The 56,658-nt window shown below is 61.6% G+C and carries 55 protein-coding genes (2 of these 55 running past the window's edge); 27 read left to right on the top strand and 28 right to left on the bottom strand.

All coding sequences use genetic code 11. From position 1 onward, the window contains the following. The 6 genes from DIC66_RS16740 to DIC66_RS16715 form a co-directional block, all read left to right on the top strand. Positions 1 to 120: the 3' portion of a type II toxin-antitoxin system RelE/ParE family toxin gene (locus DIC66_RS16740; protein WP_420820500.1), read on the top strand. 75 nt of this gene lie to the left of the window's left edge; only the last 120 of its 195 coding nucleotides appear in the window; its start codon lies off the left edge, out of view; the stop codon is at positions 118 to 120. 16 nt (positions 121 to 136) lie between these two features. Continuing rightward, a complete protein-coding gene (locus tag DIC66_RS16735) occupies positions 137 to 451 on the top strand; it encodes a HigA family addiction module antitoxin (protein WP_117179233.1) in 315 nt (104 codons plus the stop codon). A gap of 503 nt (positions 452 to 954) precedes the next feature. Beyond that, a complete protein-coding gene (locus DIC66_RS16730; RefSeq protein WP_117179232.1) occupies positions 955 to 1,575 on the top strand; it encodes a PEP-CTERM sorting domain-containing protein in 621 nt (206 codons plus the stop codon). Positions 1,576 to 1,605: 30 nt separating this feature from the next. Next, positions 1,606 to 3,849 (top strand): CehA/McbA family metallohydrolase domain-containing protein, encoded by a 2,244-nt coding sequence (locus DIC66_RS16725; RefSeq protein ID WP_117179231.1) that lies wholly within the window; start codon positions 1,606 to 1,608, stop codon positions 3,847 to 3,849. 83 nt (positions 3,850 to 3,932) lie between these two features. Then, positions 3,933 to 4,799 (top strand): peptidyl-prolyl cis-trans isomerase, encoded by an 867-nt coding sequence (locus DIC66_RS16720; protein ID WP_117179230.1) that lies wholly within the window; start codon positions 3,933 to 3,935, stop codon positions 4,797 to 4,799. After that, complete coding sequence (locus DIC66_RS16715) at positions 4,796 to 5,752, top strand: HupE/UreJ family protein (protein WP_117179229.1); 957 nt, start codon at positions 4,796 to 4,798, stop codon at positions 5,750 to 5,752. The genes DIC66_RS16720 and DIC66_RS16715 overlap by 4 nt, the downstream gene beginning before the upstream one ends. A gap of 61 nt (positions 5,753 to 5,813) precedes the next feature. On the opposite strand, the gene DIC66_RS16710 is transcribed toward DIC66_RS16715, so the two are convergent. From DIC66_RS16710 to DIC66_RS16700, 3 genes are all read right to left on the bottom strand, one after another. Continuing rightward, positions 5,814 to 8,399: a fused MFS/spermidine synthase gene (locus DIC66_RS16710; RefSeq protein WP_233505969.1), complete on the bottom strand. Its 2,586-nt coding sequence runs from the start codon at positions 8,397 to 8,399 to the stop codon at positions 5,814 to 5,816. Positions 8,400 to 8,427: 28 nt separating this feature from the next. Continuing rightward, on the bottom strand, positions 8,428 to 8,844 hold the full coding sequence (locus DIC66_RS16705; RefSeq protein ID WP_117179227.1) for a hypothetical protein: 417 nt from the start codon (positions 8,842 to 8,844) through the stop codon (positions 8,428 to 8,430). 200 nt (positions 8,845 to 9,044) lie between these two features. After that, entirely contained in the window at positions 9,045 to 9,704 is a 660-nt protein-coding gene (locus DIC66_RS16700) for a putative 2OG-Fe(II) oxygenase (RefSeq protein WP_199534777.1), read from the bottom strand. A 200-nt stretch (positions 9,705 to 9,904) separates the two neighbouring features. Between DIC66_RS16700 and DIC66_RS16695 the strand changes: the two genes are divergently transcribed. Continuing rightward, complete coding sequence (locus DIC66_RS16695; RefSeq protein WP_117179226.1) at positions 9,905 to 11,860, top strand: methyl-accepting chemotaxis protein; 1,956 nt, start codon at positions 9,905 to 9,907, stop codon at positions 11,858 to 11,860. A gap of 47 nt (positions 11,861 to 11,907) precedes the next feature. Here DIC66_RS16695 and DIC66_RS16690 read toward each other — a convergent pair whose 3' ends face one another. Next, complete coding sequence (locus DIC66_RS16690; protein WP_117179225.1) at positions 11,908 to 12,816, bottom strand: LysR family transcriptional regulator; 909 nt, start codon at positions 12,814 to 12,816, stop codon at positions 11,908 to 11,910. A gap of 140 nt (positions 12,817 to 12,956) precedes the next feature. Here DIC66_RS16690 and gcl point away from each other — a divergent pair, with 140 nt between their 5' ends. The 4 genes from gcl to DIC66_RS16670 all read left to right on the top strand — a co-directional run bounded on the left by gcl (position 12,957) and on the right by DIC66_RS16670 (position 17,363). Then, the gene (gcl, locus tag DIC66_RS16685) at positions 12,957 to 14,747 is read left to right on the top strand and encodes a glyoxylate carboligase (RefSeq protein ID WP_117179224.1); all 1,791 of its coding nucleotides are present in this window, start codon (positions 12,957 to 12,959) and stop codon (positions 14,745 to 14,747) included. A 24-nt stretch (positions 14,748 to 14,771) separates the two neighbouring features. After that, positions 14,772 to 15,554, top strand: coding sequence for a hydroxypyruvate isomerase (gene hyi / locus DIC66_RS16680; protein WP_117179223.1), 783 nt, complete (start codon positions 14,772 to 14,774; stop codon positions 15,552 to 15,554). A gap of 27 nt (positions 15,555 to 15,581) precedes the next feature. Next, complete coding sequence (gene glxR / locus DIC66_RS16675) at positions 15,582 to 16,487, top strand: 2-hydroxy-3-oxopropionate reductase (RefSeq protein ID WP_117179222.1); 906 nt, start codon at positions 15,582 to 15,584, stop codon at positions 16,485 to 16,487. A gap of 66 nt (positions 16,488 to 16,553) precedes the next feature. Further along, positions 16,554 to 17,363 (top strand): ParB N-terminal domain-containing protein, encoded by an 810-nt coding sequence (locus tag DIC66_RS16670; protein WP_117179221.1) that lies wholly within the window; start codon positions 16,554 to 16,556, stop codon positions 17,361 to 17,363. Here DIC66_RS16670 and fcl read toward each other — a convergent pair. The 4 genes from fcl to DIC66_RS16650 all read right to left on the bottom strand — a co-directional run bounded on the left by fcl (position 17,360) and on the right by DIC66_RS16650 (position 21,276). Continuing rightward, positions 17,360 to 18,292, bottom strand: coding sequence for a GDP-L-fucose synthase (gene fcl / locus DIC66_RS16665; RefSeq protein ID WP_117179220.1), 933 nt, complete (start codon positions 18,290 to 18,292; stop codon positions 17,360 to 17,362). The genes DIC66_RS16670 and fcl overlap by 4 nt on opposite strands. A 4-nt stretch (positions 18,293 to 18,296) precedes the next feature. Beyond that, a complete protein-coding gene (gene gmd, locus DIC66_RS16660) occupies positions 18,297 to 19,382 on the bottom strand; it encodes a GDP-mannose 4,6-dehydratase (RefSeq protein WP_117179219.1) in 1,086 nt (361 codons plus the stop codon). 80 nt (positions 19,383 to 19,462) lie between these two features. Then, positions 19,463 to 20,359: a trypsin-like serine protease gene (locus tag DIC66_RS16655; protein ID WP_147321342.1), complete on the bottom strand. Its 897-nt coding sequence runs from the start codon at positions 20,357 to 20,359 to the stop codon at positions 19,463 to 19,465. An 8-nt stretch (positions 20,360 to 20,367) separates the two neighbouring features. Further along, the gene (locus DIC66_RS16650; RefSeq protein WP_147321341.1) at positions 20,368 to 21,276 is read right to left on the bottom strand and encodes a PEP-CTERM sorting domain-containing protein; all 909 of its coding nucleotides are present in this window, start codon (positions 21,274 to 21,276) and stop codon (positions 20,368 to 20,370) included. 302 nt (positions 21,277 to 21,578) lie between these two features. On the opposite strand from DIC66_RS16650, the gene DIC66_RS16645 reads away from it, so the two are divergent. Further along, complete coding sequence (locus DIC66_RS16645) at positions 21,579 to 22,712, top strand: acyltransferase family protein (RefSeq protein WP_117179216.1); 1,134 nt, start codon at positions 21,579 to 21,581, stop codon at positions 22,710 to 22,712. 9 nt (positions 22,713 to 22,721) lie between these two features. Here the strand turns inward: DIC66_RS16645 and DIC66_RS16640 are convergent, their stop codons facing one another. The 18 genes from DIC66_RS16640 to epsE form a co-directional block, all read right to left on the bottom strand. Next, complete coding sequence (locus DIC66_RS16640; RefSeq protein ID WP_117179215.1) at positions 22,722 to 23,285, bottom strand: LbetaH domain-containing protein; 564 nt, start codon at positions 23,283 to 23,285, stop codon at positions 22,722 to 22,724. Beyond that, positions 23,286 to 24,245, bottom strand: coding sequence for a glycosyltransferase (locus DIC66_RS16635; RefSeq protein ID WP_158558931.1), 960 nt, complete (start codon positions 24,243 to 24,245; stop codon positions 23,286 to 23,288). Positions 24,246 to 24,287: 42 nt separating this feature from the next. Next, the gene (locus DIC66_RS16630; RefSeq protein ID WP_147321340.1) at positions 24,288 to 25,205 is read right to left on the bottom strand and encodes a hypothetical protein; all 918 of its coding nucleotides are present in this window, start codon (positions 25,203 to 25,205) and stop codon (positions 24,288 to 24,290) included. Between the two features lie 60 nt (positions 25,206 to 25,265). Next, positions 25,266 to 27,239, bottom strand: a complete 1,974-nt coding sequence (locus DIC66_RS16625; RefSeq protein ID WP_158558930.1) for a glycosyl hydrolase family 28-related protein — start codon at positions 27,237 to 27,239, stop codon at positions 25,266 to 25,268. Positions 27,240 to 27,499: 260 nt separating this feature from the next. Next, positions 27,500 to 28,645, bottom strand: a complete 1,146-nt coding sequence (locus DIC66_RS16620) for a glycosyltransferase family 4 protein (protein ID WP_158558929.1) — start codon at positions 28,643 to 28,645, stop codon at positions 27,500 to 27,502. Further along, a complete protein-coding gene (locus DIC66_RS16615; protein ID WP_117179254.1) occupies positions 28,629 to 29,876 on the bottom strand; it encodes a glycosyltransferase WbuB in 1,248 nt (415 codons plus the stop codon). Before DIC66_RS16615 ends, DIC66_RS16620 begins: the two co-directional genes overlap by 17 nt. Then, positions 29,873 to 30,724, bottom strand: coding sequence for a glycosyltransferase family 2 protein (locus DIC66_RS16610; RefSeq protein ID WP_117179211.1), 852 nt, complete (start codon positions 30,722 to 30,724; stop codon positions 29,873 to 29,875). The genes DIC66_RS16615 and DIC66_RS16610 overlap by 4 nt, the downstream gene beginning before the upstream one ends. Beyond that, positions 30,721 to 31,875, bottom strand: a complete 1,155-nt coding sequence (locus DIC66_RS16605) for a glycosyltransferase (RefSeq protein ID WP_117179210.1) — start codon at positions 31,873 to 31,875, stop codon at positions 30,721 to 30,723. Before DIC66_RS16605 ends, DIC66_RS16610 begins: the two co-directional genes overlap by 4 nt. A 9-nt stretch (positions 31,876 to 31,884) precedes the next feature. After that, positions 31,885 to 33,075, bottom strand: coding sequence for a glycosyltransferase family 4 protein (locus DIC66_RS16600; protein ID WP_117179209.1), 1,191 nt, complete (start codon positions 33,073 to 33,075; stop codon positions 31,885 to 31,887). 2 nt (positions 33,076 to 33,077) lie between these two features. Beyond that, positions 33,078 to 34,661: a hypothetical protein gene (locus DIC66_RS16595; protein ID WP_147321339.1), complete on the bottom strand. Its 1,584-nt coding sequence runs from the start codon at positions 34,659 to 34,661 to the stop codon at positions 33,078 to 33,080. Further along, entirely contained in the window at positions 34,654 to 35,817 is a 1,164-nt protein-coding gene (locus DIC66_RS16590; RefSeq protein WP_158558928.1) for a glycosyltransferase family 4 protein, read from the bottom strand. The genes DIC66_RS16595 and DIC66_RS16590 overlap by 8 nt, the downstream gene beginning before the upstream one ends. Beyond that, the gene (locus DIC66_RS23140; protein ID WP_158558927.1) at positions 35,814 to 37,100 is read right to left on the bottom strand and encodes a lipopolysaccharide biosynthesis protein; all 1,287 of its coding nucleotides are present in this window, start codon (positions 37,098 to 37,100) and stop codon (positions 35,814 to 35,816) included. The genes DIC66_RS16590 and DIC66_RS23140 overlap by 4 nt, the downstream gene beginning before the upstream one ends. After that, positions 37,101 to 38,129 carry a CgeB family protein gene (locus tag DIC66_RS16585; RefSeq protein WP_117179207.1) on the bottom strand — a complete coding sequence of 343 codons (1,029 nt, stop codon included), beginning with the start codon at positions 38,127 to 38,129 and terminating at the stop codon, positions 37,101 to 37,103. Continuing rightward, positions 38,126 to 38,812: an exosortase-associated protein EpsI, B-type gene (gene epsI, locus DIC66_RS16580; RefSeq protein WP_117179206.1), complete on the bottom strand. Its 687-nt coding sequence runs from the start codon at positions 38,810 to 38,812 to the stop codon at positions 38,126 to 38,128. Before epsI ends, DIC66_RS16585 begins: the two co-directional genes overlap by 4 nt. Continuing rightward, entirely contained in the window at positions 38,809 to 39,699 is an 891-nt protein-coding gene (xrtB, locus tag DIC66_RS16575; RefSeq protein WP_117179205.1) for an exosortase B, read from the bottom strand. The genes epsI and xrtB overlap by 4 nt, the downstream gene beginning before the upstream one ends. Then, positions 39,689 to 40,570 (bottom strand): chain length determinant protein tyrosine kinase EpsG, encoded by an 882-nt coding sequence (gene epsG / locus DIC66_RS16570; RefSeq protein ID WP_117179204.1) that lies wholly within the window; start codon positions 40,568 to 40,570, stop codon positions 39,689 to 39,691. Before epsG ends, xrtB begins: the two co-directional genes overlap by 11 nt. Then, a complete protein-coding gene (gene epsF, locus DIC66_RS16565) occupies positions 40,567 to 41,943 on the bottom strand; it encodes a chain length determinant protein EpsF (protein WP_117179203.1) in 1,377 nt (458 codons plus the stop codon). Before epsF ends, epsG begins: the two co-directional genes overlap by 4 nt. Before the next feature lie 2 nt (positions 41,944 to 41,945). Continuing rightward, positions 41,946 to 42,770, bottom strand: a complete 825-nt coding sequence (gene epsE / locus DIC66_RS16560; protein ID WP_117179202.1) for a polysaccharide export protein EpsE — start codon at positions 42,768 to 42,770, stop codon at positions 41,946 to 41,948. 244 nt (positions 42,771 to 43,014) lie between these two features. Between epsE and DIC66_RS16555 the strand changes: the two genes are divergently transcribed. After that, positions 43,015 to 43,395: a PEP-CTERM sorting domain-containing protein gene (locus tag DIC66_RS16555; protein ID WP_117179201.1), complete on the top strand. Its 381-nt coding sequence runs from the start codon at positions 43,015 to 43,017 to the stop codon at positions 43,393 to 43,395. 12 nt (positions 43,396 to 43,407) lie between these two features. Here the strand turns inward: DIC66_RS16555 and DIC66_RS16550 are convergent, their stop codons facing one another. Beyond that, the gene (locus tag DIC66_RS16550; protein WP_158558926.1) at positions 43,408 to 44,364 is read right to left on the bottom strand and encodes an EpsD family peptidyl-prolyl cis-trans isomerase; all 957 of its coding nucleotides are present in this window, start codon (positions 44,362 to 44,364) and stop codon (positions 43,408 to 43,410) included. A 172-nt stretch (positions 44,365 to 44,536) separates the two neighbouring features. Between DIC66_RS16550 and phoB the strand changes: the two genes are divergently transcribed. Beyond that, complete coding sequence (gene phoB, locus DIC66_RS16545) at positions 44,537 to 45,229, top strand: phosphate regulon transcriptional regulator PhoB (RefSeq protein ID WP_117179199.1); 693 nt, start codon at positions 44,537 to 44,539, stop codon at positions 45,227 to 45,229. On the opposite strand, the gene DIC66_RS16540 is transcribed toward phoB, so the two are convergent. Then, on the bottom strand, positions 45,212 to 45,871 hold the full coding sequence (locus DIC66_RS16540; protein ID WP_117179198.1) for a lytic transglycosylase domain-containing protein: 660 nt from the start codon (positions 45,869 to 45,871) through the stop codon (positions 45,212 to 45,214). The genes phoB and DIC66_RS16540 overlap by 18 nt on opposite strands. Positions 45,872 to 46,054: 183 nt before the next feature. Here DIC66_RS16540 and gspG point away from each other — a divergent pair, with 183 nt between their 5' ends. The 13 genes from gspG to DIC66_RS16475 all read left to right on the top strand — a co-directional run. Further along, positions 46,055 to 46,468, top strand: a complete 414-nt coding sequence (gene gspG / locus DIC66_RS16535; RefSeq protein WP_233505968.1) for a type II secretion system major pseudopilin GspG — start codon at positions 46,055 to 46,057, stop codon at positions 46,466 to 46,468. Positions 46,469 to 46,470: 2 nt separating this feature from the next. Next, positions 46,471 to 47,661 (top strand): type II secretion system F family protein, encoded by a 1,191-nt coding sequence (locus tag DIC66_RS16530; RefSeq protein ID WP_117179196.1) that lies wholly within the window; start codon positions 46,471 to 46,473, stop codon positions 47,659 to 47,661. Beyond that, positions 47,658 to 49,367 carry a GspE/PulE family protein gene (locus DIC66_RS16525; RefSeq protein ID WP_117179195.1) on the top strand — a complete coding sequence of 570 codons (1,710 nt, stop codon included), beginning with the start codon at positions 47,658 to 47,660 and terminating at the stop codon, positions 49,365 to 49,367. The genes DIC66_RS16530 and DIC66_RS16525 overlap by 4 nt, the downstream gene beginning before the upstream one ends. Continuing rightward, the gene (locus tag DIC66_RS16520) at positions 49,354 to 50,178 is read left to right on the top strand and encodes a hypothetical protein (RefSeq protein ID WP_147321338.1); all 825 of its coding nucleotides are present in this window, start codon (positions 49,354 to 49,356) and stop codon (positions 50,176 to 50,178) included. Before DIC66_RS16525 ends, DIC66_RS16520 begins: the two co-directional genes overlap by 14 nt. A gap of 4 nt (positions 50,179 to 50,182) precedes the next feature. Continuing rightward, positions 50,183 to 50,719 (top strand): hypothetical protein, encoded by a 537-nt coding sequence (locus DIC66_RS16515; protein ID WP_117179193.1) that lies wholly within the window; start codon positions 50,183 to 50,185, stop codon positions 50,717 to 50,719. Beyond that, the gene (locus tag DIC66_RS16510; RefSeq protein ID WP_117179192.1) at positions 50,716 to 51,258 is read left to right on the top strand and encodes a hypothetical protein; all 543 of its coding nucleotides are present in this window, start codon (positions 50,716 to 50,718) and stop codon (positions 51,256 to 51,258) included. Before DIC66_RS16515 ends, DIC66_RS16510 begins: the two co-directional genes overlap by 4 nt. Before the next feature lie 2 nt (positions 51,259 to 51,260). After that, positions 51,261 to 51,794, top strand: a complete 534-nt coding sequence (locus DIC66_RS16505) for a hypothetical protein (RefSeq protein ID WP_117179191.1) — start codon at positions 51,261 to 51,263, stop codon at positions 51,792 to 51,794. Next, complete coding sequence (locus DIC66_RS16500; RefSeq protein WP_233505967.1) at positions 51,791 to 53,860, top strand: secretin N-terminal domain-containing protein; 2,070 nt, start codon at positions 51,791 to 51,793, stop codon at positions 53,858 to 53,860. The genes DIC66_RS16505 and DIC66_RS16500 overlap by 4 nt, the downstream gene beginning before the upstream one ends. Further along, on the top strand, positions 53,857 to 54,348 hold the full coding sequence (locus tag DIC66_RS16495) for a type II secretion system protein (protein ID WP_117179189.1): 492 nt from the start codon (positions 53,857 to 53,859) through the stop codon (positions 54,346 to 54,348). Before DIC66_RS16500 ends, DIC66_RS16495 begins: the two co-directional genes overlap by 4 nt. Before the next feature lies 1 nt (position 54,349). Further along, positions 54,350 to 54,727 carry a type II secretion system protein gene (locus tag DIC66_RS16490; protein WP_117179188.1) on the top strand — a complete coding sequence of 126 codons (378 nt, stop codon included), beginning with the start codon at positions 54,350 to 54,352 and terminating at the stop codon, positions 54,725 to 54,727. Continuing rightward, complete coding sequence (locus DIC66_RS16485; protein ID WP_147321337.1) at positions 54,714 to 55,223, top strand: type II secretion system protein; 510 nt, start codon at positions 54,714 to 54,716, stop codon at positions 55,221 to 55,223. The genes DIC66_RS16490 and DIC66_RS16485 overlap by 14 nt, the downstream gene beginning before the upstream one ends. Next, positions 55,220 to 56,002: an XrtB/PEP-CTERM-associated transcriptional regulator EpsA gene (gene epsA, locus DIC66_RS16480; protein WP_117179186.1), complete on the top strand. Its 783-nt coding sequence runs from the start codon at positions 55,220 to 55,222 to the stop codon at positions 56,000 to 56,002. Before DIC66_RS16485 ends, epsA begins: the two co-directional genes overlap by 4 nt. A gap of 222 nt (positions 56,003 to 56,224) precedes the next feature. Further along, a protein-coding gene (locus DIC66_RS16475) for a PEP-CTERM sorting domain-containing protein (protein WP_199534776.1) crosses the window boundary here: on the top strand, positions 56,225 to 56,658 show its 5' portion. The gene runs 346 nt beyond the window's last position; the window shows 434 of its 780 coding nt (coding positions 1-434); its start codon is at positions 56,225 to 56,227; the stop codon falls past the right edge of the window.

The raw sequence follows: 56,658 nt of genomic DNA, 5'->3' as shown, positions 1-56,658 counted from the left end.
CATCCACTGCAGGGTGATCAAAAAGGACATTGGTCGGTGTCGGTGAATGGCAATTGGCGCATGACCTTCACCTTTGAAGGCCAGGATGCCATCTTGGTGAACTATCAGGACTACCACTGACAAAGCAGAAATGACAATGGTGCGAATGTTCAATCCCCCTCATCCTGGCTTGACGCTGCGGGAGGATGTATTGCCTGCGCTGGGTCTCAATGTCACCCAGGCTGCCGCTCAGTTGGGCGTGTCCCGTGTGGCGCTCTCCCGCATGCTCAATGGCCGGGCTGCTATTTCGCCGGAAATGGCGCTGCGCATCGAGGCCTGGCTGGGCGTTGAGCGCGGCGGTGAGGCCCGCGTGTGGTTGGCAGAGCAAAGCGCCTATGACGTGTGGCAGGCCCAATTGAAATTCAAGGCGCATCCCATGCAGGTGCAACCTGCACCGGCAATAGCAGCGTAGCTAGCGCCACAGGCCCGGCGCGATTCCATCTACTGACCCCGCCGCCCAACTGAACGCATACGGCCTTGTCAACGCAAGAGAGGCACCGTGCCAGTGCTGCACTGCTCCCTCCTGAGGGTGCAACAACATCTGCCAAGCCCTGCAATCCCACGCAGGAGAACTTAGCCTTATGAAGTCCCGTTCGGTCTCAGTTGACTAGTTGCCAGTCGATCGCTACCGGCGCGCGTCACTTCGCCCAAAGCGTGCTCCAACTTGCGGCATGAGGGCCTGCACATGGCCCAACTCTTTCTCAGCAGCGCCACGGCCGCTGGAGATAAAGGCGCAGTCAACCGATGAAATAGACAGCCGAAAGAACGATGCGCAGCCCGGCAGGCGCGTAGCAAGTTGTAACAGTAGCCGCCTAAATTAGCAGATGTGGGAAAGAGATCCCGTCTCAGCGATTCCCAAATGACTACCACCGTAGCCGTGTGTGATGCGCAATTTATAAACATCTGGAGTTACTCATGAAGTTAAAACTGATTTCCATGGCTGCTGCTGCGCTGTTCGCTGCTGCACCCGCGTTTGCATCCACACCGTTCTCGGTCGACTTCGAGAAGACTTGGGCCTACGGCGAGGCCGTGGACAACACCTACGCGGCGGCTGGCGTGTCCTTCACCAACGTTCTGGGCCTCTCCAACGGCGATGGCCTGGGTGGTCTCTTGAACGGCGACTACTATGCCAACGCCCCAAGCCCCTTGGGAACCGCTTCCGTACAGCTCGACGGCGTATTCAACACGACCTCCTTCATGAACGTGGCGGGCGGAGTCGACAACAGCCTGTCATTCTTCTACAGCAGCCCGGAAGCCATCACTGGCGCCATCAAGGCCTACTCCGGTCTCAATGGCACGGGCACGCTGCTGGGTTCGTTTGATATGGCGGCTACCGATGGCGCCTACAGCGTGTGGAACAACGCCACCTTCTCGTTCAGCGGAACGGCCCTGTCGTTTGACCTGACCCAGACTGCCAATGTGGCCGCGCTGGACAACGTCGCCGCGGTTCCAGAACCCGAAATGCTGTCCCTGATGTTCGTCGGCCTGGGCCTGATTGGTGCCGTGGTTCGTCGCAAGCAAAAAGCAACCGCCTGATCCCCCCAACACCGACAAGGAACAATTCAAATGGCTATCCAATTCAACAAACGACAGGTTTCCCTGGCTGTTGCCGCCTTCATCGGAAGCGCCACGCTGCTCGCAGCGCCCCAGGTGCTGGCCGGTACCAAGGTCCCGGGCAAATACGTCGCAGGCGATTTCCACAACCACACGACCTGCTCGGACGGCTCGATCTCGATGCAGAAGCTGGTCAAGAAAGTCACCGACAAGACCGAGACACCCTGGGGTCTCGACTGGTTTGTGCAGGCCGGGCACGGTGGCAACGGCAGCCGCAATTGTTCGCTGGTAGAAGACGCGACGCTCGAAACACCCGCCTATCCGTTTGTGGCAGGCAAAGGCCCGACTACGACCTGGGAAAACAGCATCGGCGCTGCCGCGATCAAGGGCAATGCCAACGGCACCACACCCAACCGCAACATGTGGCGCTGGCAATCCATGCAGGAAGTGCAGTACCAGGTGCTGGAGCACCTGTCTGAACAGAAAAACCTGCCCGTGTTCCTGGGCATGGAGTCCGTGGTCGCCGGTCACGAGCACTCTTCGATGTCCGTCATCACGGGCCAGATGCCTGCTCCCACCGAGACTCCGTCCCCCCTGAATGTCCCTGGATACACCCCGTTGGGCGGCTACGTTGCCGCTGGCAACGCCACAGCGCTGGCCCAATGGTCCTACTGCTTCGACCGCGGCGATACCGATACCAGCCGCGGCAACATCACCGGCTCCACCGTTGGAAACAACTGGAATTGCTCGGTCACCGGTAGCGCGAACGCGGCTGACGCCAGCTGGAACGCCACCGCTCAAAAACTGATGCCTGCCAGTGGTGCCGGAGTGGGTACGCTCGGTCATTTGAAGACCGTTGAAGCCATGAAATGGATGAAGGAAAACCATCCGAACGGCAGCTACTACGTTCCTGCCCACCTGGAGCGTGCCGGCCCGTTCAATCCGGATGGCAACAACGGCTTCAACATTGAACACCTGCGCAACTTCAACAATGCAGCTCCGACGGTCGCGTTCGGCTTTGAGACCCAGCCCGGCCATGGCGCTTCCGCCAACCGCGGGGAGTACCAGGTGAAGCGCAATACCATCGCTGGTGTGGCAACCGATTCGGTCGGCGGCACAACCTATGGCGGCACCGGCATCTATGGCGCGCAGCTTGGCGGCGTGTGGGATGCCTTGCTCGGTGAAGGCCGCAATTTCTGGTTCTTCGCCAGTTCCGACTGGCACAACCGTGGCTCGTTCGGCCCGGATGACCGCCGCTCGACCCAGGACTTCTATCCGGGTGAATACCAGCGCAACTACACCATGGTGCGCAACAACGGTGACAAGCTGCGTCCGCAGAAGATCGTAGATGGCCTGCGCACGGGCAACAACTTCGCTACCAGTGGCCAGCTGATCGATCGCCTGGCGTTCGTGGCCTGCGCATCCTACGCCGGTCTTGGCAAACGCACCGACGCCTCGGTGGAAGCACTGGCAGTGGCTGCGGCCTCCAACAACACCGACATTGACACCAGCGGTTGCGCCACCATGGGCGAGAAGCTGGTTGTGCGTCCCGGTGCAGAAATCGTGGTCTCGGTTGTGGTGCACGATCCCGATGGCGCCAACTACTCGCCCTATACGTTCTCCAACCCGTCGCTCATGCAAGTTGGTATCAATCAGCCTTTGAACATGCCGGTACTCGACCACATTGATCTGATCCGCGGCATGGTTACCGGCTACAAGACGCCCGGAGCGGCCGACTATGCAGGCGAATGGCCACGCAACACCGCCTGGCTTGCTGCCAACGGTACGACTGCCGGTCTGGCTGTCGTTCCTGCCGCGGCAAAGAACATGTCGAGCAGCGTGATCAAGACCTTCAACGGTCAAGGCACCGTGCCGTCATGGACCTCCGTGCAAGCCAACAACCTGTCGCTGCTGAAGATGACTTTCCGGATCCCTGCGGTATCGGCTTCCCAGTATGTGCGTCTGCGTGGCTCCAACCTGCCCGCTTCCGTACCGTTTGAGACCGACGCCAGCGGCAATCCCCTGTCCGATCTGTACACCAATGCCGGCGACCTCACCAAGCTGGCTATTGCGTGCACAACCACAGGCAGCAACCTGACCGGCAACGCGATCGATGGCTGCCCAGCGCACCTGCCAGTGGTCGCTGGCCAGAAGATGGTTGCCTATGACGTGGCTGCCTGGTCCGATCTGTGGTTCTACAGCAACCCGATCTACATCCAGGTGAACGGTTCGACCACGGTCGCAGGCGTTCAGTAACTCCAGCGGGTTTAGGCACCCTGAGCGCCGCGCGATATCGCGCGGCGCTTTTTTCGTTTCTTTTCGCTATCCACCGATATCCCATGTCCACATCGCCACCGATTGCCCCCTCAGCCGCCAGCAGCGCAGCATCCAACACCACAGGCCGACTGAGCGCCTGGTTGCGCGAGCCCCTCCTGCATTTCATTGTGCTGGGCCTTGTGTTGTTCACGGTGGACCATTTCCTGTTCACCCGCGCTGACGATCCCCACACCATCGTCGTGGGGGCAGAGGTTGACCGTGAAGCCCAGCAGGTATTCAAGGCCTCGCGTGGACGTGAAGCCAATGCCGAAGAACTGGCCGCCCTGCGCAAGATCTGGCTGGACAACGAGGTGCTGTACCGCGAAGGCATTGCACTGCAGGTCGACAAGGGTGACACCGGCATCCGCGAGCGCGTGATATTCAAGGCCCTGAGCATTGTTGACGCCAACCTGAAGCGCCCGCCCCTGGACGACAAGGTGTTGCGTGACTGGTTCGAGGGCCACCGCAGCAAATACGACGAACCGGCGCGCTTCGACTTCAAGGAGGCCGTGCTCTCGGAAGACAACTCGGAAGCCGCGGCCCGCGCATTCGCGTTGGCGTTGAATGCGGGTACGCCCGGCGACGCCAAAGCCGGCTTGCGTGTATTCAAGGGCCGTCCAAAGGCCAATCTGCTGCAGAGCTACGGGGAGGAATTTGCCAAAGCGCTGGAACAGGCGCCACCCGGCGAGTGGCGGGCCCAGTCGACCAAGGACGGCTGGCGCGTGATCCAGCTCGATGCACTGTCCCCCGGAAAGCCGGCTGAGTTCGAAGCGCTGCATGGCGTCGTATTGCAGGACTGGACCGACGCGGTCATGGCCGAGCAGCGCAGTGCGGCCGTCAATGCGCTGGCCAAGAAATACACGGTTCAGACAGAGGGTGCGGCGAAATGACACGGCTGCTTCGCACCGTGCTGGCCTTCGTCATCGCAACGCTGGCCCTCGCGGCCGGGGCGCACGAGATGAGCATGGCCGAGATGCAGTTGCATGAAATGGCACCCGGTCAATTCCTGCTGCAATGGGCTGCTGGCGAAAAAGGCGATCCACGGGACTCTTTGAAGCCCGTCTGGCCTGCCGGTTGCGTTGCCACCGACAACGTACTGCGCTGCGGGCCCGATGGCTTGTCTGGAGCCGTCTCGATGGAGGGCGTGGGCAGCAAGTTTTCTGCTGCGCTGCTGAAGGTGTACTGGCAGGATGGCCAGTCGCACGTCTACACCCTCACAGCCGGCCAGCCGACGGTGCATTTGTTTGGCGCAGCAGACGACAAACGCGCCATGGGCGAGATTGCGTTGGCCTACACCGTGCTGGGGTTCGAGCACATCATGAGTGGCATCGATCACCTGCTGTTTGTGGCCAGTCTGTTGTTCCTGGTTGGTTTTCGGCGCCAGTTGGTCTGGACCATCACCGCGTTCACCGTTGCCCACAGCCTGACGCTGGCCAGTGCGGCCCTTGGGTGGCTGACGCTGCGTCCCACACCCGTGGAGGCCTGCATCGCCCTGTCCATCGTTCTGGTGGCGTCGGAGGCGCTGGGGCACCGCAAGACGCTGGCCCGCAAATGGCCGGCCCTGGTCGCCTTTCTGTTCGGCCTGGTGCATGGCATGGGTTTTGCCGGTGCACTCAAGGAAATTGGCCTGCCGGAGAACCATATGCTCGTCGCGCTGCTGACCTTCAATCTGGGCGTGGAAGTGGGCCAGCTGGCGGCCGTTGCCTCGGCATGGTTGTCGCTGCGTCTCCTCAGCAGGGTCTGGCCGGGGCTTGCCCGCTTGCGGTCCGTCGCGCTCTACGGCATCGGTTCACTGGCGGCTTATTGGTCCTTCTTGCGCATGTTTGCACTCTTAGCCAATTGACACCCTGGAAGAGCCGGTCATGGGTGGGCCGCATTGGGCCACCCGCCTGCCCGTAGCGGACTCAGTTCAGTTCGCTCAGCGCCTGTGCCGCTTCTGGCCGCGACGGCTGCAAGCGTTGCAGCTCCTTGAGCAGCACGCTTGCCGCGGGTGCATCGGACTGACCGAGCGCCGTGGCCATCTGCAGCAGCGGGTCATAGGCAGGCCGAAAGTCCGGGCTGATGCGCAATACGGACAACAAGGGATCCTGCACCTGCATCAGCATGCGACGCACATCGCCGGAGGGGCGAATACCGCGGCCGATGTCGATGTAGCGCGTTCGCGCCGCCCAATAGGCGGCCATGCGCTTTTGCATTACGGCGTCCGCATCAGTACCCAGCAGACCGGCCGGCGTAATCACCAGTTCCTGCAGCAGTTCAACCAGCCGGTCGCGCGGCAGGGAGTCGGGTGCGTAGGTGATGCGGGGCGCGCCGTAGGCCACCACCGGACGGTCATCGGTATTGGCACGTGACCCATCGGCAAAGCGCGCAAGGGACTCAGGCCCCGCAATGAAACTGCCGAGCACGGCAAACTCATCGGACAAACCAAACGCGGCCGGCGGCTGCGGCCACCGGGCACTCGCGACGCGCGCATGCACCTGGCTGGCATCGAAACGCCGTGCGTCGGCACGCCCGACCAGGCCTATCGTTGGGGTATCCAGGCTGTTGGTCGCCAGCATGGCCCAGCCACCCGGATACACCGTGACAAAGGATTGCACGATGGCCCGAAGCGTTTGCAGGTCCAGCTGGTGCAAGGGCAACCACTGGCAGAACAGCCCACCCTCGGCCAGACGCTCACGCACGGCCTGGAAATGCTCCACCGTGTACAGCGCGCCCGACCCACTGCGCGCGGGATGGAAATTGTCGGAAACCACCACGTCGTAGTGCGCTTGCGAAGCACGGACAAAGCGTCGCGCATCGGCCACCATTACGTGCAGGCGCGGATGCGGCACGCCGCCGGTCAGCGCACGTGTGAAGGAATCGGACGCGGCAATGACCTCGGGAAGCAACTCCACAACGTCCACCTCCAGCCCGGGCTCCGCGGTGGCAGACGCCGAGGTAACGCCGGTTCCCAAGCCCAGAAACAAAGCGCGTCGGGGGGCAGGGTGCAGCAGCAGCGGCAACAGGGCCTGGCGCGCGTCCGCCAGCAGGCTGTTGCTGCTGCCCTCCTGCTGGCGGTTGTCGATACGCAGCCGCATGGCGCCCTGGGCGTCTTCCACCACGCTGACCGCAGCCATCGCGCCATCCCGGTAACTGACCACATGGCCACCCTCGGGCACATCGACAAAGGCCAGTGATGGTGCCCACACCATGAGCGCCATGGTTGCGACAGCGGGGCCCCACACCAGGGGTGACTTCCAGAAGTCCGGCAGTGCCAAGACCAGGTAGCCAGCGGCCACCATCAACAAGGCGAACTTGGGTCCGATGGCTGGAGCGAGCAACACACCAAACAGCAAGGGGGCGGCCGCGGCACCCAGCGTATTGAACGCCAGCGCACGCCCAAACGGCACACCCGCAGAGCGCGCCTGTGTGGTCAAGTGGCTGAACAGCGCCCCCATCACCAGCGTCGGCAATGCAAATGCGGCCAGCGCCATGGCCGCTTCGGCCGCAATCGCTGCCGCCATGCCGCCCTGCAAGGCCTCGCGCACCCGGGCCTGCAGCTCCTGCACGCCCCACAAGGCGCAGGTCGCCAGCAGACTGCTCGCAGCCAGGGCGCACAGCAGCTGGTTGCGCAGGCGGTCGGGCGCCTGTGTGCCGGCCAGCCAGCGCTGGTACACCGCAGCGCCAATGGCGGTGCCTGCCAGATACACGGCCAACAGCATCGCAAAGGTATAGACCGTGTTTTCTGCCACCTGGCTGAGCACCCGCACCACCAGCACCTCATAACCGATGCCCAGCAGACCGGTCAGGGCCAGCAGCATGACCAGTCGGCCACCATGTCCTGTCGGCACCAACGGTTCGCCACGGTTGCTTCCGTCGAAACGCAAGCCCCAAGCCCCTGCCGCGCAAACCGCGTTGAGTGCTGCGCACAACAGCGTGGTGCGTACCAAGCCCAGCTCCGGCACCAGCCAGAACGCGGCCGCCAGCACGCCCAGCACCGCGCCCACGGTATTGCTCGCATACAGCATCGCAATAGAGTGGCCGTCCGCCCGCAGGTAGCCCACCACGCGCTCCATGGCGGGCAGCGTCGCGCCCATGGCCACGGTGGCCGGCAGCAGCAGCACGAAGGTGCCCATGAACGCCGTGGCCCATTGCCAGGCGGGGTCGGGTTGGGTGCCGGCAAGGGTGACCAGCCAGCCGCCCAAAGGCGCCATCAGCAGCGCCAGGGCGACGCTCCACGCCGCGATGGTCAGCTCGCAGGCCACGTACCAACGCGCCGGCTGCGCACTGCGGGCCACCCGTGGCCCGAGCGCCCACGCACCCAGTGCCAGGCCACCGAAGAAGGCTGCCACCACAGCCAGAACAGCGGCCGTTTCATGGCCGAGCCAGACCGCACATTGCTGCGTCCAGACAATCTGGTAAGCCAGTGATGCGAAGCCCGATGCGCCCATCAAGAGCATGGCCAGGCGCTGTGCGGCGTGCGCCGATCGCCCCGGGGGGAGAAGTTCCAAAGAAGGCTTGAGGGGCATGCTTTTAGCGCTACTCCGAGCGGAAATCTGCGTCGTTGTACCGCGCATGAAACCACTTCAAGGTAACACCCAGCAGCAGCTTGGCCCCCGCTTTCTCCTCGGCTTGGAGTCTGCAATCGAGACTGACCTCTCCGGATTCACCGGTCAACTGCGTTGCGCTGCCCTTGGCGCAGACCAGAGGCGCGCCGTTCAGTTGGGCCGCCAAGGAGCCAGACGTATCGTCATGGCTACCAAGGAAGTCAGCCTTGAAACGCAAGCGCTGCAACGCTCCCGTGGCCACAAACGGGCACTGGAAGTCCATCTGGTCCATACCCACCGGCGTCATTTCACACGCCAGGCTTTGTCCGCCTTCCGGCGTGGCCGTTTCGGCCGCAGCTGCAAGCGTCGCTGAACATAGAACCATCACAGCAACGACCAGTCTGATCACGGGATTCCTCGTATTCGCTCACGCGCGACTATGCGCAATAAGGCAATAGCAAGAGGCCGGGCACGATTGCTGCGCCCCGCTCACCTGCCGGGTTGGCTTGGTCCAGCGCCATCTTTCAAATGGTCGCCATGACGGCCGAGATTAGAAGCTTCGACTAAGTCAGGGTCATTACATGTTTCGCAACGCAACCTGAGCAGAGATCAGCCGCTGAACTGGATGCCGTAACCCCAGGACTCCAGGCGTGTGGGAATGGCGTTGAAGGCCATCGTGATGCGGCGCTTACCCTGGTTGGGCGGGACCGCGTGCATCAGGTAACTGGGAAACAGCACCATGTCGCCGGGCGTCGGTGCCGGGCTGATCCATTTGTCGGAGCTGTAGGGCCCGGGCTGGGTTCCCGCGTGCTCGTTCTTGAACGCGAAGTCGGTGCCACCGGGTGACTTCATAAAGACCGTCTGCGATTGCGGGTGTGTAGGTGTCAGGTAGACCACGCCAGAAATAAAGCTGTTTGCGTGGTTGTGCATGGCCTGACGGCCGCCCTGGTCCAGCAAATTGACCCACATCTCTTTGATGGCCCAGGGCATCTGCTCGCCAAACAGCAAGGCACCGAACTCCGTGAGCTTAGGCGCGATGCGCGCGGCCGCTTCGGTAAACAGGGGGCTGTCGCCAGGGCGCAGCATCTCGGTATGCGAGAGGTTGGGCGAAGAGTTGTTGTCGCGCACGGCCAGCGCGCTGAAATGCGTCGCCAGATCCTGGACGAGGGCCTGTTCCAGCGTCGCAGGTGCGCGCATGAACGGGACGGGGAAGAGACCGATGATTTCATCCATGGCGCGGGTGTAGGTGTAGTGGCTATGGCCGCGCATGCTAGCAGCGCCTGTCGACGCCCTGATGACAATGGATTCCGGCCTCCACACACCAAGCCATCGTGCCCCCGCGCCCGCCTCAAAGCACACGGACTTGTGCCAAGTCAAATTTCCTGCAAGTCCGTGCCCTGTTTTGGCCGCAGCGCCTCATAAAGGGGACTACATTCTCCAAATTCCAATACAGCGCAAGAGAAGACACCATGCCACTGCTGCACCGCCTCAACCTGATGCAAAAATTTCTGATCCTGGGGCTGATCAGCGTCCTGATGGCGTTGTTGCCCACTGCGCTGTACTTCTCACGCAGCCTCTCGGAGGTGCAAGGGGCGCAGAAGGAAGCCAGCGTGGCCACGGCGGTGGTGCTGCTCAACAAGGTGGTGCAGCTCACGCAAACCCACCGGGGCCTGTCGGCCGGTGCGCTCAATGGCAACGAAGCCCTGGCCGCACGCCGCCCCGGCATGCGCGACAAGGTGGTGCAGGCAGCGGCTGCCTTTGACGCCGAAATCAAGACCGCCCATGCGTCACCCAAAGTGCTTCAAGACTGGTCCGATCTGCAGCAGCGCTGGACGGCGCTGGAGAAGGATGTCACGGCCGCGCAAATCAAAAGCGCCGACAGCACCAAGCAGCACACCCAGCTGATCACGGGCCTGCTCACGCTTAACGAAGAAATACTGGCCGAGTTCGGCCTGTCGCTGGACCCGGACCCGGACACCTACTTCCTGATCCAGGCCACCTTGGTCAACCTGCCCTGGCTGACTGAGAACCTGGGCATCATGCGCGCGCAGGGCGCCGGTTTCCTGACCCTGGGTAACCTGCCACCCGAAGGCCGCGCCAGTCTGCAGGGCTTGAACAAGCGCGCGCTGGAACTCAAAAGCGAAATGGCCCGCAACCTGGGGCGCGCCGCTTCGACCAACGCCGACATCCAGTCGCAGCTGACAGGCACGGCCAAGGACAAGGAAGCCCTGGTGGTGCAGGCCCTGGCCCTGGCCGATGCGCAGCTCATCAGCGCTCAGGAAATCACCTACGCGGCGCCCGCCTACTTTGATGCCTTTACCCGCACCATTGACGGCCTGTACGAATTCAACGCCCTGGCCATGCAGAACCTGACGCAATCGCTGCAAGGCCGTGTCACGCACCTGCGCACCAACCAGTTGCTGGTGGCACTTGCCCTGCTGGGCGGCCTGGCCGCGGCGCTGGCGCTCACCATCGCCTTTGCGCGCAGCATCACCGGCCCGGTGCACGAGGCAGTGGCTGTGGCCCAAGCCGTCGCCCAGGGCGACCTGACGGTGGAGGTGCCCGTGCGCGGCAACAACGAACTGGGCCAGCTCATGCAGGCGCTGCTGGCCATGCGTGACCACCTGTCGCAGGTGGTGCAGCAGGTGCGTGGCGGCTCTGAAGGCGTGGCCACGGCCAGCGCCGAGATTGCCTCTGGCAACCACGACCTGTCGGCCCGCACCGAAAGCCAGGCCAGTGCGCTGGAACAAACCGCCGCCTCCATGGAAGAGCTCAGCGCCACCGTCAACCAGAACGCCGACAACGCGCGTCAGGCCAACCAGCTGGCCCTGAATGCCTCCACCGTGGCAGTCAAGGGTGGCGCGGTGGTGGCGCAGGTGGTGAGCACCATGCACGGCATCAACGAAGCCTCCAACAAGATCTCCGACATCATCAGCGTGATTGACGGCATTGCCTTCCAGACCAACATCCTGGCACTCAACGCCGCAGTGGAAGCAGCCCGCGCCGGTGACCAGGGCCGCGGCTTTGCGGTGGTGGCCTCCGAGGTGCGTTCGCTGGCCGGGCGCTCGGCCGAGGCGGCCAAGGAAATCAAGGCGCTCATCAACACCAGCGTGGAGCGCGTGAACCACGGCACCAGCCTGGTGGACCAGGCCGGCAGCACCATGGCCGATGTGGTGGCCAGCATCAAGCGGGTAACCGACATCATGGCCGAGATCAGCGCGGCCAGCACCGAGCAAAGCCTGGGTGTGAGCCAGGTGGGTGAAGCGGTGACGCAGATGGACCAGGCCACCCAGCAGAACGCCGCGCTGGTGGAGCAGATGGCCGCCGCGGCCAGTAGTCTGAAATCACAGGCACAGGAACTGGTGCAAACCGTGGCCGTGTTCCAGCTCGGCAGTGCGGGCGGCAGGAAACTGGCGCTGCGCTAGGCACAGGCCAGCGCGGCACGCAGGTCTTCAGAAGACCACGGAATGCCTTAAAGGGCCTCAGCCCACCAGGTCTCACCCAGCTGGCTTTGCAGCCACTCGATGAAGTGGTTCACCTTGGCCGGCACCAGGCGCGGCGAGGGGTAGACGGCGTGGATTTCCTGCGAGGGCAGCGCCCACTCCGTCAGCACCGGCTGCACCACGCCCGACTGCACCGACTCATGCGCCACATACCAGGGCAGGGCGGCCAGCCCCATGTCGCTGCGCGCGGCCGACAGCAGCGCCGAGAGGTTGTTGGAGCGCAGCGAGCCGCGCACGCTGGTGGGGTGCAGGCGCCCATCCGCGCCGGTGAAGAGCCAGCGTGCATCACCCTGCACCGTGCTGTAGACCAGCGCGTCGTGTTGCGCCAGATCTTCCGGGCTGTTGGGCACACCGCGCTCGGCCAGGTAGTTGGCTGAGCCCACCACCACCCAGGGGTTGATGCCCAGAAAACGCGCACCCAGGGTGGAGTCGGCCAGGCGGCCCATGCGGATGGCCACGTCAATGCCCTGCTCCACCAGGTCTACATAGCGGTCCTCGAAGGTCAGCTCGATCTGCAGCTTGGGGTTTTGCTTCATGAAGCGCATCACCAGCGGAACCAGCACGCGCCGCCCGAAGGCCACCGAGGTGCTGATACGCAAGCCCCCCTGCACCTGCGACTGCAGCAGTGCCGCCACCGACTGCGCCTCCTCGAAGTGGTGGTCGATCAGCTTGCACTTCTCGTAGTACAGCAGGCCGATCTCGGTGGGTGTGACGCCATGGGTGGAGCGATGCAGCAGGCGCGAGCCCAGCTGTGCTTCGAGCTGCGCCACCACCTTGGTGGCAGAGGGCTGGCCTATGCCCAGCTCGGCGGCCGCCTTGCTGAAGGAGCCCAGGTCCACCACACGAATGAAGAGCCTCACGGCATACAGGTTGTCCATGCGGTCAGTAGACCATGCACCCTGTGCGCTCCCCATTCCAATCCGGAATAACCGTAATGCTGCCGCAGGCACTTCCACCCCGGACGCCCCGCACCGACACTGGCCACACCTCAGCAAGCAAACACAACAGGAGACACACAATGGCAAAAATGAAGGCCGCCATGGCCGCCGTGCTGGTCATGGAAAAAGAAGGTATCACCCAAGCCTTTGGCGTGCCCGGTGCCGCCATCAACCCGCTCTACGCCGCCCTGCGCGAGCGCGCCTCCATTGGCCATATCCTGGCCCGCCACGTGGAAGGTGCCTCCCACATGGCCGAGGGTTACACCCGCGCCAAGGCCGGCAACATCGGCGTGTGCATAGGCACCAGCGGGCCCGCGGGCACCGACATGATCACCGGCCTGTACTCGGCCATTGCCGACAGCATCCCGATTCTGTGCATCACCGGCCAGGCACCCCGGGCGCGCCTCTACAAGGAAGACTTCCAAGCCGTGGACATCGAGTCCATCAGCAAGCCGGTGACCAAGTGGAGCGTCACCGTGCGCGAACCTGCCCTGGTGCCACGCAGCTTCCAGCAGGCCTTTCATCTGATGCGCAGCGGCCGCCCCGGCCCGGTGCTGATCGACCTGCCCTTTGATGTGCAGATGGCCGAGATCGAGTTTGATATTGACACCTACGAGCCGCTGCCCGTGTACAAACCCGCCGCCAGCCGCAAGCAGGTGGAAAAGGCGCTGGACATGCTGATGGCGGCCGAGAAGCCTTTGATAGTTGCCGGTGGCGGCATCATCAACGCCGATGCGTCCGATTTGCTGGTGGAGTTTGCCGAGCTCACCGGCGTGCCGGTGATTCCCACCCTGATGGGCTGGGGCAGCATCCCCGACGACCACCCGCTGATGGCCGGTATGGTGGGCCTGCAGACCAGCCACCGCTATGGCAACGCCACCATGCTGGCCAGTGACTTTGTGCTGGGTATTGGCAACCGCTGGGCCAACCGCCACACGGGTTCCACCGAGGTGTACTGCAAGGGCCGCACCTTTGTGCACGTGGACATTGAGCCCACACAGATTGGCCGCGTCTTCAACCCGGACCTGGGTATCGTGAGCGACGCCCGTGCCGCGCTGGAACTCTTCGTGCAGGTGGCGCGCGAACGCATGCATGCCAAGACGCTTAAGAACTTCAGCGAGTGGAGCAAACGCTGCGCCGAGCGCAAGCAACTCATGCACCGCAAGACGCATTACACCGAAACGCCCATCAAGCCCATGCGCGTGTACGAAGAGATGAACAAGGTGATGGCGCGCGACACGATTTATGTGACCACCATTGGCCTCTCGCAGATTGCCGGTGCGCAGTTCCTGAACGTGTTTGGCCCACGCCAGTGGATCAACTGCGGCCAGGCCGGGCCGCTCGGCTGGACCATGCCCGCAGCCCTGGGCGTGGTGGCCGCAGACCCGACACGCAACGTGGTGGCCCTGTCGGGCGACTACGACTTCCAGTTCATGGTGGAAGAGCTGGCGGTGGGCGCGCAGTTCCGCCTGCCCTATGTGCATGTGCTGGTGAACAACAGCTACCTGGGCCTGATACGCCAGAGCCAGCGCGGCTTCGAGATGGACTTTTGCGTGCAACTGGCCTTTGACAACCAGAACGTGGAAGACAGCACCCTGCAGAGCTACGGCGTGGACCACCAAGCGGTGGTGCAGGGCCTGGGCTGCAAGAGCCTGCGCGTGACCGACCCCGAGAAGATCCAGGACGCCCTGGTGCAGGCCCGCGCCATGGCCAACTTGTACCGCGTGCCGGTGGTGGTGGAGGTGATTCTGGAGAAGGTGACCAACATCGCCATGGGCACCGAGATCGACAAGGTCAATGAATTTGAAGACATCGACTGCCGCCACCCCGAGGGCCGCCAAGGCCTGGAGATGGCGGGATTGCTGGAATAAGACACACGCCAACCCAAAGCACCCATGCCCAAATTTTCTGCCAACCTCAGCATGCTCTTTACCGAGCTGCCCTTTCTCGACCGCTTTGCCGCGGCCGCCCGCAACGGCTTTACCGCCGTGGAGTTTTTGTTCCCCTATGCGTTTGAAGCCAAGGACATCCGCCAGCGCCTGGACGACAACGGCCTGCAGCTGGTGCTGCACAACTTGCCTGCCGGCAACTGGGAGGCCGGGGAGCGCGGCATCGCCTGCGACCCGGCACGCACCGGTGAATTCCGCAGCGGCATTGCACAAGCCATTGAATACGCGCAGGCCCTGGGCGTGGGCCAGCTCAATTGCCTGGCGGGCAAGGCGCCGGCCGGGGTGTCCGCAGAGGCGCTGCAGGGCACTTTGGTAGACAACCTGTCCCGCGCGGCCACGGCCTTCAAGGCAGCCGGGCTGCGCCTGCTGATAGAGCCCATCAACACCTTTGACATCCCCGGTTTTTTTCTGAGCCGCACGCAACAGGCGCTGGACATTCTGGACGCAGTGGGTGCCGACAACGCCTATGTGCAATACGACATCTACCACGCCCAGCGCATGGAGGGCGAGCTGGCCGCCACCCTGCAAAAGCACCTGGCGCGCATAGGCCACATCCAGCTGGCCGACAACCCCGGGCGCAATGAGCCGGGCACGGGTGAGATCAACTACGCCTTCCTGTTCGCGCACCTGGACCGCATTGGCTACACCGGCTGGGTGGGCTGCGAATACAAGCCCGCCACCACCACCGAAGCGGGCCTGGGCTGGCGCAACACGCTGCTGGCCGCCTGAGCACTGACCCCACACCAAAGATTCGCCATGACTTCATCTCCCCTCAAAATCGGTTTCATCGGTCTGGGCATCATGGGCGCGCCCATGGCCGGCCATCTCGTGAAGGCCGGCCACGATGTGTTTGTCCACACCCGCGGCAAAGTGCCCGAGGCCATTGCCGAGAGCCGCGCCACCAAGTGCGTGAGCGCGCGCGGCGTGGCCGAGCGCGCCGACATCATCATCCTGATGGTGCCCGACACGCCCAATGTGGAGCAGGCCCTGTTCGCCGCAGACGGTGTTGCCGCAGGCCTGAGCAAAGGCAAGGTGGTGGTGGACATGAGCTCCATCTCGCCGATCGAGACCAAGGTGTTCGCCAAGAAGATCAACGCCCTGGGGTGCGACTACCTGGATGCCCCCGTATCGGGCGGTGAAGTGGGTGCCAAAAATGCCACGCTGTCCATCATGGTGGGCGGCCCGGAGGCCACGTTTGAGCGTGTGAAGCCGGTGTTCGAACTGATGGGCAAGAACATCACGCTGGTGGGTGGCAACGGTGACGGCCAGACTGCCAAGGTGGCCAACCAGATCATCGTGGCCCTCAACATCGAAGCCGTGGCCGAGGCCCTGCTGTTTGCCGCCAAGGCCGGTGCCGACCCGGCCCGCGTGCGCCAGGCCCTGATGGGCGGCTTTGCGTCTTCCAAAATTTTGGAGGTGCATGGCGAGCGCATGGTCAAGCGCACGTTCGATCCCGGCTTTCGCATCGCCCTGCACCAGAAGGACCTCCATTTGGCCCTCAGCAGCGCCCGCGCACTGGGCGTGTCCCTGCCCAACACGGCCACCGCGCAGGAGCTCTTCAACTCTTGTGTGGCCCATGGCGGCGCGGCCTGGGACCACTCGGCCATGGTGCGTGCGCTGGAGCAGCTGGCCAACTTTCAGATCGGGCAGCAGGCGGCGTGAGGCAGTGACGCGCGGCAGTGCGCGGTGGCGCCTACAATCACGCCCTTTGCCTGCACGCTGCCCCTCATGAATATCGTCGTCGACCCAGAACTTAAAGCCTATATCGATCCCCTGACACCTGACGAGCACGAGGCGCTGGAGCGCAGCCTGCTGAGCGAAGGCTGCCGCGACGCCCTGGTGCTGTGGGGTGATGTGCTGGTGGACGGCCACAACCGCTATGGCATCTGCCAGCAGCACGGCATCCCCTTCCAGACCCTGCAAAGCACGCTGTTCAAGAGCATGGACGATGTGCACCTGTGGATGATTGAACAGCACCTGGGACGGCGCAGCGTGTCCGACTTCCAGCGCGGCGTGCTGGCCCTGCGCAGACGCGAGATCCTGGCCGCCCGCAAGCAGCATGCTGCCGCCTTGAAGGACGCAGGCCCTGCATCAACAGCCACCGAAGCGGGTGCGCCGGATGCCACAAGCGCAGCACCCGCCCAGCCCCTGCCAAGCCGCGAAGACCTGGCCCGCTCCGCGCGTCTGAGCAGCAGCCAGGTGGGCATGATCGAGCGCATTCAAAAGCAGGCCGCGCCCGAAGTGGTGGCGGCAGTCAAGTCCGGCACCATCTCCATCAACGCGGCCGCGGCCGTGGCCACCCTGCCCGCGCAGGAGCAGGTGGCTGCAGCCCAGGGCGGACGCGAAGAACTGCAGCAGGCGGCCAAGCGCGTGCGCGAATCCAAGAAGCGTGACAAGGCCGCCAAGGCCGATAGCGAAGAAGTGTCCGAGGACCAGGCCCCCGACAGCGTGCCCGCCCTCAAGGCCCGCATCCAGGTGCTGGAGGCCGAGAACGCGCAGCTGCGTGAGCAGCTCGGCGCCCTGCGCGCCGCAGCCTAGCCCGCCGTCATCAGGTAGTTGGCATAGGTCCGGTCAATGCCCTCACGCAGGGGCACACGGGCCTGCCAGCCCAGCGCACGCAGGCGCTCTACATTGAGCAGCTTGCGGGGCGTGCCATCGGGCTTGCTGGCATCGAACACTATCTCGCCCGCAAAGCCCACCACGTCCATCACGGTCTGGGCCAGCGCGCGGATGGTGACGTCCTGCCCGGTACCCACGTTGAACAGGCCATCGCGTATGTCGGCATGCTCCATCAGGAACACGCAGGCATCGGCCATGTCGTCCACATACAAAAATTCGCGCATGGGCTTGCCAGAGCCCCACACCGGCAGAACGGCGTCGCCACGCAGCTTGGCCTCGTGCGCCTTGCGCAGCAGGGCGGGCAGCACGTGGCTGCTGCCCAGGTCGTAGTTGTCGTTGGGGCCGTACAGGTTGGTGGGCATCACCGACACGTATTGCGTGCCGTACTGCCGGTTGTAGCTCTCGCACAGCTTGATGCCCGCGATCTTGGCTATCGCATAGGGCTCGTTGGTGGGCTCCAGCAGGCCGGTCAGCAGGTAGTCTTCCTGGATGGGCTGCGGGCAGTCGCGCGGGTAGATGCAACTCGACCCCAGAAACAGCAGCCGCTGCACACCGGCCTGCCAGGCCGCGTGAATCAGGTTGGCCTCCATCATCAGGTTCTGGTACAAAAACTCGGCACGCAGCGTGTTGTTGGCCTGTATGCCACCCACCTTGGCCGCGGCCAGAAATAGATAGTCGGGCCGCTCGCGCTCCATATATTCCAGCACCGCAGGCTGGTCCGTCAGGTCCAGCTCGGCGCGCGTGGCGGTCAGCACATTGGTGTAGCCGGCTGTCTGCAGGCGCCGCACAATGGCAGAGCCCACCATGCCCCGGTGTCCGGCCACATATATTTTGGCTTGCCTGTTCATGCTGCTACTCGTGGTGGTTGAAGGTCTTGAAGCCGTGGCGCTTGATCAGCTCATCACGCTCTGCCGACTTCAGGTCCTCGCGCATCATCTCGCTCACCATCTCCTGCACGGTAATCTTGGGCGTCCAGCCCAGCTTGTCACGCGCCTTGCTGGCGTCGCCCAGCAGGGTCTCCACCTCGGTGGGGCGGAAGTAGCGCGGGTCCACCGACACAATGCAGCGGCCGCGGGCATCAAAGCCTTTTTCATCTACGCCCGTGCCTTCCCAGCGGATGGCCATGCCAATTTCCTGCGCAGCCGTGTTCACAAAATCGCGCACGGTAAATTGCACGCCGGTGGCAATCACGAAGTCATCGGGGGTGTCCTGCTGCAGCATCAGCCACTGCATTTCCACATAGTCCTTGGCGTGGCCCCAGTCGCGCTTGGCATCCAGGTTGCCCAGGTACAGACAGTCTTGCAGCTCCAGCTTGATGCGTGCCAGCGCACGGGTGATCTTGCGCGTGACAAAGGTCTCGCCGCGCACCGGGCTCTCGTGGTTGAACAGAATGCCGTTGCAGGCATACATGCCATAGGCCTCGCGGTAGTTCACCGTGATCCAGTAGGCATACAGCTTGGCCACCGCGTAGGGCGAACGGGGGTAGAACGGTGTGGTCTCGCGCTGCGGCACTTCCTGCACCAGGCCATACAGCTCGGAGGTGGAGGCCTGGTAAAAGCGCGTCTTCTTTTCCAGCTTCAGGATGCGGATGGCCTCCAGAATACGCAGGGCACCCAGCGCATCGCAGTTGGCCGTGTACTCGGGTTCTTCAAACGACACAGCCACATGCGACTGTGCCGCCAGGTTGTATATCTCATCGGGTTGTACCTGCTGGATGATGCGTGTCAGGCTGCTCGAATCCGTCATGTCCCCGTAGTGCAGCACCAGGCGGCGCCCGTTTTCGTGCGGGTCCTGGTAGAGGTGGTCAATGCGGTCGGTGTTGAACGACGACGAGCGCCGTTTGATGCCATGCACCTCGTAGCCCTTGCTGATTAAAAGTTCGGCCAGGTAAGAGCCATCCTGGCCCGTGACGCCAGTAATGAGAGCAATCTTCTTCATGTAATTCTTTAAGTAACAGGGTGCCGTAACCAACGCGCACGGCACCAAGGCTTGCACTCTAGTGGCCGACTGTGTCGTTGCTATGAAACCCGGGCGGATTTCCTGCGGTGTACCGCGCCACCCAGAACGGCCAGGCCCAGCAGCAGCAGGTTGGCGCTCTCGGGTTCCGGCACGGGCGCGGTGATCACGCTGTTGATCCACGGCGAATAGCCCGCCAACACCACACCGCCACCGCCCGTGCCATAGGTGCCCGGGGTGGTGGAGCGTCCGGCAAAGGTGGCCTCAAAGGTATTGATGCCGGCCAACTGCCACTGACCGTTCACGCTGACAAAGGCAGCACTGCCCGAATCGCCATTGACCAAAGAGGCTTCGCGGTTCGCGCCAAGCGTGCCGCCACCCATGACATTGGTGGATTGGTTGGGGCCGTCAAAGTCAAAGATATACGTCTTGTTGGTGCCCGCTGCATTGGTGTAGAGCACATCGGCAATGTTCTCGCCCGTGGTCTTGGCCGTGGTGCTGCCCGCGTAGCTCACGAAGTTCAGGTCTGCGCCCTGCAGGTTGCCGCTGTACAGGTTGTAGAAAGGAATGTTGCTGCCCACCGCGCCACTCAGCCGGATGATGGCCAGGTCATTGTGGTTGGTGGGGTCACCCGCCACATTGCCTGCCGTGTTGCCGGTATAGCTGGGGTTGATATAGATGTCGCTGGCGGCCACCGTGTAGCTGCTGCCCGCATTGAGCTGAAAGCTCACACTGCCAGCCGCCGCACCGGCCACAACGTGGGCCGCTGTGAGCACATAGCCGGGTGCGATCAGCGTGCCAGTAAACAGGCCACCGCCCACGCTCAGGCTGCCCACACCCGCCCAGGGGGAGGTGACGCTGTTGTCTGCAACGCCCGCACCGCCCACCAGGGCCGATGCAGACAGGGGTGCCAGGCAGAGCACTGCCAGCACGACAGGAATCAGTCTCTTGTTCAGCATGGCCTGGCTTATTGCCACAGGTTTCTACGGCTACGGCGGCGCACGATGGTGCCAATCAGGCCCAGGCCCAGCAGCATCATGCTGCCCAGCTGGGGTTCGGGCACCGGGGTGATGGAGGCGAAGCCCGCCAGGCTGGCCGCACTCTTGCCGCTCAGGGTAAAGGTGCTCACCATGCGCATGTAGTTCCAGGTCAGGCCTGTGGGGCCCGTGGGGTTGGTGGCCGATGCCATGGCAAAAGAGTTGGTGCCGCTGGCTACGTTCACAGATCCGCCCACGTCCACACCCGCATTTACAAAGGTGCTGCCATTGTCTGCAGACAGCTGGAAGCTCTGGATGCCGCCGGCATTCACCGGCGCAATGGTGGCGCCACCCACATTGCCCGTGCGGCTGGTCAGCACGCCCGAGATGTCCGCATAGGTTGTGTTGGCACCGCTGACTGTGGGCGCAATGGCCTCGGCAAAGGTAAAGGTATAGGTCTGCGTCAGCGCGTTGTTGTTGATGGCAGACACGGCATAGATCATGTCCGGGTCACCATGGCCCGAGAAGTTTTGCAGGTTGACCACCGACTGCCAGGGGTTGGCCGAGCTGGCGGCTGCAGGCGAAGTGCCATTCAGCGTCTGCGCGGTGTGCCAGTTCCAGGAGCTGCTGGTGGCGTTCCATTGCCAGTAGTCCGGGTGGCTGCCGGTTTGGGCGGCGGACACAAAGCCACCGTTTTGGTAGAAGCCGCTGGTACCAGCACCTTGCACCATGGCAAAGTTGTTTTGCGCATCGGTCACCACCAGGCCCGACAGGTCTTCCACCCAGGTGGAACCATCCGACTGGGCCACCGTCATGGACGCGGACACATTGGCGGCAGAGGCACTGGCGGCCAGCAGCGTCAAAGCTACGGCTGCGGCACAGGCTTTTTTGTTCAACATGGTGAGAACTCCCTTGGATGATTCTTTGGTGTTGCAGCGGCCGGTTGGGATGAACCGGATGCGCGCAATCAACAAGGGCAACGATACGGGTTGAAGTTGAAATCCTTCTCACCGAAATGGTGCGGATGGGTCATCCGAACGGACGGGAATAAGTGAATCCTGTAATGAGAGGGGCTGTGCGGTGGGGTGGGGTGGGGTGGCATCAGGCCGTAACAATTGGTTTGTATGCTGGCACGCAAATCAGGCCAGCATTTTTTCCAATTGAAAATTTACATCCTGTTCATTTCTAGTGGGAGTTGAAAATGGCCGGCAGTGGTGCGAGTTTGAATTTATTGGCTAACGGGCGGGACAACAACCTGAATCTGTTGCGCATCGTTGCTGCTACTGCAGTATTGATATCCCATAGTTTTGTATTGGCAACAGGCGACTCTGATACAGAGCCGCTTGTGAGGTGGATTGGCATGTCACTGGGTGAGCTTGCAGTGTGTGCCTTTTTCGTGGCAAGCGGCTTTCTGGTTACAGCCAGCATCTGTAAAAGCCGGGACCCCCTCGACTTCATCGTGGCGCGGTGCTTGCGCATTTTTCCTGCCCTCTTGGTATTGATCTTGATAACGGTCTTTGTTGTGGGGCCTATCGTTACAACAACTTCAATCGGAGACTACTTTGGATTTCAGGCAGGGGTATACCTTGTGAAATGTGTAACCCTGCTTGGTGGTGTATCGACCAAGCTGACGGGAGTATTTGAAGCCAACCCGTACAAGGCAGCCGTGAATGGTTCTTTGTGGACTCTGCCTTGGGAGCTGCGGTGCTATGTCGTTTTGCTAATGCTGTGGGGGGTGGCAAAGGGCTTGAGGAAGTTTCGCCTGAGATTGCGGTGGGGGGGTAGTGGGGAAGCGTTCTTGGCCCTCACGGCCGGCTCTGGGTTCGTCCTGTATTGTGTCTGGCTTGACCTTAGCAGGACTAACGCACACGCGGCACACAGCGTCTTGGCCGTTACGATGTTCGCAATGGGTTCGATGATGTGGCAGCTTCGAAGCCGAATTTTTCTGAGCTGGTATGGCGCAATTCTCGCGCTCACTTCGCTGTGTGTCGCACAGCTGTTGTCGCTGAGTGTATTCAGAGTCTTGCTGCCCTTTGCGCTTGCCTATGTCGTAATGTACTTCGCCTTCGTACCCCGTGGGGTCTTTCGAAAATACAACCTTGTGGGTGACTACTCGTACGGAATGTATCTCTACGCATTTCCCATCCAGCAAATGCTGGCAATGGCATGGCAGGGCATTAAACCAATAGAGATGGTTGCAGTTTCGTTTCTCTGCACGCTTCTTTGTGCGATTCCGTCGTGGAGATGGATCGAGAAAAATGCCGTACGCACAAAGGTGCAGATCATGGGGCGTATCAGACCACTTCCGCATCAGTCTGCGGTCGGAAACGTATAGACGCTAACTTTAAAGCTCAACCAATGTCCTCGGCTTGATCGGCACACACGGATTCCCTGCACACACCATCCACTCGGGCAAGTTTTTGGTCACCACGGACCGGGCTCCAATGACCGAGCCATTGCCAATCTCCACACCCGGGGCCACAAAAACCTCGGCTGCAACCCAGCACTCCGTGCCTATAGTGATGGGCTTCCAGGTGAGCGGCATGTATGGATGGGTGTAGTCATGGGTGCCGGTGCACAAATAGCTGCGCTGCGATATCACGGTCATGTCGTGGATGGTGACCATCGCAAAGTTGTATATCTCCACATGGTGATCAATGGCCACGCAGTTGCCTATGCGCAGATTCCAGGGCATCAGAACATTCACCTTGGGCTGAATTAGGCAGGTGTGGCCTATCGTTGCGCCCATGGCCCGCAATATAAAAATGCGCAGTGCATTGGCTGAACCTGGCGTGGCATAAAAAAGCGGGCGCACCACGTACTGCCACACCGCCCGTTTGATCTTGAGGGGCAGGGGCCAATGCGTTGCGCTCTTGGTCAGGTCAACCTGGTATTTGGTGTGGTTCATTTAGGCTTGCTGCACGTCATGATAGAGCGCACGGCCTGCCAGCAGCTTGAGCATCCAGTACCAGGACGCCGGGTTTTTGGCAAACAAGCCCAGGTTGGACGACAGCAGCTTGGCAATGTCCAGGGGCCTGCTGCGCACACGTTGGGCCAATAGCTCCAGCAGGCGGTATTGAACCCAGCCCGCTGCGGCCGCTCGGTCCTGGCTGGTGCAGGCGGTGCCCAGCCGTTGGGTGATGGCCTCCACCAAGCCCGCAAGGTCCATCAAGGCCAAGGAGGCAGGCAGTTGCGCGCCATCCGAGTTCTGGTGCCGCCTGAGCTCCACCAGTGTTTCGTTCCACAGCATGGAGCTTGAACTGGCCATGAGCTTGGAGTTGAAGTCCACATCAAATACAAAGCGGAACCGTGTGTCGTAGCCGCCTACTTTTTCCCAGGCGCATTTGAGGAAGAAGTTGCAGGCGGGTTCCTTGAAGCGCACCTGTTGGCGCAGCTTGCCCTGCAAGGCTTCTGTGCCGGTCAGGGGCCGATTGGTAAACCGATCACCATAGCGTTTTTGTTGCCGTATCAGCTTGCCTTGCGCATCAATCAGGTTGGCAAGGTGGCCATGGAAGGCCACCGCAGGCTGCGCCTGGACCATGGCTTGCATCTTGGCAACGCTGCCGGGCAGCATGTTGTCATCGGCACCCATCAGCTTCACATGGCTGCCACTGCACAAGGACACGGCCTTGTTCCAGTTGTCTTGTATGGGCAGCAGCTTTTCGTTGCTGACGCACTTTACCCGCCGGTCCGCATGCAGCAGCTCGCGCAAGGCCTCAATCTGTCGGATGTTTTCTGCGGTCTGGTCCAGCAGATAGAAGTCATCCAGTACCACCAGTTCAAGGTCCGTGTCCTGGCGCAGCACCGATTGGGCGCACTCGTGTGTCAGGGCCACGTGCTTGTAGGCCGGTATGCAAATGCTGATCAAAACGTGGCCCAGTCCATGGACCTGGAGTCTAGTTGGCGTTTGTTACAGTGGCATGGCTTCACGAATCGCAGTGGCCAGAATATGCGCCAATACCTGGTTGCCTTCCACCGTAGGGTGAGTGCCCTCTCGGTACATGGACAAATTCCATTCTGGTCGTCTGGCAACGTCAACAATCCTCAGGCCGTATTTAGCAGCAATCCGTTCCAACTCCTTCCGGTCGGGCACATACTCAGTGCCTTTCTGAAAGCCGATGTACTCATCCCTGCCTGGATAGAAGAACAAGATGCCAGGTACCTTGCCGCCCTTGCCGAGTGACAACTTGGCGACCTGCTCTTCAAACTGCTGCATGTTTTCCTGCTGGCTTTGCCCTGTGGGTGGAAGCTCATCCATCGGGAAATCCATGAACCTGGGTAGCACATAGCGGCGCAGCACATACCAGCTGGCAAGCACCGGCTTTTCTGAGGGGAAAACATACTGTCCACGGTCCAGGCTCATCCTGCTCAGGCCGCCATTCATGTATTCCCAGACAAAGAAATTGCTGGCTTGGACTACATCCGGGTTCTGCTGCAGATAGGCGGTCTCATTCACGGTGGACCACGCGCCCACCGCAATAGGCCACACGGCAACCTTGTCACCCAGCAAGGCCTGAACCAGAGGGCCCAGTTTGTCGGGCTGGTTATACGGGTTGCCGCCCATGACGATGCTGTTGCCAATCAGAAGCACATTGGGCTTGGCAGCAGGGTTCCAGGGGGCTGGCGTCCCCATGCTGCGGTCATTGAAAACCCAGGTATTCTCATTCAGGAACTTGCCCTCTTGATTGGGCTTGGGCAGGTAGCCAATGGATTGGTCTGTCATGTAGATGGGGAAGTCAACCATCCCCATCCAACGGACTGAGCCCTCAGCTATGGCGCACAGACACACTGCTGCCAGCAGCAGACGCTGAATTATTTTTGTTTTCATTCCCCACCCTTTTCAACGGATTAAACAGCCCGCGTATGACAAAGCTGTGAAGAATGGCGTTCAGGGTTTTTGCAAGTCGGTTACGGAATTGGCATTGCCATCCAGCACGGTCCCCTGTGCCCCCTCGCGCACCAGCAGGCCGACATTGCAATCCGTGCATTGGTTGTCTTGAAAGATGGTGCCCAACAGGCGCGTCTGGTTTTTGCTTCGGCCTTGACTTTCACCTTCAAAACGAGCTCTGACAACAAAGCCCTCCACGCCACCAGACTCTTCTTCGTTCAAAGACACATTGGGGCGGTTGGCCTGCAGGGTGTTGGCCCGTATTTCCACACCGATCGCACCCAGACCAAACGCCGGTTCATCCATGCGCACAAAGGCCAAGTGGATATAGGAAGGCCATTCGCTACTTGAATTGAAGATGGTGTTGTTGGCTACCTTCACGCCATACATCGGCGTGAAAAGCCGGTCCTTCAGGCTCTGCGCCGTGCGCAAGTAGATGCCACCACCCTCGGTAATAGTGTTGGACACGATGTCCACGTCTTTCACCGCCGTCTGGTACAGCCAGATGCCGCGCGCGTTTTGCGACAGGGTATTGCCCTTGATGAGTGTTTTCTCCAGCCCCCACACAAAGGTGGCGTAGTGGCTGCTGGCATCGGGAACAATGTCCCAGGCGTGGTCCACTGTCAGGGTGCTGTTGTTGTAGCCAACCACCCTTCTGGTCTGTCCGGTTCCCGTGCCGGCAACAATGGCCACCGCGTAGTTTTCTGGTATTTCCCCAGCCCCAAACGGCCGCACCTTGTGCACCACGTCGGGGTCCGTCAACGTCAGCGCGGTGGCCGCCTTCACATATCCAATATTCTCTGTGCGGTTGCCACCACCCCCTTCCGTCAGTATGGTTTCGCCGTCGTTGCGCCGCTTGTTCACGATGGGGCCACCCAACACATCCAGCACATTGTTGACCACCGCCACACGGTGGGCAAAGTCCAGCGTCAGGCTGTGCACCACGCCTTTGGAATGCTGGTTGTCGCGCACGTCCCTGGATATGTGGTTGTCGCCAACATAGGCGTCATGCACTCCCCCAAAATTCGGGTTGCCATTGGCAAAGACCACACGGTTGTGCGTAAACACCAATCCAGCCGATCCAGACAACACAAAGGGGCCGGACTCGCGTGGGTTCTTGGGTTGCAGGAACTCGCAGTGGTCAATCACCACATTGAGATTCTCAGTCAAGAACATCTGGATGCCGCCATTGATCTCAAACACCACGTTCGAAAAAAACACCCTGTCACTCTTCTGCAGCAGCGCACTCTCGATGGTGCCTGCCACATTGCGCAGGGAAAAATTGCGCAGCCCCGCCAGACTCACGCCACGACCTAACAGTGGGTAGTTGGCATCGTATGCAAGCACGGTGCGCCGGGGGCCTGCACCTTGTACCACCACGTTGGACTTGAGCTGCACAGTTGCAGACAGGCGGCAGGTGCCTTCCGGCAGCCATACCGTGCCGCCGCCTGTGGCGTTGGCCAGGTCAATGGCCTCCTGCAGACCCTTGCTGTCGTCCTGGCTGCCGTTGCATTTCACAGGCCGTTGCAGGCGCTGGTCACTGGCGGCCAGCAGCACCCGGCTGGCGATGCCAGAGAATGCACTGGCCCAACCCACACCCAGCCCAAACGGGTCTTTGCCGTCACCCGATGCGGACGCGATGGGGCGTTCCATCAGGCTGGCGCCTGTGCCATTGCCGTTGTCTACGGATACGGCGATACGGGCCTTGTTGCCCAGGCGCAGCGGCGCAGTTGCCACCAGCATGTTTTCATCGCTTGCAGCCCCATCGATTGCAGCGGCCCATCCATCCACCTTGACCACCGGGGTATATCCGGGCAACAGCAAATTGCGCCCGAACACCCTGAACTTGCCCCCCGCAGCCAGCTGGGTAGTATCCAGATGGAACGCTGTTGCCGCGTTGAGCTTGATGGGCGCACCAAGTGCATCGCCATTGCCCAGGCGAACGATGAGTGCACCGCTGGCAGTGGCAGGCAATCGGAACGATGCCCAAATGTCTGCAATGGTATTTACGCGTTCAAGTGGAATGGCAGGGCTTCCATTCACACCCTCCAGAACAGCTGTGGGACTTTCGCCAAACGCCGCGCCCTGAAAGCCCACGATGTCCCCAGCGCGCGCGGACTGTGCGCTGTTGATAACGATGGGTGGGGTGGGCCCTGCATGGGTAAGCATGGGCCAGCTGGCCAGCATCCACCAAAAGACACTGGCCAAAGTTGGCACCAATCTAGCCCAAGTCTTCACCATTGCAGATGTTGTATCAGCTTGATAGCCCAGGTCTTTTCCATCGGCAAGTCAGGCAGGGCCCGTTCAAAGAAGCCAGGCTGTGTAACCCGCCCGAGCATATCGCCCAAGGCCTTGGAAAACCCTGCCTTGCCGCCACGCGCAATGGCCACCCAACTGGTGTTGTCCAGTATTTCAACCACGCCGGATTCATCACTCACGACCAGGCCCATCTTCTGGTACAGCGCCTCAATGGCAGGCAAGCCATAACCTTGTTTGGCTGGCATCAAAAACACGTGCGCCCTGGCATACAGGGCCCTGAGCTGTTCATCGCTCACAAAACCATGGAACACAACCTGTGCACCCAACCCCAGGCTATCAGAAAGCGCCTTCAGAGCAGCCGCATCGGGCCCGCTGCCCGCAATGTGCAGACGCCAGGGTGCATAGTCGGCACCGCTTTTCTGGATATCGGCCAGTGCCTGCAAGATCCAGTCAATGCGTTTACTGGACTGCAGGCGCGACACAGTGAGCAACTCTATGGGTGCCTCTACACGCTGTGGTGTGCCCACCATCGGCATACCAAACCCACCCAGATAAATAACTTCTGCCTTGCGGTCATACAGCTGATGCATTTCATCGCGAAGTGCTGCCGTGTTGGTCACCAGGTGCACAGCGTTTTGTATGCCTCTGCGTGTGGCCATGTGGCAGATGGCCGAGCTGACCACCGACTTGATGCGGGTGGCCAGAGGTGCTTGCACGGGCGCCGTGCCCTCCGGTACAAAGCTCAGCAGACTGTAGGTGTCCGGAATGCGCAGGTGGTAGGGCGCATGGGCGCCCAGGCCCGCATGGTAGGCCGACTGGATATTGAACAGCACCGGAACCGGCCCGCCCAGGTTGGCAATATCTTGCAGACAGCGTCGCAGGCTCAGCACCTTGGACACGGGGTTTCTCTTGGGTCCCAGCTCCACCACCTTCAGTGGCCATTCGGCATATTTGGCAAGGCCAATGCTGTCCCAATAGCACAGCACGGCGTGCGGTTTGCCCTGCGCGTGCAGCTCACGGCACAGCGAAAGAATCACCCGCTCTTCACCACCAAATTCAACGAACTCTGGCTGAAAGACGACCAGGTCACCCGGCAACAGTTGCTCAGGAACTGGTGGCACCGATTGGCTCTCCATAGACCTGCGCCTCCAGCTCATCCTCCAGCCGTCCCAGCACCGAGTCACTGTCCACATGCGACTCGGCATAGTGGCGTGCGTTCAGCCCCAGTTGCAGTCGCAGCTCCGGATGGTCGGCCAGCTTTTCTATGGCCTGGGCCAGCGCGGCGCTGTCGGCAGGCTCTACCACCATGCCGCACTGCGACACCACATTGGCTATCTCGGTATCCATGCGGCAGGTGGCAATCACCGGGCGGCCACTGGCCAGCATGCCCGACAACTTGGAGGGTAGCACCAGGTCTTCGGCATCCTGGCTCTGGGGCAGCAAATGGACGTCGGCCATGCCCAGCAAATCGCTCAGGCGGTCAAAGGGTTGCAGGGGCAGCAGCTTCAGGTTGGGCAGCTTGTCGGCCACGGCCTGCAGCAAGGGCTTGAAGGCGCCGTTGCCGCAAATCACAAACACAATGTCCGGGCGGTGCAGCAGCAGCTTGGCGGCTTCGGGTATCACCATCAGCCCCTGCTTGCCGCCCAGCGTGCCGGAGAACATGGCAACCGTGGCCTCGGGCGCAATGCCCAGCTCGGCCCGGTAGCTGCTGACGGTCTTGAGCGGCGTGACGTGGTCAATGTCCACCCAGTTGGGGAACAAAAAGGTGTTCTCGCGCGTGCGGCCCTTGGCCAGCAGCTGCTTGATCATGTTGCCCGAGATGCTGGACAGCATGTCAAAGCGGCAGTACAGCCAGCGCTCCATGGCCAGCGCCAGGTTCTGCAGGCGCCGGCCCTTGAGCAGGCCCATCTGGAAGGCCACATCCACTTCAAAATCCTGCACATGCAACCACGACTTGGCATTGCACAGCTTGGCCGTCAGGTAGCCGGTGGGCGCGCAGATCAGTGCGGGGGCCACGGTAAACACTACGTCGGGGCGCCACAGGCACTGTGACAGCATCACAGGGAACGAGCTGATGGCAAAGGACGCCAAATGCAGAATGCGCTTCAGGCCACCGGGTTGCTTGGGCACCCACAGCGGCGCGCGGAACACGGTCACGTTCTCCCAGCGCTGGCGGTAGTAGCGCCCCGGCTGGTAGGCCTTGTCGAGTTTCCATTCCGGGTAATAGGGCGGTGCACACACCACACGCACCTCGTGCCCCTGCGCCACCAGCCAGGCCGCCATCTCGCCGGAGTACTTGCCAATGCCAACAGGCTCGGGTGCGAAGTTGACGCTGTACAGAAGGATTTTCATGAAACCGACTTTGGCGCAGTCGTGCGGCACGCGTGTGACAGTTCTTTGACCTTTAGAACAATCATGTATTCGTAGATGGCTTGCAGGCTTGCATAGCGGATACCGGCCGCACCATCCAGGAAGGCGCGGCGTACAACCAGCATGTATAAGAACTTGATTAGGGGCCTGCCCGGCAGGCGATAAAAGATCGCCTTCTGGTGCCCTCTGCGTTCATTGAAGTCACGCCCAAATAGTGCGGTCTTCCACGAGGGCTGTATGCCCTGGCCCGAAGCGATCACTTCGGCTTCCATGCGGGAATACACATTGTGTTTGGCAATCCAGTGGTCCAGCCCCTTCGAGAAAGGGTAGTGGTCAAAGGCTTCGTTCAGGTCATGGATGTCACCGTCCACCACCAGCACCTCATTCACCTCGCGCTCGTAGTGCGCGCGTCCAGCTTTAACCAGCCTGACGTAAAAGGGTGATATCTGTGCATGGCGAAGCCAGGTGTCCCACCAAATGTCGCGCCGTCGCATGCGTGCAGCCCCCACCGATTCAGGGGCAGAGGTAGCAAAGGCTTGCATCTCGGCCACAAGGGATGCGGGTATGCGCTCGTCTGCATCCACGATCAGAACCCACTGGTGTTTGAAGGGCAGCCTCAATCCAAAGTTGCGCTGGCTTGCATAGCCGTCAAAGGCGCGCAGTGTGGTGTGTGCGCCTGCAGCCTGTGCCAACGCGACCGTGTCGTCGGTGCTATGCGAGTCCAATACGTGCACATCGTCGGACCACTGCACGCTAGTCAGGCAGCCGGGCAAATCCTGTTGCTCGTTCTTCGTGAGGATCAGAACGGATATGTTGCTTGCTTGGCTCACGGCTTTGCCTCTTGCACGATCGCCAGCAAGCTGCTGGCCATGGCCTCCACCGTAAAGCGCGCCTCAAAGCTTTGCTTGGCCTGTACGCCCATAGCCTGTTTGGCCTCTGCGCTCATGCCCAGCCATTGCGTGAGCGTTTGCACAGTTCCGTCCACTGTGTCGGTATTCACGATGCCCGCGCCATCGGCCTGTATCTCGCGCCAGATGTTCACCTTGTCCGATATCAGCACCGGCAGTCCGCAGCCCATGGCCTCTGCGACTGCAATGCCAAAGTTCTCCTGGTGCGAAGGCAGCACAAAAGCTTCGGCGCTGTAAAACGCACCCCACTTCATGTCCCCCTGCAGCATGCCGGGCCAGCTGATGCGGTCCGCTATGCCGCGCGCCTGTGCCAGTGCCTTCAGCTCGGCTACCCAGCCGGTCTGGTCAGGCCCGGCCATCAGCAGATGCAGCGTGGGGTCCTGGTCCGCTACCTTGGCAAAGGCCTCAATCAGCAAGTCGCAGCCCTTCTTCACCTGGATGCGGCTCAGAAACAGCAACACGCGTTTGCCCTGCAGCGCAGGGTAGGCCGCCATAAACTGCGTGCGCAACTGCGCTGCGTTGGTGGGTGGCGCCTTGGTGCCGTAGCTGACTACGGCTTCGCGCGCCTTGTAAAGCCAGAATGACTGGCGTGCCAGCAAGCGCTCGTCTTCACAGGTAAACAGCACGCCCTTTGCGTCGCGCAGCACGCGGTATTCGGCCCACGGCCAGTACAGCCACTTCTTCAGGTGCTTGAGCGGGTAGGTGCGTTTGAACCAGGGGTCCAGCATGCCGTGGGTGTAGATGTAATAGGGCACATCACTGCCATGCAGGGCGCGCCAGGTAGCAAAACTGTGGTACTGCCAAAGCCCGTTTATGACGATCGCGTCATATTCTTTTGCATGGGCTTTGAGCCATGGAACCAGGTGCGCGTTGTATTGGTATGCACCCACGGTGGGGCCCAGGGTATGCACAGGCAGCGGAAATTCTTTCACATACGCAGCAGCAGGGTCGTCCATGGACAGCACCTCCACGGTGTGACCCATCTCTGTGAGCTTGCGACCAATTTGACGTACCCCTTCAATCGGGCCGCCGCCCTTAGGGTTCACGCCGGAAATAATGTGCAAAATTCGCATGCTTCAGGCCTATGACTTGTTGATAGCCAGTTGGCTCTGGGTGGTGGCAATCGCTTGCTGGTAGACGCGCAAATAGCCTTCAATGGCGGCCTCGGAATCAAACCGGGCGGGCCAAGCGGCGCACTGCGCACGCAGCTTCTGTGTGTCATTGGCACTCATGTTCAGCATGTCGTTCAGCACATTCGCTGCATTCGCAGCCCAGGCTTGCACGTCTTCGCTGGCTTTGAGGCGTGGCAGGTAGCGCGCAGCCGGGCCGCTGATCTCACTCATGGGTGCCTCATCGGTGGTCAGCACCGGGCAGCCACAGGCCTGCGCTTCTATCAAAGGCCAGCCAAAGCCTTCGGCCAGACTGGGAAACACAAGCACCCTGGCTTGCGAATAGCAGGCCTGCAACACCCGGTTGTCCAGCCCCTGAAAGAACAGAACCTGCCCTTGCGATGGCACTTCAGCCAATGCTTCCTTCAGGTTGTCCCGTCCCATGGCGCCTATCAGCCACAGGGGGAGCGGTGCCGTGTGTTTTCGCGCATAGTGGGCGTACAGCCGGATTACCCCCGCCACATTTTTGTACCACTGGTTGCCGCTCACATGCAGCAACATGCCTTCGTCTGCAACCGGTAACCCGGCTTGTATCAGTAACAACCGTGCGTCTTGGTCCGGCAGCGGCGCATAAGGGAAATTCAGCCCGTTGTAGACCACCGTGGACGATAGGGGTGTGGGTTGTCCATAGCGTTCCAGATCGTCACGTGTTCTGTAGGATATGGAAATGAAATGGCGTGCCTGCCGAAATCCGTGGCGTATGTAGCGCTGGTACAGCCTGCCACTCCAGCCGGTGCGGTTCTCTGGCACCAGCCCCAGGGCAGAACGCAATGCCAGCAGGTCATGCACATGCACCACATGCGGCTTGTTCTTTACTCGCGGTACCCAGGGCCCCAAGGCCTGGTCGGCAAACACATACAAGGTGTCCTTGGGCTGCAGGCTGGTCTTCCACATCACCCACAAGGGGAACAGCAGATACTGGTCAATATAGCCAGCCCACTTGCTGAACCGACCCTCAGGTATCCAGTGGTATGCCAGCGCTTGCGGCGCCCACATTTGCACTGTGTGGCCACGCGCTTCGTACCCATCCTTGAGCATGTGCGCAAAGCGCGGCATGCTTTGTGAGCGCAAAAATTGCGGGTGGGTGAAGAGGACAATGTTCATGGCTATCCCGGCACCAAACGGTTTCTTGCTGGATGCTTGCGTTCAGACCCCAACAGAGTGGCCAGTGCATTGGCGCAGGTACGTGCAATCCACAGCGTCAGCAAATACATCAAAATGTTTTGCGGTACGCCACGTACCACATACATGAAGAAGCCCTGCAATGATTCGGTGGTGATGCCGTACTGAAACATCTTCCAGATGCCCAGCATGCCAAGCGCTGAGACGAATACGCAGCCTTGTGCAGCGCGGTAAGAGAGCACATCCACCGCCATAAAAAGGATGGGGCAGATAAAGAAATAGATGAGCGGGAAATAGATGCCAAACATGGCCAGCCCATGGCCGAAGCCTGATCCGGTTTTGTAGCCGCCCAGGTCACCAGCGCCGCCCATATGGCTCAGGTAGTCGCCCATGGTGAAACGCATGGCGTCCTTGTCCACCTTGATCTTCAGGGCCTTGAGCGCAGGATCTGGCAGCGTGGTCCACAGGAAGTCGCCGGTGATGTCCCAGAGCCTGTCCTGATCACGCTCGCTGAGCCGAGTAGCAAAGTACATGGCGTTGTCGTGGAACTTGGTTTCCATCAGACGGCCCAGCAGCGGGTTGTCGAAATAGGTCTCGTCGTAGCTCTCGAATCGACTGGCTGTCGTGGCACTTTCACGGGCAGCCTTCAACTTGTCTGGCTGGGTGACATAGTAGAAAGTGTCTTCCACCATCTTCATGGGGGTTGCCGTGGCACGCGAATTCCTGGCAATGCTCATGGCCACCATGAGGTCGCTCAGTGGGATGGACAGGCCCGCGACCAGCAAGCCCAGCAGGGCAAACTTGCCAACCTGCAAGGCAGTAACCCGCTGCAGGCTGCGCAGGGCGCGCAGCATGAAGAAGATGCTGATGGTCATCAAACCCGAGAGCATCATGCCGCGTGCATTGGCCGCCAAAGCCAGCAGGGCAATCAGGCCAATATAAATAAACAGGAAGGTGTAGTTGCGCTTCTTGTCGCAATAGGCTCTTCCCATTTCTGCCGCAAACATGGGAATCAGGAACGGGGCCCAGGCTACAAAGGCAAAGCTCTGGCCGATCTTGCCTACCGCGCCCTGGCTGATGCTGCCCAGCAACTGTCCGCACAGGCCAATCAGGCCCAGCATCCACAGCGTCCCCACAGTGGGTGGTGTGTAGAGGCCAAAGCGCTGCAGCATGGCCCTAAGAATGTTGGGCCGTTGCTGCTCCTGCGGTTTGGAGAACGTGCGGTACAGCGCGTGACTCAGCATGGCCGTTCCCTGGAACAGCGCCAACCACGCAAAGGTGTCCAGGGGTTGCCGCAGGTTATGTGTCAACGAGACGCCGCTGGCCGATTGCGCCAGCAGTGCGCCCAGCTGCGAGGTCACGCAAAAGCCAAAGATGGCAAAGGTGGACAGAGGATGCGTCTGTATGGCTTGTGTCCACAGGATGTACAGCAGAATTGCCAACGACGAAGCCAGCACGATGCAACTGGCTGCGATGTTGTCTGGTGTGAAGTCAATTACGAATTGCGCAGCAAAGGCCAATAGCGCCAGCGCCATGAAAAGCGCCACCATGAAGCGGGAGCTACGCATGGCTATGCAACTCGCTAAAAATGCGCATGGCACAGTCGCCGTAGGTGCTCCAGCCGCCAATGTTGCCTACCTGCTGCAGGGCTTTGTGAGCCATTTCCCTTTGTTGCTCGGGATGGTCTGCAAGCAGTTGCATGCGTCCGGCAAGCGCGTCGACATTGCGAATGGGGACGAGATAGCCGCTCACCCCATTCTCGAAGAGGTCATGTCCTCCCGTGTTGTCGCTTGCGATCACTGGACACCCGCAGGCCATTGCTTGCGCCATGACCATTCCAAATCCTTCTTGAATACTTGGCAGAACCATGACATGGCTTGTGCTCATGATATGTTTCAAGTCCTGCTGCGGCACATGACCCAGGACCTTTGCATCTGTAGGCCAAAGCCCTTTGTCATCCAACAGCTTGATCAGGGCTGCAGAGGGTGAGCCAACAAATGTCAATGACTTGTTGGGGTGTTGTATTCGGCTGTAGGCCTGCACCAGATACTGAACACCCTTTTGCAAGCTCATGCCACCGACAAACAGAACATTGAACTCTCCGACGGGTGGTTTGGAGACCGGTTCGAACCGTTTGAGGTTTACGCCATAGGGAAGCAGACGTAGCTTTTCTTGTCTGACACCTTGCTCCAGAAAGCTCTGTATTGAAAAAGTGGAAGGCACCGTGATGCAGTCAGCCGCTGCATATTCAGCTTCTTCGCGTTCTATGGTGCGTGGATCAATGCCGGCATAGGGCACAGACCACAGGTCATGCTCTTCGCGCAAAAGCTGGTCTTGCGCGCGGATGTGTGCAGAGCCCCTGTCACACACATAGTGTCCGCCCCGAGCCTGTGTCTTGAGCCCGGCGCGCAGGCCTGATCCAGACAGTCCTACATACACATCACAGTCGACAAGCTTGCTCTGCGTCCACCGGCTGAATGTCAAGGCATTCAGGTTCTCCCAAGCCTGTACGGTGGTCCTGGACAGATGGTGCTTCCATGGAAACGCCATGTAGCTGGCATTGACCCAGGGAAAGGTGTGCACCAGTGTGTCCGGAATGCCTTCATTGCGCAGCTTGAACCGCGGGTAGCCGGTGTAAATGCCAGCAAGAGCGTCACGTGCGTACAACTCGCGTGCGAGATCAAAGGTGTGAAACTTGCCGATGGTGGAAAGTGCAATCTTCATGGCATGGTGACCTGCAGGTTCGGTGTCGGGAACAGGCGCACGGCCAGCCGCATGCAAACCAGGGCGATGGCCAGTTCGCTGAGCAGCATGCCCATGGCGACCCCACTGAGTGCATAGCTTTGGCCCAGCAACCACACCAAGGCCACCGTCAGCGCACCGACGGCGATGGACCAACTGGCCAAGGGGGCGTGCTGGTTGGTTGCCATCAACAAGACGCGTGGCACATGCCAGCTCCCGCCAACCGCTGCGTACACCAGCATCAAGGCCATGGGGATGGGCATGAAGGCAATGGCGTCGTGGGTCCAGAGTTGCAACATCCATGGCGCAAGGAAATAGAGCAGGGCACTCAGCAGCAAGGCCTGGGCACATCCCAACAGTGCCGATCTGCGAAACATCTGCTGCAGACTGCTTGTGTCGCCCTGACCGTAGAGTCTGGAGAACTCCGGCCACAGCGCATGGCTGAAGATGGCAGTGGCTTGCACCGCGACGCGGCACAGCGTGCGGTAGGTGGCGAATACCGCCACACTGGCAGGGCCAAACAAGGCTGCGACCAACAAGGTAACGCCCTGGAAGCTCAGGGCGTTGGCCAGTGGAAACGCCATGAACGATACGGCAGGCGCCGCCATGACGCGCAGCTCTTCACGGCTGGCCTTGGCCATGCCCCAGTGCAAAACCTGCTGACCGTGCCTGGCCATCCACATGCCATAGCCAATGCCGGCAAATCTGCAGACCAGTCCGCCCATCGCCACTGCGGCAAAGCTTCCATACAGCGCCAGGCACACCATCATGCCAAGCCACTCTGCCAGGCGCGTCAGGTTGCCCAGCATGGTGCCAAAGGCATAGCGCTGCGTGGCCTTGAATACCGTCTCAGACAGGCCACCGCAGAGTGCCAGCAAGGTGCTGGCTGACAGGGCGGCCAGTGCCATGCGCATGTCTGTGCTGTCAATGCCGGGGATGGGGGCCAACAAGGCCAGGGGAATGGCCACCAGTGCAATGCCGCTGCATACGATGGCCATAAACAATTGCGCGCTTTGAAACACGCGGTTGGCTTCGTTGGCGTCGCCACGGCCCATGGCCATGGTCATCTTGTTGCCCGCTGCTGTCACCATGCCGACATCGGCCATCGACAGATAGGCAGGTATGGCCGACAGCACCAGCCAGCTGCCGTATTTGGCAGTGTCCCAATAGTGCAGAAACAGGGGCAGCGAAGCCAGTTGGATAGCGATGGTGACAGCCATGCCAAAAGAGTTGGCACCCATGCCAGCGATCACCCGGCGCTTCATTTAATGTAGGCTTGCGTGCGCAAGAATCGAGGTGACTATCATCTCGTTATAGTGCCCGTTGCGCATGACACGCTGATGACCTGCAGCCGCCATGGCGGCACGCCGTTCCTCATTCACCAACGCATAGCGGCACATCTCGGCGCACTCTTGTGCGTTGTCCCAGAACAGGGCCTCATGGCCTTCGTCGTACATGGCCATGTGTTCGCTGGTGCGCTCGGCGCACAGCAGTGCGCCCAGGGCCGGAATTTCCAGTGAACGGGTGGTGTGCAGGTCGCGGTTTTCCCTGGAGAGCAGGCCCAGGTTTACCTTGGCGCACTGTATGGCTTTGGCGTAGTCGTCTCCGGCAATAGCGCCGCCGCGCCAATGGCTTTTTAGCACCGGCCATTCGCGCGCCTTGTGCCAGTGTGGGCCCTGGATGGTCAGGGGCACACCCAGGTCGATCAGCGCCTTGAGGAAGGGGCCGCGTTCCGGAAACCACGTGCCCAGAAACAGCACGTCGCAGTCCCACACCAGGTGGTCATGCTCGGACAGGTGGCGGGGGGCGTGGCTGACTTCGTCGGCACTGCGGTACACGCGCAGCATCTGGCGTGCGCCCAGGTCTTCGCCCTCCAGTACGTTGTCTGTGCGCACCACGGCGTTCAGGTCATACAGGGGCAGGCTTTGGCGGAAGGCCCGAAAGCGCGCACCATCGCGCGGGCCCAGCGGGTCGTCAATGCTGTAGCTGATGATCTTGCGGGCGTGGCGGCGTATCAGCTCCAGCACTTTGGGCGTGACGTATTCGCCACCGTCCACATAGCAGATATCAAACTGCTTTTTGTCCAGCAGTGCGTCCAGCTTGGGCAGCAGAAATTTGGCCAGCCAGTCGCCACCCAGGCGCCAGGTGATGCGGTCCACCCAGGGGGTGGTGGGCAGCAGTTTGCGCAGGTCCCAGTGCGCCACGGTGTGGCCGCGCCTGCGCAGGGCATGGGCCCGGTCCAGGCAGGTGCCGCTCTCGGGCCCCAGGTACAGGATCTCCAGCGCGGCCATCATGGCATGGCGAAATCGCCTGCAAAGCGGGGGCGATTGTGGGGGGCGATGGCCTGCATCAAATCATTGGAAAACCGGGCCTGTACCGCGTAGGCGTTGGGTGTGGCCTTGTCGATGGAAGACACCCGCACCAGAAAGCCGTCGGGTATTCGCCCGGTGAGCGCGTAGCGCATTTCCACCAGCCGCTTTTGCACGGTGGTGGCGGGCACGGTGGTGCCAATGGTGGTCCAGAAGGTGACGGGCTCAAAGCGCTGGCCCAGGCTGGTTTCGATCTGCGTGGCTGCAATGGTCTTGCCCAGAATGTTCAGGGTGGCGCTGTGCCTGTCATTGAGCGTAAAGCCTTGCGCGGGGTAGCACACCTCGGGAGAGTGCAGCTCCAGCCCCTTGTTCTGGTTTTTGCCATAGGCAATGGACAGCATCACGCGGTAGCCCTGTGCGTTGACATAGGTGCGGCTTAGCGTTTCGCTGTATATTTTTTCCAGCGTTTCCTGCTGCTGCGGGTTGATCACCTGCGTCAGGGTGCCGGGCAGTTCCTGCCATTCTCCAAAGGCCTTGGGCACCATGGTCTGCAGGTCCACCGCGGGCAGCTCGTCGGCTATAAATATGGTGGGCTTCAGGGCTGCGCCCAGGCTGGCCGACAGCAGCATCAGGGCCAGCAAGATCCATTGTTTGGTGCGCAGGTTCATTTTTTACGCCAGGCCTCAAAGGATTGCAGTGCGGTGTCAAAGCCGATGATCAGCAGCAGCGCGCTCATGAAGAGCACCATGCCGGCAAAGCCGTGCAAAAAGCCCTGACCCGCCTCATCGCCCATGTGGTAGGTGATCAGGGTGAGCACCATCACACGGATTACGTTGGCGGTAAAGGAGATGGGCACGATCAGCAGCGCCAGGCTCACATTGCGGAAGGTGGAGTCGCGCCGCACCACGTTGAGGTACAGCAGGCCCAAGGCCTCCAGGGTCAGCAGGGTGTGCAGGCCGGCACAGGCGTCTGCCACCAGCAGCATGTACTGGCCAATCTGCAGAATCACGCCGGTGCGGGCAATCGGGTAACCGGCCCAATACAGCACATGCTCGGCCACATACGACACGGCCATCTTCATGGGCAGGGTGACCAGGTCCACCACCGAGCTGGGCAGCGGAATCATGAACAGCATGAAGAACAGGCAAAACCACTGGGCCCTGAGCGCGGCGGTTCCGCGCATCAACAGCAGCAAGGCCATCAGCAGCCACACCGAAGAGCCCACTTCAAACACGCCAACGCCTTGCGAGCGGCCCACCGCATACAGCAGCAGGGCAAAGACGGCGATGGGCCAACCCCAGGCGCTGGGTGCGCGGCCCAGGGAGGCTTGCTCCATGGTGCCCCAGTTGCGGTACATCAGCCACAGCGCAATGCCCAGCACCACGGGGCCGTGCATCTGGCCTTCCTGGCTCCAGGGGCCGCGGAACAGGTCTATCAGCGTGGGGACGTACAGAACGATCAGGCCCGCCATCAGCGGCCACCAGGGCAGCAGCAGCGCGACCCAGTCAACCCGGGCGGGCTGGGCGCTTGGGGTGGTGCTGGCTTCAGGCGTCATTGAGCACCGATCCCACCAAGGCCACACCGCTGTCTTGCAGGCGGGCACCCAGTTCCTTGGCTTCTGGCACCAGGGTTTCGTTGCGCCTGGCCACCATCAGCGCGGCGCCTGCGCGGGCGGCGATGATTTCGCCGTCCGAGTAGTCGCCACCGCTGGGGGTGTCAATCAGGATCACATCAAACTGCAGGCTGGCGTCGCGCAGCACTTGTGCAAACGCAGTGCGCCCCAGCAGCTCTTGCGGATTGGGCGGCTGCGCACCGGCGGTCAGTACGGTCAGGCCGGGCAGGGCGGCCACGGGCTGGGCTACGTCCAGCGTGGCGCGGCCGGCCAGGATGCCGCTCAGGCCCACACCCTTTTCCAAGTTGAACAGGGCCTGCTGGCTGTGCTGGGCATCGGCGCGCAAGTCGCCATCAATCAGCAGCGTGCGCTGGCCTTGCTGGGCAAACACAATGGCCAGGTTGGCGGCAATAAAGCTGCGCCCGTCACCCTTGCCAGCGCTGACCACGGTCATCACCTTGCGCAGGGCGTCGCTGTTAAACCAGCGCAGCATCAGCTGGCTGCGCACGGCGCGCAGGTTTTCGCTGACGCGGCTAAAGGGCTTGCAGGCGGCCACTAGCTGCGGGTTGAAGGGGTCTTGGCCTTCGACCATGTAGGCATAGTCAAACTGCTTGGACAGCGCAAAGTCAATGTCGGCCTTGCTGAGAGCATTCAGTGCAATGGCGGCTTCGCCAAACGAGAGCTTCTCGATCTGCTGCGCATCCAGAATGCGCTGCAGGTCTTCGGGCTTCAGGCGGCCCGCAGCGATCAGGATGTCGCCAATCGAGCGGGTGTTGCCCAGAGGCAGGCTGTGGTTGGGCAGGGCGGCGTTCATGCGCGGGCTCCAAGGCGGGAGGGTTTCATCACGCGGTTGGCCGAGCTGATCTGGCCCAGCATGGGAATGCCCAGCGCGTCCAGCAGGTCTTCGTCCGAGCGCACGCGGCGGCGGCGCAGCTCCAGGGCCAGCGCCAGGCCAATGCCCAGCAGCGTGCCAATGAACACCGATACCAGCACATTCAAAAACACGCGGGGCGAAGAGGCCTTGGTGGGTGCAATGGCCGGGTTCAGCACGGCGATGTTGGTCTGGTCGGTCTTGCTCTCCACATTGCTTTGCGAGGCACGCGCGCTCATCGAGTCAAACAGGCGCTGGGCCGAATCCAGCTCGCGGCGCAGCACGATGAGTTCGTCGCGCTGCTTGTTGAGCATCAGCACGCGGCCCTTTTGCGTGGACAGTGCGTTGCTGAGCTGCTGCTCGCGCTGCTTGCCCACCTGGTAGGTGGTCTCGATGGAGCTGGTGACCTTGGCCGTCTCCTGCTCCAGTTGGGACTTGAGGGTGGCCAACTCGCTTTGGCTGCGCAGGGTTTGCGGGTGGTTCTTGCCCAGGTTGCCGCTGCTCTCTACCAGCCGGGCTTCCAGGCGCGCAATGTCGGTCTTCAGGCCGTTGACCAGCGGGTTCTGCATCACCTCGGCAATGGTGTCGGCCTTGCTGCTTTGGCGCTTGCTTTGGCTGTCGGTGGTCTGGGCCTGCACACCGGTGAGCTGGCTGCTGGTGTCGTTGAGCTTGGCGGTCTCGTAGTCCAGCCGGTCATCGGCCGACACAATGCCGTTTTTCTGCTGGTAGTCCGACAAGGCCTTTTGCGCTTGCTCTACCTGCAGGCGCGCCGTCTTGGTCTGCTCTTCAAAGAAGGCGGCGTACTGACGAGCGGGTGCTAGACGCAGGTCCAGGTTCACGTCGATATAGGCCTGTGCAAACGCGTTGGCCACGGTGGCTGCAAAGGCCGGGTCGGTGGCGGTGTAGTTGATGTTGATCACACTGCTCTCGCGCGAGGGCTTCACGTCCAGGTTCTTTTGCAGCAAAGAAGACAGCCAGTCAATCAGCTGGCCACGGCCCTTGGTGGCGTCCAGCCACATCTCCTGCACCGAGCTGCTGCCTTCGAGCTTGAGGTTCTTGACCACAGCGCGCGCGGTGCGGTCGCTGTTGATGATGTCGAGCTGCGTGGCCATATAGCCCGCACCCGCCATGCTTTGCGACGATGTCCCGGTCACCGGGTCCACTGACTTCACATCCAGAACGATGGCCGTGCTGGCCGAATACTGCTTGGGCAGCCACAGGCTATAGCCGGTAACCGCCGCCACCGTGACAAACAGCACCGCCAGCGCCGCGATATAGCGGGCGCGCAAGATCAACAAAAACTGGTGAAATGACATGGCTAGAACAGGCTTTCTTTGACATAGATAACGTCATCGGGCAAGACCATGTCCGTCAATTGGGGTTCAAGTTGCTGGATGCTGCCGTCAGCCGCCTTGCGGTTCAGGCGCAGGCGCTTTTCATTGCCACGGCTGCTGGGGCCGCCGCCCTGGGCCAGGGCCTGCATAAAGGTCATGCCGCGCTCAATGCGGTAGGAGCCGGGGCGTTGTGCCTCGCCATATATATAAAAAACGGGCGAGCGGTGCACATAAATAATGTCCCCGCCCAGCAGCACCATGTCGTTGCCTGGCGTCTCATTCAGAAACAGCGAGGGTACATCCACCACTTTGCGAAACGGCTTGCCATTGCGCTGGCCCACCACGATCACCATGTCATCGCCACCCGGTGCAATGCCGCCCGCATTGGCCAGCATGTCGCTCAGGTGGGTGTTGGCGCTCTCCAGCGGATAACGCCCGGCGCGTTGTACCTGGCCCAGTATCGATACCTGGTTGCCACGGATTTGCGTCAGCGTGATGTTGACTTGCGGGTTCTGCAGAAAGCCACCCTTTTGCAGCATATCGGCAATGCGTTTTTCTGCAGCGGCGGTGGACAGGCCGGCCAGATTCACCGAGCCAATCAGCGGGTAGGTGATGCTGCCGTTTTCCGACATGCGGGTCTCAATGGTCAGATCCGGGTTTTGGTAGACCTGGATGCGCAGCGAGTCGCCTGAGCCCAGCGGATAGTCCGGTCGGTCTTGTGCAGCAGCTGCACCAGACAGCCCAAGGAGCACAACTACAGCGGCCAGCGCCTGCAGAAAGGTCAAATAAATATTAGGTTTGGATGCCATGCGAGGACATTTATAAAGGGTCTATATATGCAGCGAAACGCAGGCATCTGACGCGCAGTTTAGGGTTCGAATATGACGGTAATAGTTCGCCCAGATGACAAATAAAAGGCAGAAAAAATATTAGTCCAAATGGACTATTGGCACGCAAGACAAATAATTGCCAAGTCACCTACAATCGCCAAGCATTTGATCCGTACCCCTTGTCTTATTTATTAACTATTCGTTTAAACCCTTAGGAAAAATCATGAAAAATCTCACTACATTCAAATCCATTTTTGTACTGGCGGCTCTCTCCCTCAGCGCCGGTTTTGTCAGCGCAGCGGACGGCAAGCAGTGCTTCGAAGATGGCCTGAAAACCCCTTGGAGAACCCCTGTCAAAAACATCGACCTCGGCCACAACGATGACAAGCCAGGCCATTCCGATGACCGCAACGAAGGCCATCATGGTGACAAGACTTCCTTCGAATACAACGGCCACCACTTTCACGACAAAGACCACGGCGGCATCAGCGTGAGCCCTGTGTCAGAACCCGCCACCGATGCCATGCTGTTGGCCGGCCTGGTGATGGTTGGCACCTTGGCCCGCCGCAAGCCCAAGTCTTTGGGCGCCGCACTCAGCGCCTGACCCGGGCGGCTCTTACTTCAGGCCGGCAATGCCTTTCTCCAGCGTTGCCTTGTTCTGGTCTTCCGCCTTGGCTGCGGGTGCTGGCTGTGAAGCTGCAGCACTGACAGCCGGGGCCGCATCGCTCTTGGCGAATTCGCCCATGTATTCAATTTTTGCGGACTGACGCAGGCCCTTCATATTGGACGCAATGGCTTCATTGGCGCGCTGGTTGCCCAGAAACTGTTCAATGCGGGGCAGGGCTGTTGCCTCATCCACCGGCACGGTCTTGGAAGAGGCCAGATGGATCAGCGTAATAGTCTGTGGTGTCTGTGCCAGCAGGCTTTGGCCGTCTTTGAGTGGCTGCAGCTTGTTCAGCAAGTCCATGGGAATCTGCTCAGCCGTGCGGGTAGCCGCGCCACCGTTGAACTTGATGTCCTTGCCCTTCAGGTAGTTGGCGATGTCTTCTGTGGACTTGCCGGCCTTGTTCAAAGTGCCCAGTTGCTCGGCCAGACCTTCCTGGTTAGGCATGATGAGTTCCTGCACATTGAAGACACGGCGCTCCGAGAACAGCTGGGGGTGCTCGGCGTAGTATTTCTTGGCTTCTTCGGCCGTGGGCTTGGGCAGTGAGGCTACCAGCTGCTGCACATAGGCACGCGCCAGGATGTCGCGCTTGGCCGATTCAATCTGGCCCACCACGTCGGGGCTGCGGTCCAGCTTTTTTTCTGTGGCTTGCGAGATGGCCAGTTGCTGGTCAATCAGTTTCTCCAGCACCTCGCGGCTCATCTTCTTGACCGTATCGGGTGTGGCGTCTTTGGTGTTGGCGTTGTTGAGCACCTGGTTGATCTGGTGCACCGAGATTTCTTCACTGCCCACTTTGGCGGCGACCTGGGTAGCAACCTTCTTGTCTTCCGATTTACCGCAAGCGACAAGGCCAAAGGCCATGGCACTGGCCAACAGAATGTGGGGGGTGGCTTTGAGTAAATGCTTCATGTGTAGGTTTGCAATCTGAAATAGGTGGCGGCCAGGGTACGGCGTGCACCATGAGTAAACCATCGCCATATGACAGATCCAAGTCACCGCCTGCGTCAATCTGTAGTGTGAATTTCACGAATAATTCACCTAAGGGCTTTAGGCTCAGCGTCTTTACGCAAATTAATAATTCATGGCCGGAAAAATTCTTGTGGTGGACGACGACGTCGGGATACAGGAGCTGATTGCAGTCAACCTGTGCCAGGCCGGTCACACCGTGCAAGTTGCAGACACGGCAGAAAGCGCCCACCTGATGGTGCGCGGTGAGTTGCCCGATTTGCTGCTGATTGACTGGATGCTTCCGGGCATGTCCGGCATTGAGCTCACACGCCTGCTGCGCCACGAGGTGCGCACGCGCCACCTGCCCATCATCATGCTCACCGCGCGGGATGACGAGCGCGACAAGCTCACCGGTTTCGAGACCGGAGCCGATGACTATGTGGTCAAACCCTTCTCACCACGGCTCTTGCTGGCACGCATTGCCGCCGTGCTGCGCAGGCGTTCGCCCCTGGCAGGCGAGCAGACGGTAGAGCTGGGCCCCTTGCGGCTGGACCCGGCCGCCAAGCGCATCTATGCCCATGACAGGCCGGTGGTGCTGGGCCCCACCGAATACCGCCTGATGCATTTCTTCATGCTGCATGCCGACCGCGTTTTCAACCGCGCGCAATTGCTCGATGAAGTGTGGGGCGACCAATACCACGGTGACGAGCGCACGGTGGATGTGCACATTCGCCGCCTGCGTGTGGCACTGACCGACAGCAACTGCATGCACATGATCAAGACCATGCGCGGCAGCGGCTACTGCCTGTCACTCAGCGCTATTTGATTGCTTGTCTGCAGCAGCCAGCTGTGTCAGGTTCTGCTGGTAGCGCCTGAGCACGGCTGGCACATAGGCGCGTGTTTCGGCATAGGGCGGTATCTGCCCACCGCTGGCCACCACCGCACCCGCACCCGCGTTGTAGGCCGCCAGGGCCAGTGACTTGTTGTTGGCAAAGCGGTCCAGCAAGGCGCGCAAATACTGCGCACCACCCCGTATGTTTTGTGCAGCGTTCAGCGGGTCTGCTACGCCCAACGAACGGGCTGTCGCCGGCATGAGCTGCATCAGGCCTTGTGCGCCCTTGCGCGAGACCGCACGCGGGTTGTAGTTGGATTCCACCGCTATCACCGCATGCAGCAGGGCGGGCTCCACCTGGCTGCTGTGCGCAGCGGCCGCAATCTCGCGCGCAAAGGGTTCTTTCAATACATCAGGCGTTGCAACGGGCAGTGTGGCGGGCGCCGGGTCAGCGGCCACGCGCAGCAGCAGTTGGTAGCGCGGGTCATTGGGGCTGTCGCTGAAATGGGTGCTGCCGTCTTCGGCCACAAACGCATACACATCGGCATGCGCACTGCGCGCAGGTACCCACAACAGCGTGGCCAGGCAGAGCAGGGCAGCGCATGGCAGAGGGCGAAGGCTGACAAAAACATGCATGGTGAACCGGCCCACTATGCGCCTGCATTGTGGCAATGGTGTGGCAGGGCTAAGGGCAGGTTTCGGGCAGGGTTTTGTAACGGCGATGTCATACCGCCGACTTAGACTGCCCCCGCACTCCGCACTCTGCGCATGCCCTGCTGGCAACAGGCGTCTCTGTCGAATATGAAACCCATCCCGTCCATGATTCCAAAACGTTCGTCCGGATTTACGCTATTGGAGCTGTTGGTGGTGATGGTCATCATCGGCATGCTGGTGGGCTATGTGGCGCCCAAATTCTTTTCGCAGATCGGCAAGTCCGAAGTCAAGACAGCGCGCGCACAGATCGACGGCCTGGAAAAAAGCCTGGACCAATTCCGCCTGGATGTCGGTCACTACCCACCCACCGAACAAGGCCTGGCCGCACTCAACGAGCGGCCCTCTGGCGAAGCCAGATGGGCAGGCCCCTACCTGAAAAAGAAGCTGCCCAAGGACCCTTGGGGCCACGACTATATATATAAATTTCCCGGGGACCATGGCGACTATGACCTGTTCTCGTATGGCAAGGACGGGCAGTTGGGCGGCACCGGTGAAGACGAAGACATCGTCAACTGGTAGCTATGGAGTTCATCGTCAAGTCATTGCAGGCCGACGCTGCGGTTGCCATCAGCCGGCTGCAGGCAGCCAACGCTGTGGATGCACGCCAACAGGCCGAGGGCATGGGCCTGGATGTGCTGTCCATTGCACCCGCCTCGTGGCTGAGCCGCCTGAGCAAACCACAAGGCGGCGCCAAATTTCCGCTGCTGCTGTTCAGCCAGGAGCTGCTGCAGTTGCTCAACTCGGGCGTGAGCCTGGTGGAGGCGGTGGAGACACTGGCTGAGAAAGAAGCCCGCCCGGCCGTGCGGGATGTGCTGCAGGGCATCATCTCCAGCCTGCGCCAGGGCAAGCCCTTTTCTGCCGCGCTGGAGGAAGCACCCCAGGCCTTTGAGGCACTGTATGTGGCCTCGGTGCGGGCCAGTGAGCACACCAGCGGTCTGTCGGAATCTCTGGCGCGTTATGTGGCTTATGCGACGCAGCTGGAGACATTGCGTGGGCGCCTGGTGAGTGCGGCCATCTACCCGGTGATATTGGTGGCGGTGAGCAGCCTGGTGATTCTGTTTTTGATGGGCTATGTGGTGCCGCGCTTTGCGCATATCTATGAAGACATGGGGGGCGACTTGCCCTTCCTGTCGCGCCTGCTGCTGCAAGGCGGCCTGCTGCTGGAGGAATATTGGTACGTGGTGTGGCTGGCCTTGGGTGCTGTGGCCCTGGTGCTGCTGGCCGGTGGCGCGCGCCTGGCGGGCAAGCGCCTCTTGGGCCTGCTGTGGCGCATACCGGCTGTGGGTGAGCGCATGCGTGTGTACCAACTGGCCCGTCTGTACCGCACGCTGGGCATGTTGCTGCGCGGTGGCATTGCCATCGTGCCGGCGCTTGAGATGGTGACCGGACTGCTGTCCACCTCGCTGCAACCGCGGCTGGTTGAGGCCTCGCGCCGTGTGCGTGAGGGGCAGGCCATCTCCCATTCCTTTGAGGTCTCGGGCCTGACCACAGCCGTGTCCTTGCGCATGCTGCGCGTGGGAGAGCGTGCGGGCAATATGGGCGAGATGATGGAACGCGCTGCGGCCTTCCATGACGACGAGATGGCGCGCTGGGCCGAATGGGTCACGCGCCTGCTGGGCCCCTTGCTGATGCTGGTCATGGGCCTGGTGATTGGCACCGTGGTGGTGTTGATGTACATGCCCATTTTCCAACTGGCCGAGAGTGTGAAATGAACAGCCCGCTGGATACCCGTCTTCTTGAACAGCGCCCCGTGGCACAGGCATTTACCGCCGCCGAACTGGCCGCCGCGCGCGTACTGGCCCGGGCGCGCGCCTGTCGCCTGGTGGAAGCCCTGGAAGATGCAGGCGAGGGTGCCACCGGTGGCGGCAACGACGAGCACGGCTTTGTGCACCGCCTGGCCGCCACTGTGCACCTGCGCATGCTGAGTGTGGCCGAGATGCACGCCCTGAAGCCCGCCTTCGAGCTGCTGCCCTATGCGGAGGCGCTGCCGCGCGAATGCCTGCTGCTGCGCGAAGGCACCCAGCTGCTGCTGGTGATTGCCGACCCCTTCAGCCTGGAGTTGCGCGCCTGGGCCAGCGAGCGGCTGGACACCGCACCCGTGGTGTGCCTGGCGCACCGGGGTGACATTGCAGCCTGGTTCACCCGGCACGAAGAATCCATGCGCGCCATGGACGGCATTGTGGGCGCGCAGAGCACTACACAGCAGGGCAGCCATGCCGAAGATATTTCCCTGCGCAGCATCAGCGAAGACGCCAGCCCCGTGGTGCGCCTGGTCAACTCCACGCTGTATGACGCGCTCAAGGCCGGGGTGAGTGACATCCACATGGAGACCGCACCCAACGGCCTGTTCATCAAGTACCGCATCGACGGCGTGCTGGCCCCCGTGGGCAACCAGGGCATGGACCATGCCGAGCAGATCATCTCGCGCATCAAAGTGATGGCCGAGCTGGACATTGCCGAGCGCCGCGTGCCGCAGGACGGGCGCTTCAAGGTGGCCGCCAACGGGCGCGAGATTGATATCCGCGTGTCCATCATGCCCAGCATCCACGGCGAAGACGCGGTGCTGCGGATTCTGGACAAGCAAAGCCTGTCGGACCAAGTGGTGGGCCTGCGCCTGGAAGCGCTGGGCTTCGATGCGCCCACGCTCAAGGCTTTGCGTGCCCTGGCCGAAGAGCCCTACGGCATGCTGCTGGCCACCGGCCCCACCGGCAGCGGCAAGACCACCACGCTGTATGCCGCACTCAACGAGATCAACCACGGCCACGACAAGATCATCACCATCGAAGACCCGGTGGAATACCAACTGGCCGGTGTGCTGCAAATTCCGGTGAACGAAAAAAAGGGCCTGACCTTTGCGCGCGGCCTGCGCTCCATCCTGCGGCATGACCCGGACAAGATCATGGTGGGCGAAATCCGCGATGGCGAGACCGCACAGATTGCGGTGCAGGCAGCGCTGACTGGCCACCTGGTGCTGACCACCGTACACGCCAACAATGTGTTTGACGTGCTGGGCCGCTTCACCCACATGGGCGTGGACCCCTACAGCCTGGTGGCCGCACTCAACGGCATCGTGGCGCAGCGCCTGATGCGCACCAACTGCCCCGAGTGCGTGGCCCCGGCCGCACCTGACCCGGAGCTGCTGGCGGCCTCCGAAATTACCAACCCCGAGGACTACCACTTCTGCGCCGGCATGGGCTGCGCGCATTGCCGTGGCACCGGCTTCAAGGGCCGCAAGGCCGTGGCCGAGGTGCTGATCCTGGACGACGTGCTGCGCGAAATGATTGTCACGCGCGAGCCCGTGCGCCGCATCAAGGAAGAGGCCATCCGCAAGGGTACGCGCCTGCTGCGCGATGCCGGCCTGGACATGGTGCGCCGTGGCGAAACCACACTGCAGGAGTTGAACCGTGTGGTCTCTTAGCAAACCTGTGATTCGGGTGGGCCTGTCACAACAGGCCCTCACCGTGGCCCGCATGCCGCGTTTTGGCGTGGGCAGTGTGGGCGCGGTGGAGCAACTGGCTTGCCTGCAGGTAGCCATTGCTTCAACCGACCCAACCGAGCCCTGGCGCGCCGCCGTGGAGCGCCTGGCGCAATGGCTGGCCGACCATAAGGACCAGCGCTTTGCCGTGCAGGTGGTGCTGTCGGGCCGCTTTGTGCGCTGGCAGTTGCTGCCCTGGCGCATCGAGCTGTCGGGCCGCGCCGAATTGACAGCCTATGCGGCACTCCGCTTTCGCGAAACCTATGGCAAGGCGGTGCAGGGCTGGAACATTCTGCCTGCCGCGCTGGCACCCGGCTGCACCGCACCGGCAGCCGCTGTAGACAGCACGCTGGTGCAGGCACTGACACAGGTCTGTGAGGCGCAGGGTGCGCAGTTGCAGGAGCTCACCCCGTATTTCTCATCCGCCTTCGATGCCTGGCACAGCCGCCTCAAGGGCAAAGCCGCCTGGTTCGGCACCGTGGAGGCCGACACGTTCACCCTGGGCCTGTTGCAGGGCGGCCAATGGACGGCCTTGCAGACCCAGCGCTTGAGTGGCGACTGGCGCGCGCCACTGCCCGCGCTGATGGCGCAGATTGCCCTGGCCTGTGACCTGCCCGAGGGCGTGGTGCCTTTGTTCCTGGCCGGCGACATGGCCGCACCCGCAGCCCAAAGCACTCTCCCTTTCACCTGGCTGGCTCCCCTGCAAGTGGCCGAGCGCGCAGCGCCCGGGCTGCGCCTGGCCCTGGGACGCTGACACCATGCAAGCCCTTCAACTCAACTGGCAGGCCGGGCCGCGCACCATCACTCTGGTGGGCGTGGCACTGGCTGCGGCCGGACTGCTGTGCAGCGCCTGGGTGCTGCTGGACTACCAGCAGGCCGATGCCGAATGGCAGTCGCTGCAGGCGCGCCAGGCGCGCCTGGAACGCGCAGCCAAACCCAACAAGACCCGCGCAGCGCCCACCGTGGCCGTGGCACCGCTGGCCCGCGAGGACGCCCAATCCGCCTCGCAAATCGACGCGCAACTGCACCGCCCGTGGGACGCCCTGCTGCACACCATCGAAGACACCCGCGTAAAAGACGTAGCCCTGATCAGTGTGGACGTGCAGGCTGCTGCGGGCAGCCTGCACCTGGTGGCAGATGCCAAGACCATGGAGCAGGCCCTGGCCTATGTGAAGAAGCTGCGCCAGTCTCCCGCGCTGAAAAAGGTCTACCTCACCGGCCAGGAAGAAAAGCTTTCGGGCACGCAAAAGGTGCTGCGCTTTTCGCTGGACGCCAGCTGGAGCGCCACACCATGAACAGCGCCCTGATCCTGGCGCACCTGCGCTACCAACTGCAACGCCAGGGCTGGTTGGCCGCTGCCGGCTTGGCTTTGCTGGTGCTGGCCCTGGGCCTGCAATGGGCGTGGGTGGACGGCCTGCATGTGCGCAATGCAGAGCTGCATGACGCGCTGAGTGCCAAGCGCCAGGCCCAGGTGCAAAAGCCACAGGCCGGCGAAGAAAAAGCCCAGCGCCAGGCCGCCTTCTACGCCACGCTGCCCGATGCCACCGAAGCCGTGGAAGCCATTGGCGTGTTGAACCGCGCCGCTGCGCGCCACAAGGTGGCTTTGGTGACGGCCGAATACCGCGTCACCCGCCAAGGCACAGGCCCCTTGCTGCGCTACCAGATCAGCGTGCCGCTGCGCGCCGACTATGTGCACCTGCATGCCTGGCTGAGCGAGGTGATGAACACCTTGCCCCACGCCGCACTCGATGACCTCAGCCTCAAGCGCGACGATGCCGCCGTGGATGTGCTGGATGCACGTGCCCGCTTCACCGTCTTTTTGCGCTCACCCTGATGATGAACCGCCGCCACCTCTTTCTGGGCGCCCTGTTTGCGCTCACCCTGGCCGCCTCGGTGTTGGATCTGCCGTGGCAGCACAACGATGCCGACACACAGGGCGATAGCCAAGCCGATGCCAGTGCATCTGCAGACGGCACGCGCACACGTGCCGCCGCCGCACCCCAAGCCCGCGCGTCCGAGCCCGCTGCCGTGCAGGCTGCGTTGCAGGACCATGCGACGGGCACCGCCCGCATGCACCACACCAAGGCCAATGCCTTTGCCGTGCACAGCTGGCTGCCGCCGGTGGTGCCCGTCAAAGCCGCGCCGCCACCCCCACCGCGCGCACCGGCGCTGCCCTTTGCCTACCTGGGCAAGTCGCAAGACGGCGCGGCCGTCACCGTCTTTGTCAGCCAGGGCACGCGCAACCATGTGCTGCATGTGGGCGACAGTTTGCCCAGCTACAGGGTGGAAAGCATCACCCCGACCGACATGACCTTTGTCTACTTGCCGCTCAATGAAAAGCAGCGTCTCACATTCGGAAGCGCCAATTGAAAACCGTACCCCACTCCCTGGCCCTGATCACTTGCGCCTGCCTGCTCCTGCTTTCGGGTTGTGCCAGCAACACCGCCGTGCGTGACAGCAAACAACTGTTTGCCGAAGGCCGTGTGGAAGAGGGCGTGCTGCAGCTCGAACGCGCCACCCGCGAATTCCCCGAAGACCACGAAGTGCGCGCCGAATATTTCCGCCAGCGCGATACAGCCGCCAACCAGTTGCTGGTAGCGGCCGATGCAGAACGTGCCGCACGCCGCACCGCGCAGGCCCAGGCGCTGTACCGCCGTGTGCAGGCCTTTGATGCCAACAACCCGCGCGCCCGCGAAGGCCTGGCCGACCTGGTGGTGCAGCAGCGCCTGGAAGCCAGCGTGCAAGAGGCCAGCAAACTGATAGACGCCAACAACGCGACTGCCGCCGAACGCCTGCTGCGCGCCGTGGTGGCCGAGAGCCCCAACCACAGCCAGGCCCGCGCCATGCTCAGCGGCCTGCGCGACAAGGCAGCCCGGGCCGAAGTGGCGGCACCCACACTCAAGTCCAGCTTCTCCAAGCCGCTGACGCTGGAGTTCCGCGACACGCCGCTCAAGACCGTGTTTGAGGTGATGGCCCGCAGCTCGGGCCTGAACTTCGTGCTGGACAAGGATGTGCGCTCAGACACCAAGATCACCATCTTTGTGCGCGACACCAGCATGGACGATTTGCTCAAGCTCATCCTCACCACCAACCAGCTCGAACGCAAGGTGTTGAATGAAAACTCGGTGCTGATTTACCCCAACACACCCGTCAAGGCCAAGGATTATGTGGACCTGGTGACGCGCAGCTTCTACTTGGCCAATGCCGATGTGAAGCAGGCACAGGCCTTGGTGCGCCTGATCGTCAAGACCAAAGACATCTTCATGGACGAGAAGCTCAACCTGCTGGTCATCAAGGACACGCCGGACGCTGTGCGCCTGGCCGAGCAGCTGATTGCGTCACTGGACATTGCCGAACCCGAGGTGATGCTGGATGTGGAGGTGCTGGAGCTCTCGCGCAGCAAGCTGCGGGAGCTGGGCCTGCGCTTTCCGGACCAGGTGGGCTATGGCCTGCTGACACCCAGCACCAATTCAACCATCGTCAACGGCAGCGTTTCCCAGTCCAGCACCACACTGGGCGGCGGCTTGGCCGCTGGCTATATCGACCTCAACAATGCAGCCGGTCTGACCGCCTTTGTAGCCAACCCCGGCCTGATGCTGAACCTGAAGAACCAGGTGGGCGATGGCAACATGCTGGCCAACCCGCGCATCCGCGTGAAGAACCGCGAGAAGGCCAAGATCCACATCGGTGACAAGCTGCCAGTGTTCACCACCACCTCCACCGCCAACGTGGGCGTATCGGCCTCGGTATCGTTTCTGGATGTGGGCCTGAAGCTCGATGTGGAACCCAATGTCTACCTGGATGACGAAGTGGGCATCAAGGTGGGGCTGGAGGTGAGCAGCATCGTCAAGGAAATATCCGGCCCCGCCGGTTCGCAGGCCTACCAGATTGGCACGCGCACGGCGGCCACTTCGCTGCGCCTGAAGAATGGTGAGACGCAGGTGCTGGCCGGACTGATCAGCGACGAGGAGCGCAGCAGCGCCAACCGCCTGCCGGGCCTGGGCGACATTCCCGGCTTGGGCCGTTTGTTCTCCAGCCAGAGCGACTCCAAGAACAAGACGGAAATCATTTTGCTGATCACGCCGCACATTGTGCGCAACCTGGCGCAGCCGCAAGGCGCGGGTCTGAATGTGCCGGCGGGCTCAGAGAGTTCGGTGGGCTATCGGCCAGCGCTTCAGCTGCAAAAGGCCGAGCCACGGGCACTGTCCCTGTCGTCCAACCCACCGGGTGGACCGCGGGATACACCGCCGGCAAGAGGCCGAGAAGCGGTGCCTGTGGAATTGCCCGAAGGTGTGCAGGACATTGCCTCCATGCATCCCTTTGACATGACGCCCGTGGTGGTCGAGACGGCACCGGCAGCGCCGGTTGAGGCAGCGTCCAACGCGCCGCAGGCCATGCCGCCTTCCAGCGTGACTCTGCAACCCGTGGCGCAATGAAGCAGCAGGCATCCAGCAAACGTGTCGGCGGCTTCACCCTGATCGAGCTGGTGGTGACGGTTGCGATCATTGGCGTCCTGGCGCTGGTGGCCACGCCGCTGGGTACCCTGAGCGTGCAGCGCCTGCGCGAAGGCGAGTTGCGCAGCAACCTGCGCCAGATCCGCGAGGCGCTCGATGCCTACAAGCGCGCCAGCGACAGCGGCAAAGTGGCTCGCCGTGCAGACGGAACGGGCTACCCCCGAACGCTGGAAGAACTGGAGGCCGGTGTGGTGGACGCCAAAAACCCCAACAAGGCCAAAATATATTTCCTGCGCCGCCTGCCGCGTGACCCGTTCTTTGCCGATGCCAACGTGCCCGCAGCCGCCACCTGGGGCAAGCGCTCCTACGCCAGCGCGCCCGACATGCCCAGCGAGGGCGAAGACGTGTTTGACGTGTATTCACGCTCCGAGCGCGTGGGCCTGAACGGCACCCCTCTGCGGGATTGGTGACATGCAGCCACCACGTCACAGCCCGGTACGGCGCGGCTTTACGCTGATTGAACTGATGGTGGTCATGGCCATCATCGCCCTGCTACTGAGCATTGCCGCACCGCGCTACTTCAACCACCTGGACCGCGCCCGCGAGGCCGCGCTGCGCGAGACCCTGGTGGTGCTGCGTGACAGCATCGACAAGTTCCATGGCGACACCGGCCGCTACCCCGAGAGCCTGGAAGAACTGGTCAGCCGCCGCTACCTTGCGCGTGTTCCGGTGGACCCCGTGTCCGAGAACCGCGAGACCTGGATCCTGGTGCCCCCGGCGGATGAGCCCGGTGTGTGGGATGTGCACAGCGGTGCCGGTGGAGAGGCGCAGCCCTATGCGGACTGGTAAGCAACTTTGTTGCAGCCAGCGCCGCACGCAGCAGCGCGGCTTTGGCTACCTGATGGCCCTGTTTGCCGTGGCAGCACTCGGCCTGCTGGCGGCCGTAGCCGGACAGGTGTGGCACAGCACGGCGCAGCGCCTGCGCGAGGCCGACTTGCTGTTTGCAGGCCAGCAATACCGCCAGGCCCTGGACAGCTTTTACGCCTACAAGGCAGGTGGTGCGCAGCAGTACCCCGCCAAACTGGAAGACCTGCTCGATGACCGCCGCTCGCAGGTCACGCTGCGGCATTTGCGCCGCCTCTACCCCGACCCCATGACCGGCCGGGCCGACTGGGTGCTGGTGAAAGCGGGCGAGCGCATTGTGGGCCTGCACAGCCGCTCAGAGGCCAGCAGCTTCAAGCGCAATTTTGATGAATCCGATGCGGGCTTCAACGGCACCGACCGCTATGCGCAGTGGGTGTTCCGTGCGGGCAGCGCCGGTGGCACAGGCGAGGGCACACCATGAGCAAACTGGCACGCCTGACCAAGCACGATCTGGAGCACCTGGCCACCACGCTGGAGAGCGCGCTGTCGGTCTCCAGCCGCCCGCAGTTTTACCTGTGGGCGCAGGGCGCACTGCAGGGTTTTATTCCCCACGAAACCCTGTTCTGCGCCTTTGGCGATATGGACAAAATGCAGTTCAAGTTCGAGGTGTTTTCCAGTGTGGCGCGCAAGCCTGACAGCACCGGTGTGGACCCTGCAACCGAACTGCTGCCACGCATCGTGGATGACTGGCTGCGCCACGGCAGCCAGCCGCGCCTGTACTGCGCCAGCTCCACCGAACAGGTGGGCCGCAGGCAGCTGATTGCGGACCTGAAGAAGCTCAACCTGGGCTCTGCCTCGGCCCATGGCCCGGGTGAAATCCAGGGCCGCTTTGGCAGCTTCTTTTTGTTTGCCGGCCTGCAGCGCCCACCCACCCAGCGCGATGCCCATTTGCTGCAACTCTTCATGCCCTATTTGCACATGGCCCTGTACCGCGTGCTGGGTCGCCAGACCGACAGTGGTGACGCGGCCGGCAGCGAAGTGCTGCCCTCGGCCATGTTCTCCAAGCGCGAAATCCAGGTGCTGCATTGGGTGAAGAATGGCAAGACCAATCTGGAGATCAGCCAGATCCTGGAAATCAGCCAGCCCACGGTGAAGAGCCACGTGCAAAACATCATGCGCAAACTCAATGTCACCAACCGCGCCCAGGCCGTTGGCAAAAGCGCCACCCTGCGTCTGCTGGCCCCCACCGACAAGCATTGAGCCCAAAAGGCGCCCAAAGTACCGATTTGGTGCCTTCAGCCGTCTGAACGGACTAGGGTTTTGCCTAGTTTGATTGCAACGTTTGTAACGTCCGGTCCCTAAAGTTCATACCAGTCGAGCATAAACCGCTGCTTGATGACTTCAGGGGGTAAGCGGATTTCATTGAATTGGAATCGGTAAGCCTAAGCCAACCACTTTTGAAACTTATCTGGAATTAATTTTATGAAAATCAAACTGATCGCCCTGGCTGTTGCAGCCCTTGTTTCTGGCGCTGCCAATGCTGACATCATCGACCAAGGTACTGCCAGCGGCAACGGCACCATGCTGTTCGCTATCTGGGATGCCAACTCTTCCTTTGCCCTGAACACTGGCGTGACCATGGACGGCCTGGCTACTCTGGTGTCCAGCGGTGGCGCAGGTTACAGCTACACCAGCACAGCCTTGAGCAACTGGCTGGCTGGCTCCACAGGCGCTGTGTCCTGGACCATTTTCGCCAATGACCAGTTCGGCGCTCAGCGCGGCCTGACCACATCCGACGGCAGCAACGGTACCGCTACGCTGACCAATGGCAATGCCCGTGCCGCCAACGGTAACAAGAGCAGCTTCATTGGCAACCAACTTAACCTGGGCGCGTTCGGCGTGGCCGGTGTGACGGA

Origin of the sequence: Rhodoferax lacus (genome assembly GCF_003415675.1) — a bacterium.
GTDB lineage: Bacteria > Pseudomonadota > Gammaproteobacteria > Burkholderiales > Burkholderiaceae_C > Allorhodoferax > Allorhodoferax lacus.
The sequence above is the reverse complement of the archived record's forward strand: the minus strand, read 5'-3'. Positions and strand labels throughout refer to the sequence as shown.

Coding starts and splice junctions, on each gene's coding strand:
- DIC66_RS16735 (WP_117179233.1), top strand. CDS start 137: ATGGTGCGAATGTTCAATCCCCCTCATCCTGGCTTGACGCTGCGGGAG.
- DIC66_RS16730 (WP_117179232.1), top strand. CDS start 955: ATGAAGTTAAAACTGATTTCCATGGCTGCTGCTGCGCTGTTCGCTGCT.
- DIC66_RS16725 (WP_117179231.1), top strand. CDS start 1,606: ATGGCTATCCAATTCAACAAACGACAGGTTTCCCTGGCTGTTGCCGCC.
- DIC66_RS16720 (WP_117179230.1), top strand. CDS start 3,933: ATGTCCACATCGCCACCGATTGCCCCCTCAGCCGCCAGCAGCGCAGCA.
- DIC66_RS16715 (WP_117179229.1), top strand. CDS start 4,796: ATGACACGGCTGCTTCGCACCGTGCTGGCCTTCGTCATCGCAACGCTG.
- DIC66_RS16700 (WP_199534777.1), bottom strand. CDS start 9,704: ATGCGCGGCCATAGCCACTACACCTACACCCGCGCCATGGATGAAATC.
- DIC66_RS16695 (WP_117179226.1), top strand. CDS start 9,905: ATGCCACTGCTGCACCGCCTCAACCTGATGCAAAAATTTCTGATCCTG.
- DIC66_RS16690 (WP_117179225.1), bottom strand. CDS start 12,816: ATGGACAACCTGTATGCCGTGAGGCTCTTCATTCGTGTGGTGGACCTG.
- gcl (WP_117179224.1), top strand. CDS start 12,957: ATGGCAAAAATGAAGGCCGCCATGGCCGCCGTGCTGGTCATGGAAAAA.
- hyi (WP_117179223.1), top strand. CDS start 14,772: ATGCCCAAATTTTCTGCCAACCTCAGCATGCTCTTTACCGAGCTGCCC.
- glxR (WP_117179222.1), top strand. CDS start 15,582: ATGACTTCATCTCCCCTCAAAATCGGTTTCATCGGTCTGGGCATCATG.
- DIC66_RS16670 (WP_117179221.1), top strand. CDS start 16,554: ATGAATATCGTCGTCGACCCAGAACTTAAAGCCTATATCGATCCCCTG.
- fcl (WP_117179220.1), bottom strand. CDS start 18,292: ATGAACAGGCAAGCCAAAATATATGTGGCCGGACACCGGGGCATGGTG.
- gmd (WP_117179219.1), bottom strand. CDS start 19,382: ATGAAGAAGATTGCTCTCATTACTGGCGTCACGGGCCAGGATGGCTCT.
- DIC66_RS16655 (WP_147321342.1), bottom strand. CDS start 20,359: ATGCTGAACAAGAGACTGATTCCTGTCGTGCTGGCAGTGCTCTGCCTG.
- DIC66_RS16650 (WP_147321341.1), bottom strand. CDS start 21,276: ATGTTGAACAAAAAAGCCTGTGCCGCAGCCGTAGCTTTGACGCTGCTG.
- DIC66_RS16645 (WP_117179216.1), top strand. CDS start 21,579: ATGGCCGGCAGTGGTGCGAGTTTGAATTTATTGGCTAACGGGCGGGAC.
- DIC66_RS16640 (WP_117179215.1), bottom strand. CDS start 23,285: ATGAACCACACCAAATACCAGGTTGACCTGACCAAGAGCGCAACGCAT.
- DIC66_RS16630 (WP_147321340.1), bottom strand. CDS start 25,205: ATGAAAACAAAAATAATTCAGCGTCTGCTGCTGGCAGCAGTGTGTCTG.
- DIC66_RS16615 (WP_117179254.1), bottom strand. CDS start 29,876: ATGAAAATCCTTCTGTACAGCGTCAACTTCGCACCCGAGCCTGTTGGC.
- DIC66_RS16605 (WP_117179210.1), bottom strand. CDS start 31,875: ATGCGAATTTTGCACATTATTTCCGGCGTGAACCCTAAGGGCGGCGGC.
- DIC66_RS16600 (WP_117179209.1), bottom strand. CDS start 33,075: ATGAACATTGTCCTCTTCACCCACCCGCAATTTTTGCGCTCACAAAGC.
- DIC66_RS16595 (WP_147321339.1), bottom strand. CDS start 34,661: ATGCGTAGCTCCCGCTTCATGGTGGCGCTTTTCATGGCGCTGGCGCTA.
- DIC66_RS16590 (WP_158558928.1), bottom strand. CDS start 35,817: ATGAAGATTGCACTTTCCACCATCGGCAAGTTTCACACCTTTGATCTC.
- DIC66_RS23140 (WP_158558927.1), bottom strand. CDS start 37,100: ATGAAGCGCCGGGTGATCGCTGGCATGGGTGCCAACTCTTTTGGCATG.
- DIC66_RS16585 (WP_117179207.1), bottom strand. CDS start 38,129: ATGATGGCCGCGCTGGAGATCCTGTACCTGGGGCCCGAGAGCGGCACC.
- epsI (WP_117179206.1), bottom strand. CDS start 38,812: ATGAACCTGCGCACCAAACAATGGATCTTGCTGGCCCTGATGCTGCTG.
- xrtB (WP_117179205.1), bottom strand. CDS start 39,699: ATGACGCCTGAAGCCAGCACCACCCCAAGCGCCCAGCCCGCCCGGGTT.
- epsG (WP_117179204.1), bottom strand. CDS start 40,570: ATGAACGCCGCCCTGCCCAACCACAGCCTGCCTCTGGGCAACACCCGC.
- epsF (WP_117179203.1), bottom strand. CDS start 41,943: ATGTCATTTCACCAGTTTTTGTTGATCTTGCGCGCCCGCTATATCGCG.
- epsE (WP_117179202.1), bottom strand. CDS start 42,770: ATGGCATCCAAACCTAATATTTATTTGACCTTTCTGCAGGCGCTGGCC.
- DIC66_RS16555 (WP_117179201.1), top strand. CDS start 43,015: ATGAAAAATCTCACTACATTCAAATCCATTTTTGTACTGGCGGCTCTC.
- DIC66_RS16550 (WP_158558926.1), bottom strand. CDS start 44,364: ATGAAGCATTTACTCAAAGCCACCCCCCACATTCTGTTGGCCAGTGCC.
- phoB (WP_117179199.1), top strand. CDS start 44,537: ATGGCCGGAAAAATTCTTGTGGTGGACGACGACGTCGGGATACAGGAG.
- DIC66_RS16540 (WP_117179198.1), bottom strand. CDS start 45,871: ATGCATGTTTTTGTCAGCCTTCGCCCTCTGCCATGCGCTGCCCTGCTC.
- gspG (WP_233505968.1), top strand. CDS start 46,055: ATGATTCCAAAACGTTCGTCCGGATTTACGCTATTGGAGCTGTTGGTG.
- DIC66_RS16530 (WP_117179196.1), top strand. CDS start 46,471: ATGGAGTTCATCGTCAAGTCATTGCAGGCCGACGCTGCGGTTGCCATC.
- DIC66_RS16525 (WP_117179195.1), top strand. CDS start 47,658: ATGAACAGCCCGCTGGATACCCGTCTTCTTGAACAGCGCCCCGTGGCA.
- DIC66_RS16515 (WP_117179193.1), top strand. CDS start 50,183: ATGCAAGCCCTTCAACTCAACTGGCAGGCCGGGCCGCGCACCATCACT.
- DIC66_RS16510 (WP_117179192.1), top strand. CDS start 50,716: ATGAACAGCGCCCTGATCCTGGCGCACCTGCGCTACCAACTGCAACGC.
- DIC66_RS16505 (WP_117179191.1), top strand. CDS start 51,261: ATGAACCGCCGCCACCTCTTTCTGGGCGCCCTGTTTGCGCTCACCCTG.
- DIC66_RS16495 (WP_117179189.1), top strand. CDS start 53,857: ATGAAGCAGCAGGCATCCAGCAAACGTGTCGGCGGCTTCACCCTGATC.
- DIC66_RS16490 (WP_117179188.1), top strand. CDS start 54,350: ATGCAGCCACCACGTCACAGCCCGGTACGGCGCGGCTTTACGCTGATT.
- DIC66_RS16485 (WP_147321337.1), top strand. CDS start 54,714: ATGCGGACTGGTAAGCAACTTTGTTGCAGCCAGCGCCGCACGCAGCAG.
- epsA (WP_117179186.1), top strand. CDS start 55,220: ATGAGCAAACTGGCACGCCTGACCAAGCACGATCTGGAGCACCTGGCC.